Here is a 57671-nt window from a genome sequence, read left to right as displayed (position 1 = left end):
ATTAAATTGATCACAAATATCGGTAAACCTTTAGTAGGAAAACTTCTTCTTTATAACGGATTATCAGCACAATTTGATATAATTTCCTATAAACGATCAGCTTCTAACGCAAATGCAGCAGACATCAAAGTTTGCGTATAAGGATTTTTTGGACAAGAAAAAATACGATCAGCAGAACTATATTCAACTATTTTGCCATGACGCATAACAATCACTTCATGGGCAAGCGCTTTAACAACTTTCAAGTCATGACTAATAAATAAATAACCTAAATGATATTTTAGTTGCAAATAACGTAAAAGATCAACAATTTGTGCCTGCGCACTCATATCAAGAGAGGATGTTGGTTCATCAAGCATAATAAGGCGTGGTTTAAGAATAATTGCGCGCGCAAGGGCAATCCGCTGTCTCTGTCCACCAGAAAACTCATGAGGATAACGAAAACGGGTCTTAGGATCGAGATCAACTTCACACAAAGCTTCAATCACGCGATCATTACGATCAGAATAAGAAAGCTTAGGTTCATGAATTGATAATCCCTCAGCAATAATTTCACTGACAGACATCCGTGGAGAAAGTGAACTAAAAGGATCTTGAAAAACAATCTGAATATGACGACGCAAAGAACGCATCTGCTTAAAATTAAAATTGCTTATATCTACACCATCAAAAATGATTTGACCTTTAGAAGAAAGCATTCGTGTCAACGCAAGTCCTAATGTTGTTTTTCCTGATCCCGACTCTCCTACAACACCAAGCGTTTTCCCAGAACGAATTATAACATCGACATCCTGAACAGCTTTTACATAATCAACGGTCCGTCGAAACAATCCTTTTTTAATTGGAAACCAAACTTGTACTTTCTGAGCTTGTATCAAAATAGGTGCGTTATTATCAGCTTGAAGAGGATGATTTTTAGGCTCCGCTGCTAATAATTGCTTGGTATAAGGATGTTGAGGATTTTTAAAAATTTCATTTGTTGAACCATTTTCAACAATTTTTCCTTCCTTCATAACGTAGACACGATCTGCAATACGGCGCACAATAGACAAATTATGCGTAATAAAAAGCATTGACATTTTGCGATGCTTTTTAAGCTGTATTAATAATTCAAGAATTTGTGCTTGAACAGTTACATCCAATGCAGTTGTTGGCTCATCAGCAATCAATAATTTTGGATTATTCGCAAGTGCCATTGCAATCATCACACGTTGTCGTTGACCCCCTGATAATTGATGAGGGAATGAATCCAAACGTTTTTGTGGTTCACTAATACCTACTTGTTTCAGTAAATCAATAATGTGCATGCGCAATACTTGATCAGAAATCACTGCATGCATTCTAAGAACTTCACCTATTTGACGCTCTACGGTATGTAAAGGATTAAGAGAAATCATCGGCTCTTGAAAAATCATAGCAATATCTTTGCCACGAATTTTACGCAAATCTTCTTCTTTCAGCTTCATTAAATCTTTATTATTAAAGAGAATTTCACCCGATTGATCAAGCCTTTTCAAAAAAGATAATAATTGTAAAATAGAGAGTGCTGTTATTGACTTTCCTGAACCTGATTCCCCAACAAACGCTACTGTTTCCCCTTCCCGAACATCGAAAGAAATTTGTTTAAGAATATATTTTTTTGTCTCTGTCTGACAAAATGCAACCGAAAGGTCACGGACTGAAAGCAATTCTGTCATTATTGTATCTTTCGTGGATCAAAAGCATCTCGAGCTGCTTCACCAATAAATGCCAGCAAAGACAATGTCACAGCAATAACAAAAAAACCTGTGATACCAATCCAAGGAGCATTTAAATTAGAGGTAGCCTGCCGCATTACCTCTCCTAAAGAAGCATAACCAGGGGGAAGGCCAAAACCTAAATAATCAAGCGATGTTAACAATGAAATCCCTGATGTCAATAAAAACGGCAAATAAGTTAAAGCAGCAATCATAGCATTAGGCAACAAATGACGTATCATAATAATCCTATTAGGAACGCCTAACGCGCGTGCAGCATTAATATAGGTAAAATTTCGTGCTCGTAAAAATTCTGCCCGTACCACACCAACTAATACGACCCATTGAAAAAGAAGCATAACACCCAATAGCATCCAAAAACCCTGCGCTAAAACTGCAGCCATAATAATCACTAAATAAAGTGATGGTACAGAAGACCATATTTCAATCAAGCGTTGACAAATTAAATCAATCCAACCACCAAAATACCCTTGAATTGCACCAGCTGTAATACCAATAATTGCAGAAATAGCTGTTAAAAGAATACTAAAAATTATCGATACACGAAAACCATATAAAACTCGCGCAAAAATATCACGCGTTAAATCATCAGTTCCAAGCCAATTCCATTGATGAATAGTACACTCTGGATCAACACTTCCCTGTGCATAATGAATACAACGCTCCTCTTTGCTTTGAAGCCAAAAAGGAGGCGCTAATGCTACAGTTTTATTCCCTACCACCGTATTATAGGAATAACGAACCATTGGCCACAATGCCCAACCATGTTGGGCTATTTCATTTTGAATAAAAGGATCACGAAAATCAGTTTTAGCCAAATTTCCACCAAATTTTTCATCAGGATAATCAAAAAAAATAGGAAAAAGAAGCTCTCCTTTATAAGAAGCAATAATCGGACGATCATTAGCAATAAATTCTGCTGAAAAAGAACAAACACATAAAAATAAAAAGAGCCATAACGACCACCAACCGCGACGATTCTGCTTGAAATTGTGCCAACGACGAGCATTTAATGGAGAAAGAAAAGTCCATCGTTTCAATTTATCATCATACAATCTATTGTCTCTTTCCTTTTCCATCACAAGTCCTTTTTATCAAAGTCAATACGTGGATCAACCATCATATAAACAACATCAGAAATGAGGCTTATAATAAGACCAATTAACGAAAAAATATAAAGAGAAGCAAATACAACAGAATAATCACGGCTAACAATAGACGTATAACTTAAAAGGCCTATACCATTTAATGAATAGAGCATTTCAATTAATAAAGATCCACTAAAAAATGATCCCATAAAAGTCGCAGGAAAACAAGCTATGATAACCAAAATCGCATTGCGAAATACATGGACATAAAGAACTGAATGCTCACTTAAACCCTTAGCACGAGCGGTAATAACATATTGCTGGCGAATTTCTTCCAAAAAACAATTTTTTGTCAATAATGTCGTTGTCGCAAAAGAAGAAATAACCATCGCTGTCAATGGTAAAACTAAATGATATAAATAATCCAAAATCTTTTCTCCAAAAGATAATGTCTCAAAATTATCAGAAGTTAAATGACCCAATGGAAACCAATCGAAAAAGGACCCCCCAGCAAAAAAAACCATTAAAAAAATACCAAAAAGAAAACTTGGAATCGCATAGCCAATAACAATAACAGTACTTGTCCACGCATCAAAAGCAGACCCTTCTCTGAGCGCTTTACGAATTCCCAATGGTATAGAAATAGCATAAGAAATTAATAAATGCCAAAAACCAAGAGAAAGAGATACAGGTAATGCATCTTTAATAAGGTCAATAACTGAACGCCCCTGTATATAAGACTCCCCAAAATCAAAACGCACATAACGACTAAGCATTGTTAAATAACGTTCCAAAGGAGGCTTATCAAAACCAAATTGTTTTTCAAGTTTTGTGATAAACTCTGGATCCAATCCTTGTGCACCGCGATATTGAGAAGATCCGGACGATAATGACCCAACATGAGCACCATTAGCAATAACATCAGAAGATAAATTAAAATCTCCACCACCTGCTATACGCCCTGTACCATCTCCCCCTATTCCTTGTAATTGAGCAATGATATTTTCAATAGGCCCACCTGGAGTAAATTGAACGATGATAAATGTTACTGTTAAAATACCAATAAGTGTTGGTATAATCAAAAAAAAACGTCGTATAATATAAGCTGCCATTTATTTGTATTTCCTTTTCAATAACAACGTATCATATTATTTTAATGACGCATCAATAATGATTTTTGACAAATTCAAAACAACAAAATTATAAATAAAATCTAGACCTATGTTTTTTAAAACATTAACTAATCTTATTCATCATCCTCTGGTAGAGGAACAGAATAATCAGATAAACTACGCAAATAAAGCAAAAGATCAGCACGATCTTGATCATTTTTAATCCCACGAAAAGACATAATTGTTCCTGGAAATGCTTGACGTGGTGATTGAATATAACGATCTAAAGTAAAAAAATCCCATTTTTTATCAGAATTCGCACGTAACACTTTTGAATAAGAAAAATTTTTTATACTTGCAAAAGGACGGTCCACGATCTCCCAAAGTGATGGACCAACACGATTAGATCCACCAGGTTTAGAAGCATGGCAGATCGCACACTGACGAAAAATCTTCCGTCCATTCTCAAGATCGCCTTGTTTAAGAAGATCACTCAACAATAAAGATTTGTCAGATATATTTTGTGTTTCTTTAAGCTTATCATTATCAGTAATTTTAGAAGAATGTTGCACTGAATCATTAGAAATCATATCGCTGATCGTGAAAATACCCACTAAAATAATCAACAAAAATAAACACGCGCACATTAAATAAATGAAGGTCAATCGTTTCATAAGAATTTTAAAATCATCTTTCTATTATTATTATTTTTAGTTTAAGCTTTTCCCTTATCATGTACAATATTATAAAAGCATCAAATTTATAATATTTGGAACTCTATAATGACTCTTGAACCACTCATTCTTATTCCTGCTCGCATGGAATCAACACGTTTACCGGGTAAAGCTCTCGCTGAAATTTCTGGAAAACCTATGATCGTTCATGTTGCTGAACAGGCAAAAAAAACTGGGCTAACGCGTATTATCATTGCAACAGATCACGACAAAATCGCTCAAACCGTTACAGCTTATGGCCATGAATGTATCATAACCTGTACCCACCATCAATCAGGATCTGATCGCATTTATGAAGCCTTAACCAAAATTGATCCTGAACGACGCTATAATGCCATTTTGAATGTACAAGGTGATTTGCCAACAATCACGCCTAATGCCATCTTAAGTACCTTACGACCTCTAGAAAATAATTTAACTGATATTGCAACATTGGGAACGAAACTGATTGAAGAGAATGAAAAAATCAACCCAAATGTTGTGAAAATTATTGGCACACCAATTGCTCACAATCGCCTTCGTGCTCTTTATTTCACTCGTGCAACAGCACCTTATGGAGATGGACCTTTTTACCATCATATTGGATTATATGCTTACCGACGTGAAGCTCTTGAACAATTTGTCACACTGAAACCCTCCACACTTGAACAACGTGAAAATCTTGAACAATTACGCGCATTAGAAAATAATATGCGTATTGATGTGGAGATAATCGATACAACTTTTTTAAGTGTTGACACACAAAATGATCTTGAAAGAGTCCGTAAAATTCTAGTGTAAAACTAACTGCAATAATCAACACAATCCTTTTTTCAAAAAAATATAGAATTAATTGCTATATTATTTTTGGTATATCTTAAACTTAAGCAATGTTGTATTATCAATCAGACGTGATCATTCTAAATAACTTAAAAGGGGAATATATAAATGAAAAAACTTCTATCTCAAGGGCTAACTTTTGTAAGTATTTTGATCTGTAATGATGCTTTTGCTGGATTTAGCGAACATGAATGGACATTTGCACCTCATGAAAAGGTTGTAATTCAAAAAAACGAGGAATTTAGACAAGGGGTGGAATATGGTTGCAAAAACCTCAATCCTGCAGCCACATTTCGTTTAACATATACGGATCCTCGTGGTTTAGAAGATCTGAAAATTATTTCTGAAAATCCAAGTCAAGTAACTCATAACAAAAACAAAAAAGTATTTATCATTAATAATGTTGAATCCCTTGACATAGGTTTCCCTTGGATAGGAAGACCTTATACTTTTGAAAATATAACTGACAAAAAAATTGTAGGAACAAACTGTGATACAGGATTGTATAAATAAGGATAAGTGTACCTTAAAATTTTAAAATTAAGAAAGATTTATTTCTATGTGAGTACGCTTTTATAGCGCTTCCTGAAAATTCATCAAATTCAGATACAAATTTTAATCATCTGTATCATATTTTTGGTTCTTGCTTGATTTTTTATTTTAAATCGATAATCTAAATAGAGGGAGGTTGGTGATGGACGAACTGCTCGCCAACCGGGTCAGGTCTGGAAAGAAGCAGCCCTAACGAGTTTTTGTACGGGTCATCGTGCCAACCTCCTTACTTTTTAAATAATGGTCCTCTACATTGATTTTGGAGGAGAATAAGGTCTTTAGTATGAAATACAAACTTACTTTAGGTCTTTTAATAACAGTTGGAACAGTTTTCAACTACAATGTTTTTAGCCTTTTAGGATAACATTTCTGTCTCACAAGAAGAGAAATTTTGAGCTCTCTTAAATTCAAAAAATTTTAGTCTTAAAATAAACTCATTAAAAAACTCTCTTAATATTTAAAGAGATTTCTGTTAATCTACCTCTTTTTATTATTGAGTCTTTATCAAAAAGAGCTTCAAAATTGGAACAATTAATAGAAAATACGCCAGCAACAATGGCCTATCGCGTTCTTGCTCGCAAATATCGACCTCAAAACTTCTCTGACCTAATTGGCCAAGAAGCAATAGTGTGTACTCTCAATAATGCCTTTAAAACAGGACGTATTGCACAAGCATGGATGTTAACGGGGATTCGTGGAGTAGGAAAAACCACAACAGCACGTATTTTAGCTCGAGCTCTTAACTACAAAACCAAAGATATTGATCAACCAACCACCCTATTCGATACACTTGGTGAGCATTGCGCACAAATTATTGAAGGTCGCCATATAGATGTTATAGAAATGGATGCTGCTTCGCATACTGGTATTGACGATATTCGTGAAATTATTGAACAAATCCGTTACCGCCCCGTTTCTGCACGTTATAAAATATATATTATTGACGAAGTTCATATGCTCTCAACACAAGCATTTAATGGTCTATTAAAAACACTTGAAGAACCTCCTCCACATGTGAAATTTATTTTTGCAACGACAGAAATCCGTAAAGTTCCTATTACAATTCTTTCACGCTGTCAGCGTTTTAATCTGCAGCGTATTGAAACAACTGTTTTGGTCACTCATTTACGCAAAGTTGCTCAACTGGAAAAAGTTGAAGCGCAAGATCAAGCGTTATTCATGATTGCCCGTGCGGCAGAAGGATCTGTCCGTGATGCGTTATCTATTTTTGATCAAGCAATTGCTTATGGTAATGGTAAAGTTGATGCCACTGCAGTAAGCCTCATGTTAGGATTAACGGATCAATCTCGCATTATTGATCTCTTTGAATCCCTTATGAAAGGAAATATTGTTAATGCATTGCACGAATTACGCAATCAGTACAATAGAGGTGCAGATCCTTTTGTTATACTAACAGAACTAGCTGATTTTAATCATCTAATTACACGATTACGTTTGACACCAGAAATAATAGAGAATTTATCACTTACAGAAGAGGAACGCTCAAGAAGCTTAAATTTTTCACAAAAACTTTCTATTCGTGTTCTTTCACGCAGTTGGCAAATGCTTCTCAAAGGCCTACAGGAAGTCAATCAAGCTCCCCATCCTATTCAAGCTGCCGAAATGTTATTGATTCGTCTTGCCCACATTGCTGATTTACCAACTCTTGACGAAGCTTTAACAAAACTCACACAGGAAAAAAAAACACCTATAATTGTTGAAAATCATTCTTCTCAAGAAACAATAAATGAAAGCAATCTTATAAAAACAGAAGTTGCACATAGTTACACTTCCTCTCCAATTTCAGATACACTGCAAAACCAATCTAGTTGCTCTCCCGAATATATAAAGATTAAAACTTCTGAAAAGATCGATTTTTGTAATAAGATTGAAACTCGCGAAAATGTTCAAACGAATCAACTTAATAAAAATATAATCAATTCATCTCAAATTGACCCCCAATTAGACACAAAAGCTACAAAAGAAAAAATCATCATAGATTCTTTGCAAGATATTGTTGATCTAGCTGACCAGCATAATGAAATACATTTCAAATTATTGATCAAAGAATTCGTTCATCCTGTTTCTTTTGAACCGCAGCACATAACATTAAGACTCGCTGAAGAAGCCCCACGCTCCCTTGAACGTGATATAAAAAAAATGCTGTACCAATGGACTGGAAAACACTGGACTATAACTCTTGTCAATGAAGGAGGAAAACCAACTCTACAAGAAGAAAGTGTTGCTATACAAAAATCTCTTTTTGCCGATGCACAAACGGACCCTGATATTGCAAAAATCCTCAATACTTTCCCAGGAGCAAAAATCATTGATATTCGCTTCAATAAAAAAGAAAATGATCTTGATTTAATCCCTAATATCTTTGACACTGATAACAATACAAATGATGAATAAGGAAACTCATCCCTATGCGTGATATGATGAATATAATGAAAAAAGCCAAAGAAATGCAAACAAAAATGCAGCAAATGCAAAGTGAATTGGCCAATCTGCAAGCAACTGGTATAGCAGGTGGAGGTCTTGTCAAAATCACTCTTAATGGTCAAAATACTATATCAGCCATAAACATTGATACTTCATTGATGAATCCTAAAGACGTAGAAATTCTTGAAGATCTTATGATAGCTGCCTATACTGACGCTAAAAGTAAAATTGATGTAATTATTGAAGAAAAAACTAAAAGCGTGACTGCAGGAATGCCAATCCCACCAGGTTTTCAATTTCCGTTTTGATAAACAAATTATATTTTAATCTCTTGGTATAATAGTATGTCTAAACATATTGCAGGCCCCGAAATTGAACACCTTATTCAGCTTTTAGCACGGATACCAGGTCTCGGACCACGTTCAGCACGTCGTGCCGCTCTCTATCTCATCAAGAAAAAAGAAACTCTGTTAGAACCTCTAGGATCTGCAATACAAGAAACTGCAAATAAAGTTCGAATTTGTTCTGTTTGTGGTAATGTAGACACAACAAATCCCTGTTCAATTTGTACAGATCCTCACCGTGATGAATCAATAATCATTGTTGTTGAAGATATTTCTGATCTCTGGGCTCTTGAACGTGCAAAATTTTTATCAGCACGTTATCATGTCTTAGGTGGACGACTGTCTCCTTTAGATGGCATAGGACCTGATGAACTAAACATCGCCTCTTTAATCAACCGCGTTACTAATAATTCAATTACAGAGATCATCTTAGCCGTTAATGCTACAGTTGAAGGACAAACGACAGCTCACTATATTACCGATCAACTTTCCCAGTTTTCCATTAAAATCACCCGCCTTGCCCATGGAGTACCAGTAGGTGGTGAACTAGATTATCTCGATGACGGAACGTTAGCTGCTGCTTTACAAGCAAGAACTAATTTTTGAAATTATTTCTCGGTCGTTTTTTGATAATCCCTAAATTTTATGATAGAAGGATCTTAAAGGCCAATATTTTGTATAATGCGCGGCAGGGGAACTTCTAAAATGCCAAAAAAAATTTATCTTTTATAGTCAATTTAGGACCAGGAATTTTAATCTGTGCGCTTATATCGGCATCCCCTTATGGTTTAGAAATTATAGAAAAAAAACTTCTTGCAGAAGCATGGATTGAAACTCTTGTTTTAGCGATTTTATTAGGCTCTATTGTCCGTAGTTGTTCTTCTCTTCCAGAATATTTTGATAAAGGTATAAATTTTTGCGCAAAAATACTTCTGGAAATCGCTATTGTTCTTCTAGGTGCAAGCGTTAGTGTCCACACAGTACTTTCCGCCGGTTGGACTTTACTTGTTGGTATTATAGTTATTGTATTTCTTACTATTTTTATCAGTTTTATTATTGGACGATTTTATGGACTTTCTAAAAATTTAGCCATGCTTATCGCTTGTGGTAATGCTATCTGTGGTAATTCAGCTATTGTAACCACTGCGCCTGTTATTAATGCAAAAAGTGAAGAAGTGGCTGCATCAATTGCATTTGCTGCTCTCCTAGGAGCTATTATTATTTTCATTCTGCCTTCTTTACAACCTCTCTTTAATTTATCATTTAATCAATATGGTATATTAGCAGGTATGACCGTTTATGCTGTTCCACAGGTTTTAGCAGCAACAACATCTGTATCTTTTGTGAGTGTTCAAATAGCAACTCTTGTTAAATTAGTGCGAGTTTTAATGTTAGGTCCGATCATTTTTACTCTAGCAATCATTTACCCTCGACCAGGACATCATCTACGTTTACATAATTTCATTCCATGGTTTATCATTGGCTTTATTATCATGATGCTTATACGCTCAGCAGAACTTATTCCTACAACTGCTCTTACTCCTATCAACTTTATTACTCAACTTTTCACTATTATTTCAATGGCAGGATTAGGATTAAGTGTTGATATTCGTTCATTAAAAAAAGCAGGATGGCGCGTGATATGTGCTTCAATCACCTCTATATTTTTCCTTAGTGTCTTCAGTAGTCTTATGATAAAACTTTTTAATTTTGATCGCATAACATTTTAAAAAATTTACATCGAATACTTCACTTTCTTAAATATAGCTTACAGAACAACGTAAAATATTGAACCTATTTCACATGTATTGTCTTTCTGTGATAAAAGATACGCTATGCTCAAATACAGCTCAAAACAATTATATATCCTACTGATCTCATTATTTTTAATATTTCACTAGAGATAAAGAAAATTTTTAAAAATCAAAACTTATCTTTTATTTATTACTATATTCCGCTAAAAAGCATTTATGCTTATTCTTGCTATAGATACTGCTTCAACTTATTGTGCTGTCGCACTTGTTCAACATAAATCTGTTATCGCACGCATCAGTCAATGTATTGGCAAAGGTCATGCTGAGAAACTCATTGGTCAAATCGAACAGCTAACTCATCAAGCAAATATTAAGCTTGATCAGATTAATCGCATTGCCGTCAATATTGGACCGGGATCATTTACAGGTATACGTGTAGGCATTGCTACAGCAAAAGCTTTGGCCTTAGCATTAGAAATTCCAGTTATTGGAGTCAGCTCACTTGAAGCATTAGCTGCACAAGTAGCTAATAAACATATCACATCAATCATTACTGTTGTTATTGAAGCCGGTAGAGGAATGTTCTATCATCAAAATTTCAACAAAAATCTTATAGCTTTAAGCATGCCCAGCCTAAAAACTCCTGAAAATATTATCGCAGATCTATCCGAACACACTATGCTTACTGGCCCAGCTGCTGAAATTATTACTCTCTATATTAAAAACAATACAATGAGCAAAAAAATTATACTGGATTCCATTCCATGTGATGCTGCAGACGTTTTAACTTATGCATACCTAGCTGCAAATAAACAGCCCCCAATACCACCGCATCCCCTCTACTTACGTGATGCTGATGCAAAACAACAAACTGATTTTGCTTTACCACGAAAACAATAATGGCTAAATCTTTGTTGACAAAAAAAAATTTTATAATCGCACCATTAAGCTCTAAAGATAGTATTTTTCTTCATCAAATTCATAAAAATTGTTTTTCTATAGCGTGGACACAACAAACATTTGAGACTTTTTTAAAAGATCATTCTATCTTTGGCTATAAAGCCCATCTCATTGGACAATCTCATCAAATTTTAGGATTTTGTCTCTGCCGTCTTATTCTTGGTGAAGCAGAAATTATAACGATTGCAGTTGATTCTAATAACCGTCAACAAAAAATTGGTCATTTTCTTATTGATAACATATTTCGCCACCTTCGTCGTAAACGTGCAACGAAACTTTTTCTAGAAGTAGAAGAAACCAATCTTCCTGCCTTAGCCCTTTATAAACGATTTAAATTTCAAAAGATTGCTAAACGCCCAGCCTACTATCAATCACACAATGGACTCATAGATGCAATCATCATGCAAAAAACTTTCAAGCAAATAGATTGAGATTAAAAAAAAAAACGTTTAGAAACGCAATATGGATCATCGTACAAATTCTAAAAATATACTTCCCAGTGGCCCCAAAAAAGTTTTTATTAAAACTTATGGATGCCAAATGAATGTTTATGATAGCCAGCGAATGAATGATAGTTTAAGTGCTCAAGGTTATATTGCCACACAAACACCAAATGATGCAGACCTTATTCTGATTAATACCTGCCATATTCGAGAAAAAGCAGCAGAAAAACTTTACTCTGATCTTGGTCGCTTACAAATAATACGTCAAGGACGTACACATGATAAACCTTTGATGATCGGTGTTACAGGTTGTGTTGCGCAAGCCGAAGGCAATGAAATCTTGCGACGTGCACCAACCGTAGATTTTATCATTGGACCACAAATGTATCATCGGCTACCGGAACTATTAAAACAAGTCAAACAAGGAAAAAAAGTTATTGAAACAGATTATGCCGTTGAAGATAAATTTTCTCATTTACCACCTCATAACAAACAAGCTGTTCGACAAAGAGGCATTAGTGCATTTTTAACAGTGCAAGAAGGTTGCGATAAATTTTGTACCTTTTGCGTTGTTCCCTATACACGGGGAGCAGAAATATCCCGATCCGTTAAGCAAATCACAGCTGAAGCGTACCAACTTATTGAAGCAGGTGTAAAAGAAATTACACTTCTTGGGCAAAATGTAAACGCATGGCATGGACAGAGTATCGATGGAAAAACTTGGCGCCTTGGAGATCTTCTCCATCACCTAGCTAAAATTGATGGTTTAAAACGATTACGTTATACAACAAGTCATCCACGCGATATGGATGACAGTCTTATTGCTGCACATCGAGATCTTGATATACTTATGCCTTATCTGCATCTTCCTGTTCAATCAGGTTCAGATCGTATCCTGAAAGCAATGAATAGACAACATAAAAGTATTCATTATCTTAATCTCATCGATAAGATCCGTGCTGCAAGGCCTGATATTGCTTTTTCAGGCGACTTCATTGTAGGATTCCCGGGTGAAACTGACGAAGATTTTGAAGAAACTATCAAGCTTATTCAACAAGTAGGCTATAGTTCGGCTTATTCTTTTAAATATTCACCTCGACCTGGTACAGTCGGTGCAACAATGAAAAATCACGTTGATGAAACGGTCAAAAATGCTCGCCTCCAGCATTTACAAGCCATTCTTCTCGACCAACAGCATACATTCTTACACTCTAAAATTGGTCAAACAACCGATGTTCTTATTGAAAAAATTGGTCGTCACTCTGGGCAAATGATAGGGCGCTCCCCTTGGCTTTTACCTGTTGTCGTAAATACACAAGCCTCTATTGGAACTATTATGAAAATTCGTATTACAAATGCAAGCTCTAATAGTTTCATCGGTGAAAAAACCGACATATATTAATATTAAAGAAATTTCATAGTTCTATTTAAAAATATAATCTTAAAAAGCTATTTCACTTTTAAAGATAAGTGCTTATATTAAAGCTATGATATAAACAGATAAGGAGTAAGGGTTGAAAGCATCAACCAAAAAATCGAAGCAAAGTCCAAAGATAAAAGGTATTCCCTCTCAAAATACAAATATCTTTAAAAAAGCTAATACAGTCAATACTAACCATGTTGTTTTAACATTTGAAAACAACAATACTGCAAAAATAGTTTTTGGTAAATTTGATGAAAATCTTGCTTATCTTGAAAAAAAACTCAAGCTTGATATCCGTCCACACGGTAACAAAATTTTAATTTATGGAGCAGCTATTGCCGTACAACAAGCACACTATGTATTAGATCAGCTTTATCAAAAAGCAAAAACACATCCAGAGCTTACTCTATCAGATATGGAAAGTGCAATCGCTATGGCAAATTTGCCCGATGAACAACAAGAAAAACTTCAAATAACTCAACCTTCTGCACAACATACACTAGCACAACTTAATACCCATAAAAAAACAATTTATGCTCGTACTTTAACACAAGACGTTTATATGCGTGCCATGGAACATGCTGAACTTATTTTTGGAATAGGTCCAGCAGGCACTGGAAAAACATATCTTGCCGTTGCTCATGCTGTCATGCTTCTTAAATATGGTATCATTGAACGAATTATTCTCTCACGTCCAGCCATTGAGGCTGGAGAACATCTTGGCTTCCTTCCCGGTAATCTTAAAGAAAAAGTTGATCCCTATTTACGTCCCCTTTACGATGCTCTGTATGATATGATAACTGCTGAAAAAGTAGAACGCATTTTAACCTCTGGAGTTATAGAAATCGCTCCTCTAGCGTTCATGCGTGGTCGAACACTTGCTCATTCAGCAATAATCCTCGATGAAGCACAAAATACTACACCTATGCAGATGAAAATGTTCCTTACACGCCTTGGAGAAGGATCACGGATGATTATAACGGGTGATTTAAGCCAAATTGACTTGCCTGCAGGACAAAAATCAGGTTTAGTGGAAGCAATTCGCATCCTTTCAGATATAGAAAATATTAAAATTATCCATTTTAATGAAAAAGATGTTGTACGGCACCCTCTTGTTTCCACCATTATTCAAGCTTATGATCGTGATTCTATTGAACAAAAAAAGCAATACAACTCACAGGCTTTCCGTAAAAAAAATGAGTGCAATTTCTCATGATTTCTATTGATATAACTATTGAAAGTGCTAAATGGAATAATGAGAAAATGCTTTATAATATCACTGAAAAAGCTCTAGTTACCACATTGCAGCATTTATCATTAAATGAAATAACAAGTGAGCTCAGCCTGCTTTTTACAGATGATACGCATATGGCGCAAATTAACGCACGATGGCGTAATCACAATAAACCCACAAATGTTTTATCCTTTCCTGCTTTTCCTCTTAAAGCTGGACAAAATCCTAAGCTTATGCTTGGTGATATCGTTATTGCGCAAGAAACTGTTATGCGAGAAGCAGAAGAAGAAAAAAAATCATTTCAGGATCACTTAACGCATATAATCATTCACGGTATCCTTCACCTTCTTGGTTATGATCATGAAACAAATGATGAAGCTAATCAAATGGAAAAACTAGAAAAAGAAATACTTCAAAAGCTAACTATAAAAGATCCCTATACTAAGTTGTTATAAAATGATAAAAGTTAAACTTAAGGTTAGGTTTACAAATAATAAAATTTAAAATAATTGGTGCAGCTATTATAATTGAGAAAGTTTAGAAAATTTTTAAAGCTATGGCGGATAAAATTAATACAAAAAATAATACTCAAATATCTTCTAATCCTGAAGAATATTCTCTACAAAAAACAAGCTATACAAAGAAAAATTCATTGCTAAGCTCTCTATTTTCATTTTTACGTAGACGCAACCATACATCACTACGTGATGGTCTTACTAATGTACTTGCTACTGATAACGAAAAGGAAACAACTCTTTTTTCTCCTGAAGAACGCACTATGCTTCATAATATTTTATGCCTACGAGAAGCACGTGTTGATAATATTATGATTCCGCGTTCCGAAATAGAAGCATTGGAAATCAATACTCCTCTCGGCGAAGCTCTTAAATTTTTTGCAAAAATTGGACATTCACGCATACCTGTATACGCTGAAACATTAGATGATCCACGAGGTATGATTCACATCCACGATATCCTCAATTATATAACCTCTTTTATTACCAGCTCTACTCGAAATGAACAAAAATATGACTCTCTACAACTGAATCATAAAGATTTACAACACCCTATCGGTGAACTAGACCTTATTAGAACAGTTCTCTTTGTACCTCGTTCTATGCTCGCAAGCAAATTATTAACACGTATGCAAACCACACGAACACAAATGGCTTTAGTGATCGATGAATATGGTGGTACAGATGGTTTGGTGTCTATGGAAGATATTGTCGAATTGGTTGTTGGAGATATTGAAGATGAACATGATAATATTGATAACGCTATCATACGCCAACCTGATAATAAATGGTTGGTTGATGCAAAGACTGAATTAAAAGATTTGGAAAAAGCTCTTGGTCCTGATTTTGTCGTGGGAGAATACGGAGATGAAGTGGATACCATTGGTGGTTTAATCTTTTCCATTCTTGATCGCATCCCTTCAAAAGGTGAAATTATTGAAACTGTACCAGGTTATCGTTTCCGTATTTTAGAAGCTGATAAACGTCGAATTAAACGATTATGCATTTTTCGTATCTCAGAAAATGAAAATCTTAAGGAACAACAATCTTATAAGGATAGCTAATTATTGTTAAAGAATCTCAACCTTCTCCTGCTTTCCATCACTGGTTGGAAACAGCAAATATGTGTTTTTTTATGCGGTGCTTTAACGTCTTTTGCACTTCCCCCCTTTTATTTAACGCCCATTTGTTTTTTAACATTTCCTATTTTCATTATTTTTCTCGATAAAATCAATACTATCCACAACAACAAAAAACGTCTTTTAACAAATGCACTAGCCTTTGGAAATTTTGGCTTTGGTTATTTTTTTTGTAGCCTTTGGTGGTTAAGTAATGCATTATTAATAGATCCAATCTCTTTTGCTTGGGCATTACCATTCTCTATTTTTTGTCTTCCTGTTTATCTTTCTTTTTATTGGTTTTTTGCTGGTATAATTGTTTCCTTATTATGGACAAAAAACATAGCACGCTTCTTTGTATTAGCCTTCTCACTCGGATTAGCAGAGTGGTTACGTGCTATCCTATTGACGGGTTTTCCATGGAATGCTCTCGGTTATACAGCTATGCCAACCCCAATGTTTATGCAATCAGATATGATTGTAGGACTCTATGGAATGAATATCCTTGCTATTTTATGCTATAGTTTACCAACTGTTTTATTAACAAATGAAAAAAAAAATTCAGCGCTTTTACTTTGTTTTCTTCTTATATTAGCCCATAGTGGATTTGGATTTTATCGTTTGAAAACAGCACCGAATATAGCAGAGTACCGCAATAATAACCATTGGGTTCGTATTGTTCAACCCTCTATCCAACAAGCCACCAAAATGAACAATACGAAAAGAAACGATATATTTGCAGCTCATCTAAACTTAAGTATTAAAACAGCTATTAGCCAAAATCCAGAGCCTGATTTTATCATATGGCCAGAAGCTTCTCTTCCTTATATTCTTAGTAATACGCCTTCTATTCTTACAAAGCATATTGGTTCTTTTCTAAAACCCCAACAATGGGCTATTATCGGTGCCATCCGAACCGGTGATGCTTCCCCTCCTTATACCCAAATACAATATTTTAATACAATTGCAGTAATTGATGCCAAAGGTGATATTCTTCACATATCTGATAAACTTCATCTCGTCCCTTTTGGTGAATATCTTCCCTATCAAAATTTACTAAAAAAGGTAGGATTGCATGTTCTCGCTGACACCATTGATGGATATACTGCTGCCAATGTGCGAAGAACCGTTATGATGCCAAATGGTTTTTCTTATCTTCCACTTATTTGTTATGAAGCGATATTTCCTAATATAACGGCTTTTAAAGGTCCCCCCCTCAAGCAATTATTAATATAACAAATGATGCATGGTTTGGTAAAACGCCTGGCCCATATCAACATTTTCAACAAGCGCAATTTCGTGCCATTGAATTGGGAATACCTCTTATTAGAGCAGCAAATAATGGAATATCAGCTGTTATTGATCCTTATGGAAGAATTGTTTCTTCCCTTGAATATAATATTATTGGCGCACTTGATGCACCGATCCCACAACCAATTACCACTATTTGGAACAATAAATACAGAACATTCTCTACTTTCATCTTATTCATTCTTATGCTATTGTATCGTATTAGTTTTGGTTCTACAAAACAGCTTGAATGATTGAGTACTTATGTACAATATCATGTTATGTGTACCAGTAACGTCAAGAAAAGTATTATATATCATCCTCATTTATAATAAACTAACCTCACATGCACCTAATGTTTGTTTAAAAACAAAGCGCTGAAAATAAAGAGTTGCATTATGACCAAAACTAGAAAAAAACCCGATCCAATGGATATTTATGTTGGAACCCGTATTCGTTTGCGTCGTAATATATTAGGTCTTACTCAAGAAAAACTCGGTGAAAAATTAGGTATTACTTTTCAACAAATTCAAAAATATGAAAAAGGAACAAATCGTGTTGGAGCAAGCCGCCTCCAAGCAATTGCAGAAATTATGGATGTTCCAGTTTCCTATTTTTTTGATAAAGGAATTGGTATACAATCTTTAGAAGGTTTTACGGAAAGTGATAATAATTTTATAGATTTTTGTTCTAGTAGTGAAGGCATTCAATTAATGCGTGCTTTTACCAATATATCTGATGCTAAAGTGCGCCGAAAAATTATTGATTTAGCGAAGGCTCTTTCTGAAGAAGATCATAACGATGAGATATAAAATTATATTCTTTTTTACATTATTATTGACGATTTGGCATAGGATTGGCAAATAAAGCAAATTTGAGTCTACCAAACATGAAATATTGACTTCTTTTTTATTTGAGAGAGTTCCTATGCCGCATCAAAATTATTTTTTTACAAGTGAGTCGGTATCGGAAGGACATCCTGATAAAATTTGTGACCGTATTTCTGATGAAATCGTTGATATGGTTTACAGAGAATCTCACAAAGCCAAAACTAATCCATGGTTAATACGAGTTGCTTGTGAAACTTTAGTAAGTGTCAATCGTGTTGTCATAGCTGGTGAGGTACGTGTTCCCGATACACTCTTAAAAAAAGATAAAAACGGTCAATTTATACGCGATAAGGCTGGCTCTCTTATTGTTAACCCTACCCCTTTTCGTAAAGTTGTACGTCACGCCATTCGTGCTATTGGCTACGAACAAGAAGATTTTCATTGGAAAACCGTTAAAATTGATGTTCTTTTACGCCCTCAATCAGCTGATATCGCACAAGGAGTTGATCATGCCATTGATCGTCATGGTGAAGAAGGAGCAGGTGATCAAGGCATTATGTTTGGATATGCTTGCCGTGAAACACCAGATCTCATGCCTGCACCAATTTATTATGCACATAAGATTTTAGAACATCTTGCAATAGCCCGTCATAGAAAAGAGGGAGAAACTGGTAAATTAGGACCAGATGCTAAAAGCCAAATAACAATAGAATACAAAAATGGCAAACCTGCGGAAGTGACATCTATTGTCCTTTCAGTACAACACCTTGATGAAAGCTGGGATTCGAATAAAGTCCGTACAATTGTTGAACCCTATATTTTGCAAGCTTTACATGATATCCCAATCTCCAATCAATGCAGATGGTATATTAATCCAACAGGAAAATTTGTTATTGGTGGTCCTAAAAGTGATGCGGGATTAACAGGACGGAAAATTATTGTGGATACGTATGGTGGTGCCGCACCTCATGGTGGTGGGGCTTTTTCAGGTAAAGATACAACAAAAGTTGATCGTTCTGCAGCTTATGCTGCACGCTACCTAGCTAAAAATATTGTTGCAGCTGATTTAGCAGATCAATGCACTATTCAGCTCTCCTATGCAATTGGTATTGCAGAACCTTTGTCCATTTATCTTAACCTCCATGGAACAGGAAAAGTAGATGAAAGTGCTATTGAAGCCGCAATTCCAAAAATAATGGATTTATCACCAACAGGCATCCGAAAGCATCTTGATCTCAACAAACCTATTTACGCAAAAACAGCAGCTTATGGCCATTTTGGACGCAAACCAGAGCATGATGGTTCATTTTCTTGGGAAAAAACTGATTTAGTTGGACAACTTAAAAAAATGATTAAAATATCATGACTACACATAAAACGCGTATGAGTGAAGCTTTTTTTGGTCGCCGACGAGGAAAACGGCTACGAAACAATCAAATTACACTTATAAATACGCTTCTTCCTACTCTTAACATTGATTTAAGCAAACCTGCACCTTTAAAGTTAGTATCTTTATTCACCAATCCAGTGGAAGAAGTTCGACTTGAAATTGGCTTTGGTAGCGGAGAACATCTACTCCATGAAATGAAGCGTTTTCCACGCACTGGTTTTATCGGTATAGAACCTTTTATTAATGGAATGGCAAAAATATTATCATACACTGAAAAGCACAAAGAATATCAAAATCAACTTCGTCTTTATAACGATGATGCTACACATTTTCTTGATTGGTTACCAACAGAATCTCTTGATGGAATAGATTTATTTTATCCTGACCCATGGCCTAAAAAAAAGCATTGGAAACGACGGTTCATTAATGAAAAAAATCTAAACCGTTTTTCTCGAGTTCTTAAAGCCGGTAAAAAATTCCGCTTTGCTAGTGATATAGATGACTATATCAATTGGACGCTTTATCATTGTATTCAACACAATAGTTTTGAATGGCTCGCACAAAAACCTACAGACTGGAAAATTCCCTATCCACTATGGCCAAGCACCCGATATGAAGCCAAAGCCCTATGTGAAGGCAGAACACCCACTTACCTTACTTTTATTAAACAATAAAAGATAAAATGCTTTACTATAAATAACTTGTAAAATTCTCTGTTTAAGAGTATAAAGAGATAGATTTTCGGCCTTATGATGAGGAGTGGTCCAGTTGGAGCCACTCTTTTTTATTGTAAGTTCGATAACAATTTGGATGAACCATATGAATGAAATTGAAAGAATGGGTGATATTGATGAACCGCGTTTATTTGAAGAAGATGGCGTTGCAGCACGTGTTTCTGCTCTTATTATACCATTACTAAAACCTTTAGGTTTTCGGTTAGTTCGCACAAAACTTTTGGGCTTAAATGGTTTAACACTTCAGATTATGGTTGAACGCACTAATGGCACCATGACAATAGAAGATTGCGAAATAGTTAGTCGAGCTGTTGCCCCTCTCCTTGACATAGAAAATGTTATTGAACGCAAGTATCACTTAGAAATTTCATCTCCTGGTATTGATCGCCTACTCGTAAGAAAATCTGATTTTGTTCATTGGCAAGGGCATCTCGCAAAAATTGAAACCAACACTGTTATTGATGGACGTCAAAAATTGCGTGGTAAGCTTAAAGATATTACACAAAATGGATTTACTTTAAATATCGAGAAAACAGCTCACAGAGAAGAAATAAATATATTTATTTCTTTTTCTAATATTACTAATGCGCACTTGATCCTCACCGATGAACTTATTCGTGATACATTGAAAAAAAATAAAGATTTAGACAAACAATTAATTTCGAACGATAATCTTAAACCTCTCAAGAACGAAAACAAATATAACACTTAAATATTAACAGACCCCCTGCCCTCATGTGGCATAAAAAAGGAGAAAATCAATGGCTATAAGCGCTAACAGGCTTGAACTTCTGCAAATTGCAGATGCTGTTGCACGTGAGAAGTCAATTGACCGTGAAATTGTCATTTCTGCAATGGCTGATGCTATTCAAAAAGCAGCACGTTCTCGTTATGGCCAAGAAACCAACATCCGTGCTGAGATCAATTCTAAAACAGGTGAAATTAAATTACAACGTCTTCTTAAAGTTGTTGATGTCGTTGAAGATTATACAACTGAAATAGCTTTATCTGATGCCCTAAAACGCAAAGAAGACGCAAAAGTCGGTGATTTTCTTTCCGATCTTTTACCTCCCATGGATTTTGGACGCATTGCAACACAATCTGCTAAACAGGTTATTGTGCAAAAAGTACGTGATGCAGAACGTAATCACCAATTTGAAGAATTCAAAAATAAAATTGGTGAAATTATTTCTGGTACAGTTAAACGTGTGGAATATGGCAATGTTATTGTCGATATAGGTCGTGGAGAAGCTATCGTGCGACGTGATGAATTAATTCCGCGGGAATCTTTTCATTATGGAGATCGCATTCGTGCGTTTGTTCATGACGTACACCGTGAACCAAGAGGACCACAAGTTTTCCTTTCACGGACACACCCTCAATTTATGGCAAAACTTTTTACTATGGAAGTCCCAGAAATTTATGATGGTATCATAGAAATTAAATCTGTTGCTCGTGATCCAGGCTCACGTGCAAAAATCGCTGTTGTTTCACGCGATGGCTCAATTGATCCCGTTGGTGCATGTGTTGGAATGCGAGGAAGCCGTGTTCAGGCTGTTGTTGCAGAATTACAAGGCGAAAAAATTGACATTATTCCTTGGTCACCTGATGCTGCAACATTTATCGTCAATGCACTGCAGCCCGCTGAAGTTTCGAAAGTTGTTCTTGATGAAGATGCAGAACGTATTGAAGTCGTCGTACCTGGTGATCAGCTTAGTCTTGCAATTGGTCGACGTGGACAAAATGTGCGTTTAGCTTCGCAATTAACAGGATGGAATATTGATATTCTAACAGAACAAGAAGAATCTGAAAATCGTCATAAAGAATTCACTGAACGTAGCAAGCTTTTCATGGAAACTTTAGATGTTGATGAAATGGTTGGGCAAGTTATGGCTTCAGAAGGTTTCACCTCAATTGAGGAAATCGCTTATGTTAATCTTGAAGAAATAGAGTCTATCGACGGCTTCGATCATGATACTGCTTCAGAAATCCAAAATCGTGCACGTGAATATTTAGAACGTAAAGAAAAAGAACTCAACGAAAAGCGTAAAGAGCTTGGTGTTTCAGATGAATTGCAAACACTGCCTGGTATAACAAATGCTATGCTAGTTGTTATAGGTGAGGATGGTGTAAAAACAATAGAGGATTTTGCAGGCTATGCAGTTGATGATCTCGTTGGATGGAGAGAATGTAAAGAAGGTCAAACACAAAATTTTCCTGGCATCTTGACACCCTTTGATATTACCCGTGCAGATGCAGAAGCCATGGTGTTAGCAGCACGCGTGCAAGCAGGTTGGATAAATCAAGCTGATCTTATTAAACAACATCCTGTAGAAGATGAAGCAACAAATAATTTGGATGCGGATAAATTTTAAATGAATGAGCGGACTTGTATTGTGACAAAGAAAAGTGCTTCAGCGGCAGCGCTGATCCGTTTTGTCATTGGTCCAAATAATCAAATTATCCCTGATCTTAAAGCTAATTTACCCGGACGTGGTCTTTGGGTTTCTGCGCATCACACTATCATAGAAGAGGCAGTCAAACGTAAAGCTTTTAGCAAAAATCTTAAAACAGATGTTGAGGTTTCTGAAAACCTCGCTCATATTGTGGATAAATTACTACTAAAAGCTGCACTTTCAAGCCTTTCTATGGCTCGAAAAGCAGGGACTATTGTTACAGGATCAACCAAAGTTGTTTCTGCTATTCGCACCGGTCAGGTTATTCTTGTTCTCCATGCAAAAGAAGCAAAAGAAGATGGAAAACGCAAAATTTCACAAGCCATCCACGCAATACAAAAAAAAGTAAATCAGAATATAAAAGTTATATCTTTATTTACAAGTGATGAAATGAGTATGGCTTTTGGAACTAATCCTGTGATACATGCTGCCTTATTGAATACGAAAGCTGCAGAGGGATTTATCAAAACGATATACAAATTAATCACCTATCGTGAGGATAAATATAGTAAGCTTAGTGCAATAACGGCAAAGGCCGTGAAGGAAATACAATGAGTGAAAAAAATAATGACAAAATAACAGCTAAAAAAACACTGACCTTAAAACGATCAGGATTAGAAACTAGTACGATCAAACAAAATTTCAGCCATGGTCGTACAAAGGCTGTGGTTGTCGAAACTAAACGACGCAAAATTACACGCCCGGACGAAAAAACTGAAGCACCACAGCCTATTACTAAACCGCATGTAGCTCAACACTCCAAACCAAAATTTGAAGAAATACCGCCCAGTAAACCTATAGCGCCGAGCAACCTTTCATCAGCAGAAATAGAAGCGAGGCGCCGTGCTTTAGAAGAAGCACATATCCAAGAAAAAATAATACGTAAACAAGCTGAAAAAGAAAAACGTGACAAAGAACGTGAAGAACGTTTGCATTTACAAACTCATCAAGAAAAGCAAACATTACGAGAAAGTAAGAACACCACAGATCAAATTCCAACTCATACTTCTACACTCTCCTCAACAGAATCTATCGAAGCAATAGATATAAAAGCATTAGAAGCAGCTATTCCGCTTAAAAATATACCCATAGCAGAAAAACGTATTATAGATGATCATGATAATGAAGACAAACATAACCGACGCACTAATTCTTCTAAACCAGAAATGCGTTCACCTAAAGTTGTAAAAGGAGCTGATGAGCGTCGTCGAGGAAAACTTACTCTTCATAGTGCGTTGGATGAAGAAGGAAGTGGACGTGGACGTTCAATAGCAGCAATGCGTCGTCGACAGGAAAAATTCAAACGTGCACAAAATCAAGAACCAAGAGAAAAAATTTCTCGTGAAGTTACTCTTCCTGAAACCATTACCATCCAAGAGCTCGCTCAGCGCATGACCGAACGTTCGGTTGATGTTATTAAATTTTTAATGAAACAAGGACAAATGATGAAGCCTGGTGATGTCATCGATGCGGATATTGCAGAGCTCATTGCTGTTGAATTTGGTCATACAGTTAAACGTGTTTCAGAATCTGATGTAGAAGATGGTATTTTCAATATCAGTGATGATCCATTAAAGATGCGTCCACGTCCACCTGTTGTAACCATTATGGGTCATGTTGACCATGGAAAAACTTCTCTTCTTGATGCTATTCGTAAAGCCAATGTTGTTTCCAGTGAAGCAGGTGGAATTACACAACATATCGGTGCTTATCAAGTTGAGCAAAATGGTCAAAAGATTACCTTTATCGACACGCCTGGACATTCTGCTTTTACAGCCATGCGTGCTCGTGGTGCTCAAGTAACTGATATTGCTATTTTAGTAGTCGCCGCCGATGATAGTGTGATGCCACAAACAATTGAGTCCATTAATCATGCAAAAGCCGCTAATGTTCCCATTATTGTTGCTATTAACAAAATTGATAAACCAACTGCCGACGCACAAAAAGTACGTACAGAACTTTTGCAACATGAAGTTTTTGTTGAAGCCATGGGTGGTGAAACTTTAGAAGTTGAAGTTTCTGCCAAAACTGGACAAAATCTTGATAAACTTTTGGAAGCTATTCTTCTTCAAGCTGAGCTTCTTGATCTTAAAGCGGACTCAGAGCGAACAGCAGAAGGCGTTGTTATTGAAGCTAAACTTGATCGAGGACGGGGGCCTGTTGCAACTGTTCTTATCCAAAAAGGTACATTACAACTTTCTGACATTATTGTTGCAGGCAATGAATGGGGACGTGTTCGTGCTTTAATTGATGATTGTGGTTGTTATATCAAAAAAGCAGGGCCTTCTACACCAATTGAAATTTTAGGCATGCAAGGTACACCACAAGCTGGTGACCGATTTGCTGTAGTGACAAATGAAGCAAAAGCAAGAGAAATAGCTGAATACCGCCAACACTTAGCTCGTGACAAAGCTGTAGCTCGACAAACTAGCTCTCGTGGTTCTCTTGAACAAATGATGACAAAATTACAAACTATTGGTGTAAAAGAATTCCCACTTATCATCAAAGGAGATGTCCAAGGATCTATTGAAGCGATCACTTCAGCGTTAGAAACACTAGGCAATGAGGAAGTGCGTGCACGCGTCGTACACTCCGGTGCTGGAGGTATTACTGAAAGTGATATTTCTCTCGCTGAAGCCTCTCAATCCGCTGTTATTGGCTTTAACGTTCGAGCGAATAAACAAGCAAGAGATGCAGCTAAAATTCAAGGAATTGAAATCCGTTATTATAACATCATTTATGATCTTGTTGACGATATAAAAGCAGCTATGTCAGGATTGCTATCACCAGAACAGCGCGAAACCTTCCTTGGTAATGCCGAAATTCTAGAAATCTTTAACATTACAAAAACTGGAAAAGTTGCTGGTTGTCGGGTTACAGAAGGAAAAATAGAACGAGGAGCTGGCGTCCGGCTAATTCGAGACAATATCGTTATTCATGAAGGAAAACTTAAAACACTCAAACGCTTCAAAGATGAAGTCAGTGAAGTACAAGTTGGTCAAGAATGTGGAATGGCATTTGAAAACTATGATGACATTCGCGCGGGTGATATTATTGAAACTTTCCGAGTCGAGCATATTAATCGTACATTATAAGGTCACCTAAGAGCTTTCTTTATCTAATAGTTAAAAAAGAAAAGTATTAAACTTAATACAATCTTTCTATCTTTTCTTATCTTTTAAGAGAACAAAAGGAAAACAGGATATAAAAGGTTATAATTTTGGTAAAAAATATACATCCATCACAACGGCAATTAAGAGTAGGAGAACAGGTTCGCCACGCAATAGCTCATATATTGCAACGAGGTGTTTTGCTTGATGATACCTTTAAAAATATTGTTATTTCTGTCTCTGAAGTGCGTATGTCATCAGATTTGAAAATTGCTACTTGCTTTGTTTCCTTTCTCAATACCGTCGATCAAACTTCTCACGATGCTATCGTTAGCGCTTTAAATAAAAATAGTCGTTTTATCCGTGGAGCGATCAGTCATCAGTTACGGCAAATGAAATACATGCCTGCACTCCGTTTTCGATTCGATAACAGTTTTGATAATTTTGCAAAAATTGATACTTTACTCCGATCACCTGAGGTTGCGCGTGATCTTCATAATGATAAACTTAAAGATCAAAAAACGTGACACGACAACGTACAAAAAAAGGTCGTTCTATTTCCGGCTGGATCATCCTAGATAAACCCAAAGGAATGAGTTCGACAGCAGCTGTTTCAAAAATCAAATGGCTTTTTAACGCACAAAAGGCTGGACATGCAGGGACACTTGATCCACTTGCTTCTGGCTTATTGCCTATTGCGCTGGGAGAAGCAACAAAAACTGTTTCTTATGTTATGGAAGGTACCAAAACTTATCATTTTTGTGTAGCCTGGGGAGAAGAGCGTTCCACAGATGATCTAGAAGGTGAAATTACTAAAACATCTTCGATACGCCCAACACAAGAAAATATTCTTGCTCTTTTACCAAAATATACAGGTATTATTTGGCAAAAACCTCCAAAATTTTCAGCAATTAAAATTGCTGGTAACCGTGCCTATGATTTAGCACGCAAAGGTACAAATATTGAAATTTCATCTCGTCAAGTAGAAATTAAAACCCTCAAGCTTATCGATACTACTGCTCAAGGACATTCTATTTTTGAAATGACATGTGGAAAAGGAACCTATGTACGTTCCTTAGCACGTGATATGGGACACGATCTCGGTTGTTATGGATATATTTCTGACCTACGCCGTATAAAAGTCGCGCCTTTTAAAGAAAATGATCTCATTACATGGGATGAATTAAAAGTTGCAATGCCTTGTAAAGAAACAGCAGATGAAAATTGTACTCTACCGAAGAGAGATTTCTCTGTACTTGATCAGTTATTGATTAAAACAGATGCTGCATTACATTGCCTATCACACTACACTCTCAATAAAACTCAAGCAATGCATATAAAAGTGGGTAAGTCAGTACTCTTATTTGAAAATAACATCTCTATTGATGAAGAAAATGTTTATGTCACTTACAAAGATCAGCTTCTTGCTATAGGTACAATTGATAAAAATCAATTCAAACCAAAACGAATTTTCACAATTTAATGAGCTGCTATTTCTAACACTAAGCTAAGCCCAGTATAGAAGGCTGTTTTTTTATACTAATAGCTATTTTCTATTTTATATTTCAATTTTATAACACTCAAATTATTGATTATTGGATAGCTTTAAATGTATCTCATTAATCTTTGGTACTGTTTGCCACTTAATCATGCGATGAACCTTTACGCTATTGGATATGCGATTTAATCTATCAAGATGTTTGTTAACCTCTATATCTGCTTTTGTGCAACGGCGATTATGGCGCAAATAATCTACCCAAGTTGGTATATGGTAAGATTCTATCCAATATTCCGGCCTCTCAAGATCACGCAAAAGAATCCACTGGTGTGCTCCATCACGTAGTCGAATATGACGGCAACGTCTCATAACTTCAAGAAATTCTGCAAGATCATTTTCATTAATTTGATAATAAGTCATAATCATAATTGGACCACTTTGTCCTGCTAGATCTAATGAAAGCTCTGGCTCTCTAAATTGATCAAGCGGCTCAAAATTAATTTGAGGAATTTCTTGAATTTTAAATTTAATACCCGCAAGAGCTCCACAAATTAAGAATATCGCGCAAACATTCAAAGCGACTGTTAAAGAATAAACCTCAGCTAATACACCCCAGATTGCACTTCCAACAGCCATACCACCATAAGATGCAGTTTGATAAAGGGCTAAAGCACGCGCAACAACCCAACGTGGTGTAGAAAGCTGTACAGATGTATTAAAGAGTGATAATGCCAAAACCCAACATAAACCAGCAGGAAATAAAACAGAGTGGCTTATAAACAACGAACGACTCATTGCTAAAACAAAGCAAGAAAAGGACAATCCAACAAATGCACTTGCAACAATTATTTCTGACTTAAAATTGCTTCGTACAAACGAATTAATCACGCCAGCTGTAATAGCTCCCAGACCAAAACAACTAAGTAATGTACCATAAAACAGTGCATTCCCTTCAAAAAATTCATGTACAACGATTGGCAGTAACGCAAAAACAAAAACAGCACCAACACAAAAAAGGAATGATCTTATCATAATACTCAAAAGATTGGGAGACATTGCTACATAACGGAGACCATCTGCTATAGCTCCTAAAAAACTCTCCCTTGGTAATGTATTGTTCTTGTAATTTGGCTTCCACAAAAACAAAACGCTAATCAAAGGAATATAACTGAGCGCATTGACAAAAAAAGTTGTAATACCACCCAAAGTAGAAATAATAGCTCCTCCAATAGAAGGTCCTACACTGCGCATCAAATTCAAACCAACACTATTCAAACTAACGGCAGTAGAAATATTTTCTCGGTTCACAATATCTCCTATTGTTGCTTGCCAAGAAGGATTATACAAAGCGGTTCCACATCCAATCAAAAATGTAAAGCATAAGAGAAGCCAGGGGGTAATTAATCCCATATAAGATAAAATAACCAAATTAATTGAGACAATCATCATAATAATTTGAGCAAAAAGCATAATATGACGCCGATTAAAATTGTCAGCTAATGCACCTGCCATCAGAGAAAAAACAACAAGAGGTAATGTCGTAGCACTTTGCACAAGCCCTACCATAAAATGAGAAGGACTAATCAATGTCATCATCCAGCTTGCTCCCACCGCCTGTACAAAGCCACCTAAATTCGCTACAAGAGTAGCGACCCATAAATTTCTGAATGTTGAATTATGAAAAATCTCTAATGTTGAAACCTTCTGCATCTTTTGTCTCCAAATCAGCAGTTCATTCGTCCCTTTACTATTAGTACATCATGTAAAGTTATTATCTTATCTATTTAGAATAATAATTCTTTAAGAAACTTTCATAAAAAATCTTAAAATAAATATTTGCCAAAATAAACTTATATAAAGAAAATCTTCAAGGGCTAGTATTTTAACTTTATTTCCTATATAAGTACCAAATATCAGTATCAAAGCAAGTAAGATTTTCTCTCTTCTTGTTCTTTTATAGCCTTTGCTGGACGACATCTTGGCTACAGGTGTTTTTTGCTTATTTTTTGAAAGGACAATACGATGTCGATTACTGCTGAGCGTAAAAAAGCTCTTATTACAGAATATAAAACTAAAATCGGTGATACAGGTTCACCAGAAGTTCAGGTTGCTGTTCTTTCTGAACGCATTTCTAATTTAACCAACCACTTTAAATCTCACAAAAAAGATAATCATTCTCGTCGGGGTCTTTTAAAGATGGTATCCCAACGCCGCCGACTTCTTGATTACCTAAAAGGTGTTGATCAAGATCGCTATCAGAAACTTGTCGAAAGATTAGGCTTACGCCGTTGAAGAAAAGTAAGTGAGTATTTTTTTACGAAAAATCACTCTTTTACTTTAATATACTGCTCGTAATCAAAGACTAATGAAGAATCGTGAGCAAGATTGCCGGGTGTTTCCATTTGATCTGTCATTTATTTCTCTCTATGCAAAATATAGAAATGTCTTGTTGTATTACCCATAACTTTGAAACATAACACAAAATCACAATGTAAATATTAGGTCATTAAGGATAAAAAATGTTTAAAACCCATAAGGTAGAAATTGAATGGGCCGGCCGGCCACTTATCCTCGAAACAGGAAAAATTGCACGTCAGGCAGATGGCGCGATTCTTGCTACATATGGTGAAACTGTTGTTTTGGCAACTGTCGTTTCAGCAAAAACTCCGAAACCAGATCAAAATTTTTTTCCGCTCACCGTTAATTATCAAGAAAAAAACTATGCAGTTGGTAAAATACCTGGAGGTTATTTAAAACGCGAAAGCCGTCCAAGTGAAAGTGAGACCTTAATTTCACGGTTAATTGATCGTCCAATTCGCCCGCTCTTTGTTGATGGTTATAAAAATGATACACAAGTAATCGTTTCTGTCATCCAGCATGATTTAGAAAACAACCCTGATATTCTTGCTATAATTGCATCTTCTGCCGCACTAACTCTCTCAGGTATTCCTTTTATGGGCCCAATTGCCGCTGCTCGTATTGGTTACTGCAATGGACAATATATTCTTAATCCTAATATTGACGAGATGCCTGAATCAAAACTTGATCTCGTTGTTGCTGGAACAGAAAATGCTGTACTAATGGTTGAATCAGAAGCACATGAATTACCTGAAGATGTAATGTTAGACGCTGTCATGTTTGGCCAAAAAAGTTTTCAACCTGTAATTAATGCAATCATCAAACTTGCCGAAGTAGCTGCTAAAGAGCCCCGCGACTTTATTCCGGAGGATCTATCTATCCTTGAAAAAGATATGCTTGAAATGGTCGAACAAGATCTCAGAGACATTTATACAATTACTGATAAACAAAAACGTCATGCTGCACTTGATCTTCTTAAAGAAGAAGTCATCAATAAATTCACACAAGAAACAGAAAAAAACTGCGAATTTAATACAGATCAGATTGCAACTGTTTTCAAACAGTTGCAAGCAAAAATTGTTCGCCAAAACATCCTTGATACGGGAAAACGCATTGATGGACGAAATCTTTCAGATGTTCGCTCAATTCAATCAGAAGTAGGTATTTTACCTCGCACACACGGATCAGCATTATTTACTCGTGGTGAAACACAAGCACTTGTCATAGCAACATTAGGAACTGGAGAAGATGAGCAATACATAGATTCCTTGACAGGTATGTATAAAGAAACATTTCTTCTCCATTACAATTTTCCACCTTTTTCAGTAGGTGAAATAGGCCGTATTGGTTCTCCTGGCCGCCGTGAAATTGGTCATGGTAAATTAGCGTGGCGTGCTATTCATCCCATGTTGCCGACAAAAGAATCATTTCCTTATACTATTCGTACTGTATCAGAAATTACTGAATCAAATGGATCTTCTTCAATGGCAACTGTTTGTGGAACTTCACTAGCACTCATGGATGCAGGTGTTCCTTTAGCCAACCCTGTTGCTGGTATTGCAATGGGTTTGATTAAAGAAGGTAAACAATTTGCCGTTCTATCAGATATTTTAGGGGATGAAGATCACCTTGGTGATATGGATTTCAAAGTAGCAGGTACAGAAAACGGAATTACTTCTCTGCAAATGGACATAAAAATTGACGGCATTACTGAGGAGATTATGAAAATCGCACTTGCACAAGCTAAGGATGGTCGAATCCATATTCTCAATGAAATGGCAAAGGCCTTAGCTCGTGCACGTAGTGAACTTAGCGAATTTTCTCCACGTATTGAAATGATGAATATTCCTGTAGATAAAATTCGTGATGTTATTGGTGCTGGTGGTAAAGTAATAAGAGAAATTGTGGAAAAAACTGGAGCTAAAATTAATATTGAGGATGATGGAACAATTAAAATTGCTTCTTCTGATTTAAAAACCATTGAAGCAGCAAAAAATTGGATCCTTTCAATTGTTGATGAACCTGAAGTCGGTGCTATTTACCAAGGAACAGTTGTTAAAATTGCAGAATTTGGAGCGTTTGTTAATTTTTTTGGTTCTCGCGATGGACTTGTTCACATCTCTCAACTCGCGGTAGAACGGGTAGCAAAAACAACTGATATTGTCAAAGAAGGTGATAAGGTTTGGGTTAAATTAATGGGCTTCGATGAACGTGGTAAAATTCGGTTATCGATGAAAGTCGTTGATCAACAAACTGGAAAAGAGCTTATCCATGATGACTCAATAGAAACAGAAAAAGGCGGTAATATTCATGAAAGGAATCGATCTGAAAAGAAAAACCGTCGTAAGAAAAAAGAAGATTAATTTTATTTTCTTACTGTAAAATAAAATGCCATTCTAAAATATTGGAGAGGCATTTCTTTGAAAGAATAAAATGTGTCTCTATTTTTACCTTTTGAAAGCTATGATCTCCCTAGACCTTGTTCGAACCAATATTTTTTAGGTTTTGGTTTAACTAAAATTCCTGATAAACAATGGATAAAAAATCTTGAAATTATAACCCCTTGGCGACAAGACTTTTTAAAATTTACCAATGCTAAATTTCAATGTAGCCCCCAAATAAATCAAACCATAATCTATGATGGAGGACTGCTACAACTTAGTAAATATCGTGATCTTAATCAAAATCGTTTTCTTGATCTATTAGAACGAGTCAAACCTGGTGGATGGATCATCATTAGTGGAGAAAAAACTGCTGGTTCTGCCTCAATGATGAAATGGGTTAACACTCTTGTTCCTATTAGTAAAAAATTATCCAAAAATCATAGCCATATCTTCTGGTTGCAAATACCGCAAAAAATAGATAAACAAAATATTGCTCATTTTCGCTCACCACCACTCAGTTTTGGAAATAAATTTCAAACTACTTCTGGTATGTTTTCTCATGGTCGTATTGACCCAGGATCTGCTGCACTTATACCTTATTTACATAAAGTCATTTTTGGAAAAACAGCTGATTTTGGAGCGGGCTGGGGATTTCTTTCTTATACTGCACTTGAAGTAAGCAAAAACTTAACTGCACTCGACCTTTATGAAGCCGACTATAACGCTTTAGAGGCAGCAAAAAAACATCTACAGCATATAAAAACCTCTCTTCCGATTGGCTTTTATTGGCATGATCTTATTTATGAGCCTATAAAAAATCTTTATGATACAATTATTTCAAATCCACCATTTCATACACAACAAACAACAGACATTTCATTAGGGCAGCATTTTATTATAAATGCTGCAAAATACCTTAAACCTAAAGGTCGCTTGCTTCTCGTTGCAAATCGCCATCTACCTTATGAAACAATATTAAAAAAGCTCTTCTGCACAGTTTTTATCCATGAAGAAGTTCATGGCTACAAAATCATAGAAGCACATCGATAGATCACTATATGCAAAGGTCTCTAAAGAACAAAACGTGAAAGATCTATATCAGAAGCAAGCTCTCCTATAGATTTTCTGACATAATCAGCATCAACTTTAAATGAAGTACCGGCTTTATCAGGTGCCGTAAAAGAAATTTCATCTAAAACACGCTCCATAACCGTCTGCAAACGACGTGCGCCAATATTCTCGATCCTCGCATTTAAATCAACAGCAATATCAGCTAACGCATCAATTGCATCATCAGTAATTTCTAAATGAACTTCTTCTGTTGCCATTAAAGCAATATATTGTTTAATCAGACTAGCTTCAGGTTCAGTAAGAATACGCCGTAAATCTTCCCTTGTTAAAGCATTTAATTCTACACGGATAGGCAAACGACCTTGCAGCTCTGGTAATAAATCAGAGGGCTTAGATACATGAAAAGCACCAGAAGCAATGAAAAGAATATGATCTGTTTTTATTTGCCCATATTTAGTCGCAATTGTTGTCCCTTCAACTAAAGGCAAAAGATCCCTTTGAACCCCTTCGCGTGAAACAGCAGCACTTGCCCCACCATCACGAGTTGCAATTTTATCAATTTCATCAATGAAAACAATTCCATCATTTTCAGCAACACGAAGTGCCTCTTGAATAATTTGATCTTGATCTAGGAGTTTCTCCGATTCATCATCAATTAATGGTTTAAAAGCGTCCTTTACAGTCGTTTTGCGTACCTTTGTACGAACACCCATCTTTCCAAAAATATCTGATAAATTCATAATACCCATTTGTGCACCAGGCATACCAGGAATATCAAAAGTTGGAGCACTATTACTATTATCAGTTACTTCAATTTCAATTTCTTTGTCATCCAATTCTCCTTCTCGCAATTTTTTACGAAAACTATCACGGGTAGCAGGACTCGCGGTTTTTCCTACAAGAGCATTTAAAACTCGTTCTTCAGCATTAAGATGAGCTTTTGCTTTTACTTCATCACGTTTTTTTTCACGCACAAGAGAAATTGCAATTTCAACGAGATCACGAATAATTTGCTCAACATCGCGACCCACGTAGCCCACTTCAGTAAATTTAGTGGCCTCTACTTTAACAAAAGGAGCTCCAGAAAGTTTTGCTAATCGACGAGCTATTCCTGTTTTACCAACACCTGTTGGCCCTATCATCAGGATATTTTTAGGCATCACTTCTTCACGCATCTGCCCTTCAAGCTGTTGTCGACGCCACCGATTACGCAGTGCAATAGCAACAGAACGCTTAGCATCATTTTGTCCAATAATAAAACGATCAAGTTCAGAAACAGTTTCACGAGGGGAAAATACAACACACATTCAAATAGCTTTCTCTAAAGGAGGTAATTCAGCATCCAATGTTTCTATTGTAAAATTATCATTGGTGTAAACACAAATTTTAGCAGCAATACTCATAGCTTTAGAAGCAATAGTTTCTGCATCTAAGTCCATGTCCATCAGTACCCGTGCAGCCGACAAAGCAAAATTACCTCCAGAACCAATTGCCATCACTCCATCTTCTGGTTCTAAGACATCACCAAGACCTGTCAACGCCAAAGTAGTTTTTTGATCAGCCACAAGCATCATTGCTTCAAGACGACGTAAATAACGATCGGTACGCCAATCTTTTGCAAGCTCTACACATGCACGCATAAGCTGATCAGGATATTGCTCAAGTTTTGTCTCTAATCTTTCTAATAGTGTGAAAGCATCTGCTGTAGCACCTGCAAAACCAGCTATCACTGCTCCACTTTTCCCAAGACGACGAACTTTGCGCGCATTACTTTTCATAATTGTTTGTCCAAGTGAAACTTGACCATCGCCAGCCATAACTACTTTATTACCTTTTCTTACAGTTACGATTGTCGTACCATACATAATATCAGGCTTATGCTCTGTCATAAGAAAACTCCTTAACATGGCTCCCTTTTATCATACATAAAATAAAATCACTAATTCCTTTATTTAATAATATATATTGCAAAACACAATGCTTGAGCGCACTTCAATTTTTCTCAATATAAAATAATATAAAAAATGACATCATTGTTGTATACTCGAATTATTGTTATATTGCTTTATATAAGCAATCTGCCTTCTTACAGGGGAAAATTATGAAAAGAATAGCAGTAGGCACATTAGGTGGAACAATTGCAATGACAGCCAATAATTTGGGCCAAATGCAGCCGACTTTAACATCAGATATACTCATAAAAAATATTCCTGATTTAGAAAAAATTGCTGATATTCAGAGTTACACATTAACACAACTACCAAGTGGATCTCTATCTTTTAAAATTCTGCTTGAAACAATAGAATGGGCAACACAGCAAATTAAGATGGGTGCAGATGGTATTGTTTTAACGCAAGGAACCGACACATTAGAAGAAACAGCTTTTTTTCTTTCCCTTTATTGGAATAGAGCTGAACCACTTGTTGTAACTGGTGCTATGCGTATACCCTGTGAAGCAAGCGCTGATGGACCTGCTAATTTTTTGGCTGCAACCCGCGTCGCGGCTAATCCACAAAGCCGTAATAGAGGAGTCCTAGTTGTAATGAATGATACTATTCATTCACCCTACTGGGTACAAAAAAGCCATACTGTTAAAGTCGAAACGCTGCAATCAGGTCTAACAGGCATTCTAGGAACAATTTTAGAAGGAAAACTCTTTTATTTTAACGATCGAAATTTTTTTCCTACAACTTTCACAGCTCCTAAAAAAAATGATCATCAAGTTGCGCTGCTATATTCCTCTTTATCATCTGATACACACTTGATGAAATTTTGCCTTGAAAGTGGACATTATGCAGGCCTTGTCATAGCAGGTTTTGGTTCAGGCCACTGCAGTTTTCAAGAAGCGGATATAGTACGAAAATACGCAAAAAAAATACCAATCATCATTGCAAGCCGTTCTTATCATGGTCCAACAACTCGTACAACCTACGGTTATAAAGGTTCAGAAATTGATATGATTTCTTCTGGTGCTTTAATGTCTGGCTATTTGTCAGCAGTAAAAGCACGTTTACTTTTATGGGCTTTTTTGGCAGAAGATCTATCACAAAAACAAATCATTGCACGCTGGAATGATTGGACTATAAGTTAATTCACTATTTTAAAACAAAACATGATTTTTTAAACAAAAGACAGCCTGTTGTTCTGCTCTCAATCATGACAATTTCTAAAAAATAATCTAAAAACTCTTGGCCAATAAAGATGCTTGATACTACTCAATTCAAAAACAATCAAGAAGATAACTTGATCAATTACGTTTCTGATCAATATTCTCCCTACACTTTTTTTACTGTACAAGAATGGTCTCAATTTCGCGCAAATACCCCGCTTACCTTAACTTTTGATGAAATTAAACGCTTACGATCAATCGATGATCCTATCGATTTAGAAGAAGTGCAATGTATTTATCTTTCTTTAGCGCGTCTCTTATCATACCATGTTGAAGCCGTACAGGAACTTTTCCGAAAACGTCAAATATTTTTGCATCAAGCAGATACCAAAAAAACACCCTTTATTATTGGAATTTCTGGTTCTGTTGCGGTTGGAAAATCAACAACCGCACGTATTCTTCAAGAACTCATGAAACGATGGAAATCTAGTCTTAAAGTTGATCTTGTTACAACCGATGGATTTCTCTACCCTAATGCCATTTTACAAGCAAAAAATCGTATGAATCGTAAAGGATTTCCTGATTCCTATGATATTAAAAAATTACTGCGCTTTCTTTCTGACGTAAAATCAGGCATTAGTAATGTTAGTGCACCGCTTTATTCGCATATGATCTACGATGTTCTAGAAAATCAAAAAATTATTATCGACCGGCCCGATATTTTAATTGTTGAAGGTGTTAATGTCCTTCAAGTTAGTGATTATCCTAAAGATGGAAAAATTGTACCTTTTGTTTCAGACTTTTTTGATTTCTCAATCTATGTAGATGCTGCAACAGAAGTGATCCATCAATGGTATTTAGAGCGTTTTAAACAGTTACGTAAAACAGCTTTTCAAAAACCCGAATCTTATTTTCATCGTTATGCACTGTTAAATGAAGAAGAGGCCTTAAAAATTGCTGAAAACCTTTGGTACACAATTAATCTAAAAAATTTACAAGAAAATATATTACCAACACGACCGCGAGCTGATCTTATTCTACGAAAGGGAAAAAATCATTTAGTTGAATATGTTGCACTTCGAAAACTATAAGGATTATAAACACATGCTTCAACATCAAATTAATTTCACTGCTACACGTTCTGATAAGAGCTGCCCTATCCTCTTAATTGATACAAAAAACTTTGCTAATTTAACTCTTGATTCATCAAAAACCTCATGGATGAAAGTTAATGGCTTTACTGGAAAAGCAGGACAAATATTATTTGTTCCCCACGAAACAGGACAATTAAAACAAGTTTTATTTGGACTTGGTGACCAAGAAAATCCTTTCATCACAGGACTCCTTCCCAAAAATCTCCCCACTGGCCATTGGCATTTAGAAGGAACTACCTCAAATGAAATGAATACCTATCTTGGATTAGCATTTGGGAGTTACCAATTTAACCGCTATCGTCAAAAATCCCCTTCTAAATCACTATCGATCCATGTACATAACGCAATTGATCTAGATGAACTTAAACGAATTTATGAAACTGTCTTTTGGGTCCGTGATCTTATCAATACTCCAGCTAATGATATGGATCCTAACACTCTCGAAATAACAACACGCCAACTAGGGCAGACTTATAATGCTCATGTCACAAGTATTTGTGGAGATGATCTTTTAGTACAAAATTTTCCAATGATTCATGCTGTAGGACGAGCAAGCAACATTGCACCACGACTCATTGAACTACAATGGGGACAAGAAAACCATCCTAAAATCACATTGGTTGGCAAAGGAGTAACTTTTGATTCCGGAGGATTAGATATTAAATCTGCCAATAATATGCTATTAATGAAAAAGGATATGGGTGGTAGTGCGCATGTTTTGGGATTAGCAAAACTAATCATGGATGCAAAACTTCCTTTTTGTCTGCGTGTTTTAATTCCTGCAGTTGAAAATGCCATTTCTGCTAATGCTTTCCGGCCAGGTGATATCCTTCAAAGCCGTAAGGGATTAACTGTTGAAGTTGGCAATACAGATGCCGAAGGCCGACTTATTCTTGCTGATGCCCTAACTTATGGTGATGAAAAAAGCCCCCAGTTCATGATTTGCATGGCTACTTTAACTGGAGCAGCACGCATAGCATTAGGGCCAGATCTCCCTGCATTTTATTGTAGCAACCCAATATGGGCACAGAAAATTTCTCAATCAGCAAATTCCATTACTGACCCTCTATGGCAAATGCCACTTTGGAAACCCTATAGACAAATGTTATCATCACAAATTGCGGACATTAATAATACATCCGGAAATAACTTTGCTGGCTCTATAACTGCCGCTTTATTTTTAAATTCTTTTGTCGAAAAAGCAGAAAAATTTGCTCATTTTGACCTTTATGGATGGTCTCCAAAAGAAACACCAGGTTATCCTGTCGGTGGAACCGCGCAAGCTATTCGTGCTCTTTATAAACTCTTCAAAGATCAAATTTGATATAAATAATTGGTAAGGATGTACAATAATTTGGACAAATTATAATTTTATTCTTTTTATTCTTTCTATTGGATAAGAGATCCATTAATATTTGCTGCTAGTCCATTAGAGGTAAAAAATGCCTTATAAAAATTCACCGTTGCATATATCTCAAGATATCCTCACAAATCAGCAATTTGAAACTCCATGTTCTGTCCAAGGAGAAAAAAGACGCGTTAATACAGCTGTTGCAGGTCTATTTAAAGAAAACAGTAAGAAAAGCGAAAGGCAAACAGAATGCCTCTTCGGAGAAGAAATCTTACTCCTTGAGCAAGATGAAACCATGTCAAAGGTAGAATCGCTTAAAGATGGTTATGTAGGTTATATTGATACACAAATTCTTTGCACATCAACCATAAAACAAACGCATATTGTTTCAGTTCCTCGTACTTTCCAATATTCGCAAGCTGATTTAAAAAAGGCTGTAGAACGTGCTTTGTCTATGGGAAGTAAAGTAACCGTTGTTGATGTAACTGAAACACGTGGTACAATGTATTCTATTCTTGAAAATGGAACAGCTATTATTTCTTCTCATCTTCATCCTATTCAACATACGTTCAAAGATTATGTAACTGTTGCTCAAACTTTTATTCGCACACCTTATCTTTGGGGAGGTGTTAGTGGCTTTGGTCTTGATTGCTCTGGACTAGTTCAACTTTCTATGATGATGGCAGGGAAAGCAGTTTTACGTGATACTAGTATGCAACAGCAAACTATAGGAAAACCACTAACAGATACTGATACTCTTGAACGAGGTGATTTGATTTTTTGGCAAGGTCATGTTGCAATTATGATTGACTATGAAAATATTATTCATTCAAATGGTTATTCTATGGATGTTATGGTTGAACCTTTAGAAAAAGCAGTTGAACGAATTGCTAAAAATCACAAATATCCTGTAGCAAAACGTCGACCACTTTAATAACATCTTACAAAATTTAATAGCGTAATATTTTAAATGCTATTTTAGAACATTTTATTTATCGAATTACTTTGAATTTTTAATATTTGTAAATACACTCTATAATTCTTTTAATAACAAATTTTTCTATATTTAATCTTTTGATATTATAGATTATTTTTTTAATAAGAATCATATAAACAAAATGAAATATTTCTAATTTATCTCTATATAATTTATTAAAAGCTTCATATTTATAGACTCTTTTAAGGGTAAATGAAGTTATTTTAAACATAAATAATTTCATCTTTTTGCATAAGCTGTCATTAAATTAAATGTGTAAACTACTATTCAATATGTTGTTAACACCTTGATATGACCATAAGATATAAAGAAATATTCCTGGAAATTAGAATCTCTGTGAGTTTGGCTAAACAACTTAACGAAACTCACAAATAATTGTTCAAAATAAAAACAAGACTAATCTTTAAAGGCTAAAATTGATAACGCAAGCCACCCGAAACACTAATTCCAGAAAAGCCGGCTTTGGTTAATTTATGTTGGTATAACAAATCGCCATGGAATGTTATAGTATTAGACAATTGAGCATGAACACCCATCCCTGTTTCAACTGTAGAACCAAATGCACCTAACTGAAAAGCGTCTTTAAAATGCACTATCCGCTTCTTTTCATAACTATGCGCAACATGAAGTTTGGTATAAAAGGAAACAACATGTGCTTTTTCGGAAGCAGAAACAACTTTCGTTAAACAACCACCAATCCGCCCTATCAATTGATCATGGCTTCCTAAATCAATATCAAACCGATCAATATCACGCGCTTGATCAAACATGAGAGACTGATAAATAACTTGAAGCTGCGGCTCAATAATAAGACCATTATAGCCTGTTATAATTGCATGACCGCCTATCAAAGAAGCATTCAAAAGCCCCCCTTTTAATTCTGCTGTTTTTCCACGAGAAAGAGTGACAACATCGCCCTTAAAAAAATCATAAGAGATAAAGCCATTTGCATAAACGCCTGTATCATGATGCAAATTAGCATAAAGCTTTCCCGACCATTTATTAAAAACACTCTTTTGACTTTGTTTAACCGCACGAGGCTGAAGAGAGAGCTGACCATAACTGCCCATAACTCCAAAAGACGAAGCACTATGTTTACTCTCTAATGTATTTAATACAATACCTACTGTCACATTATTATAGTCAAGATCAGCTCCATAACCATGTTCAAAAACGGATAAATTTGAAGTATAATGATGGTTACTACCATAACCACGGATAAAAAAGCTTGTCTTTCTATTTTTATCAGGCTCATGAGAAGCATTTTGTATGATTTCCAACAGTTCATGTTGATTACTTACATCTACCAAGCCTGTATGAAATAAAGCATGAGGTAAAAGCAAATAACTTGGGAGTTGTGGCACAACCGCCGGTATTCTTTTTCCAGGTAAATCTGGTGTTCTGGGATCCTGTGGTTTGGATGGCGTTGGTGGTTCCGGTACCGGTGGTAATGATTCCGGTGGTACTGGCGCTGGTTTTGGTGGTGATGGTTGTACTCGTGGAGAAATATATTTACTCTGCAGGCGATAATCCCAAAAATTACTTCCATTACCACTAACTAACTTTTGATCAAGACTAGCCTGACCACGAGAAGAACCTGGACCATAAGCAGAAAGAACATACTGATAAGGTGAACCATCAATTGTAATATAATCACCTTCCAATTTGAAAGAATGTTCTTGTGCCGTACCGGAAACCTGAATAAGCGAAATACCCTGAGTATTCCCATTCCTCCCCATATCATCTTTCGAACTTCCATTTTGGCCAGTAACGTAAACAGTGGTCGTACCAGACACATTGCCATGAATCAAAAGCCTATCAGTCTTTTGGTCGTTAATGTTATTTTCTTTACTAATAAAAACGTTCAAGTAAAGCTTTGCATCATTCACAGCATTATAAACAACACCCGATCCTTTTCCAACATTAAGTGTTTGATAAACAAAATTTTTTGGTGTATCAAACTGAACAATACTATGATTCAATTCTAAAGATGTTATAAACCATGCGATGTTATTCAAATGCCTTTGATCTGTAAAATTGTTATTTTTTCTTGTTGTCAAAGTCCAGGTTGAGTTATTTTTCAAACTAAAATTTACAAGAGCTCCATTAGCGATAGAAACCCCCCTTTGAGGGTAGACTGATCAGCCTGAATTTCTATAATTCCTCCCTTGGCTTTTAATAAAAGATCGCCAGAGATATTAGAATTTTTTGATAATTTAACAATAGATATTTTCTCATGAGCATAAAAATTTTCCATTAAAGAATTTTGTTTTGTGATATAAATCGCTGGATATTTTTCAGCTGTAATAGTTGAGTTTTCAATATCGACCTTTTCCCCCACCATATTTCTGTTTACAGGCTGATACATTGTTATACCATAAGTATTAGAAACAGAAACTCGCCCATCCTTTAAAAAAATAGATCCCCCTGTATCTAGATACAATCCACCTCTATCATCTGTTGTTCCCTTATCATCGTTGTTTTTTCCAGTAATTATGACACCATCTAAATCAGCATGTCCCTTTTCTCCTACAAGCACCCCCACTCCATTTGTAAAATCAATTGACCCATTTATCATTTCAAGCTTACTGTTATTATTGGCGATATACATCCCTAAAGAATCATAAGGGTACTCATTACTTCCACCACTCTTCACTGTAATTTTTACATTAGTTAAGGAAATATCACCCTGAGATGACTTATCTATTACAGCACCTGTACCAACAACATCTATTGACCCATTTGTCATTGTAATTTTGGCATTACACATCTTATTAAGAGAACATCCAGCATATAAACCCATATTAGCACGCTGTTCCTTCCCTTCTCTCAATGTAATATTCACATTCTCTAACTCTATTCCTTGACTACTCCACGAGCTTACTCCTATACTTCTCTCATAATAATTCAAATTAATTGTTCCACCCACCATTTTAATTGCCCCATTTTCACTAGCGGAAAGGCCTTCTGCTACTTCCTTGATAGTTGAATTCTGCAAAATAACTTTTCCATACTCTTTTGCAAATACACCTGTTTTAGAGTTAGTAATGGTAATGTTCTCCGCATTAATAACTGTCCCTGATTTTTCTGCGGATACTGCCTTAGAAAATGAAGAACCCTTCTGCTCATTTAATTGATAACTCTTACTCGTAAAAGTATGTGTTTTACCATCAGAACATTTAAGAAAAGAACTACTCTCTGAACAATCTGTCATTTCAGATGTCGCATTAACATCTATATTTTGTAAAAAGAAAAAGGCGCTTGTTGTACAAGCACAAACGTAAGTGTAATTTTTAAAAACTTTAAGCATAATTTTGCCTCAATTTTTTCCTTCCAATCAAAATTAACATCTCGAAAGATATATCTTAACAACTAAAAAGTGTATTATCATATCTTTGCAATTGTTTTAATTTAATACATTATGTGTTTTATTTAATACGTTATGTATTTTATGTAAAGCAAGAAATAAATTGTCAGATGTTCCTAATGAGATATCTTATTTTGCAAGAAACAAAACTTTTTCATGCTCGATATCATCGATTACCTTAGATCATCTTTCTATGTAAGAATCATTACTCTTTACTTGGAAACGAATTTTTATCATATCAAGATATCTAGTTTATGATATTAATTTAAGCGCTACGCCTTAAAGTGGCACTACATTTCATAAACAGGAAAAAAATCATATATTTTACTACTTTGTAGAAAAAATTTCATAGCAAATACATGACTGATTGATTGTATTGAACTGACATAAAAATTTTCAAACCTATATACTATTTGAGCTATTTTTTATAATAATATTCGGAGTATTTAGACCTTTTTAACCAAATGTATGCCATGCTCGAATAAAGTTTCGAATCTATCCTCCGTATCTCAAATGGCAAATTACATAAATGAAGAAAAAGAGGTGTAAATATGAAACATTTTATTTGGTTTCGTTTTTTTGTACTCTTATCATGTATATTAATGACAGGAGGGCTTCTATTTGGGTCTCTTTCCTTTTCACATTCGCAAACACTCAATCAAGATTTAGGTCCTAGTGGTTTACCACTTCCACGATTTGCTTCGATAAAATCTGCTCGTGTTAATATGCGTGTTGGGCCAGGAAATAATTATTCTATTATCTTTACTTATCAAAAGCAGGGACTCCCTATTGAAATTATCCAAGAATATGATCAATGGCGCAAAGTTCGTGATGCAGAAGGAGATGAAGGATGGATTTACCAATCACTCTTATCAGGAAAACGAACTGCAATAACTATTCCGTGGCAAAAGGACAAAACACACAGACTCATGTTACGTAAAAATCCAGGAGATAATGAGAAAATTGTAGCAGAAATAGAACCTAATATCATCGGTACTATTCGCCAATGTAATGGAATCTGGTGTGAATTAGACATCCGTAACGCTCGTGGCTGGCTTTATCAAACCCAATTATGGGGAATTTATCCTGACGAAAAAATTAAAAATTAAAAAAGCTTAAACTATCAGCATTTTATTTTTATTCTTCATACAATCCTTGAAGTCCGTAAAATTAAATAGAACTCTTTGTAGAACTCTTTGGCCTTAAACGAATGATTAAATCGACATGTGAAATTTCCATATCGTTTGGTGGTTGAGGGAGATTTTCAATGATAGGAGAACCTTCCAAATTACAAGGAATATCAAGAATACGATTTTCACCCTCAACATAGAAATGATAGTGATTAGATGTATTCGTATCAAACCAAGTTTTCGAACCTTCTACAGCAATAATCCGTAATAAACCTGCTTCTGTAAACTGATGAAGAGTATTATAAACTGTCGCCAAAGACACAGGCACACCGGACCTAACTGCCTCTTCATATAACTCCTCAGCAGTCACATGGCAATCACCTTGAAAAAAAATCATATTAGCCAGTTCTAATCGTTGGCGCGTTGGCCGCAAACCATTTTTACGCAAACGCTCTTTTAACTCAGATAACGAATGGCAATTCACAACTTCCTTACGATTTTCGATAAATCGTTCTTTTTTATTCAATCTCAAGTCATCAGTACTCATCTAGGATATTATAAATCTTCCTACATGCATATGCAAGTTTGGTTTGCAATTTAAACACAATGAAAAAACAAGATAATAAATATTTTAAATGATAATCCTTTGTAATAAGAAACATAAAAAACTTTTTTCACCATAAATAATATAAATCATTTCCCTCTCCTGAAAATTTGCTCTAAAAGTAGATTAGGATAGAGGCATAAAAAAGAAATATGGAAATAACAATGGCTGAACAAAAGTCTCATTACACTTATGAAGAGCTTTTAAGCTGCGCTCGCGGCGAAATGTTTGGTAAAGGTAATGCACAATTACCTGCACCTCCAATGTTAATGATTCACCGAATCACTCAAATCAGTGAAACTGGTGGAGAATATAACAAAGGAGTAGTTTGTGCTGAATTTGACATTACTCCAAACTTATGGTTTTTTGATTGTCATTTCATCAACGATCCTGTTATGCCAGGGTGTCTTGGTTTAGATGGTATGTGGCAATTGACGGGTTTTTTTCTTGGATGGTTAGGTGAACTAGGAAAAGGACGTGCTATTTCAACAGGAGAAGTAAAATTATCAGGCATGGTAACTCCGCAAACTAAATTGCTTCAATATGAAATAAATTTTAAACGTATTCGACGTGGACATTTGGTTTTAGGAATAGCAGATGGATGGTTAAAAGCAGATGGAGAAACAATCTATAAAGCCAATGATTTACGTGTCGCTTTGTTTAAAGAAAGTTAGACATTCTTTCAACAAGTTAAAGGTATTTTATTACTCTATAGGAAACAAGGAGGTATGAATGCATCGAGTTGTTGTAACCGGAATGGGTATTATCTCCGCAATTGGAAATGAGCTTCAAACTGTTTTAACGAGTTTATATGAAGCAAAATCAGGAGTTTGCTACGCACCCAAGCACGCTGAATTAGGTTTCCGGAGTAGAGTCTATGCTAAACCGAATATTAACATAGAAGAATTTGTTGATCGGCGAGCCATGCGTTTCCATGGCTATGGAACAGCGTGGAATCAGATTGCTATGGATAGAGCAATTGCTGACGCAGGTTTAGAACCTAATGAAGTATCAAATGAATATACTGGTATTATTATGGGCTCTGGAGGACCATCAACTCGATCAATTGTTGAAGCTGCTGATCTTACACGCCAAAAAGGTCCAAAGCGCGTTGGACCTTTTGTTGTCCCCAAAGCAATGAGTTCTACAGCTTCAGCAACTCTCGCAACCTTTTTTAAAATTAAAGGGATCAATTATTCAATTTCCTCAGCTTGTGCTACATCCAATCATTGTATTGGAAATGCTTATGAGATGATACAATACGGTAAGCAAAATCGCATCTTTGCAGGTGGTTGCGAAGATTTGGATTGGACATTATCTGTTTTATTTGATGCTATGGGTGCTATGTCCAGCAAATATAATAATACACCAGAAACAGCTTCACGTGCCTATGATATTAATCGTGATGGATTTGTCATTGCTGGTGGAGCTGGTGTTTTAGTTCTTGAAGAACTGGAATTAGCTAAAGCACGTGGTGCTAAAATTTATGGCGAGATTGTTGGTTATGGTGCTACATCCGATGGTCATGATATGGTCTCTCCATCTGGTGAAGGAGCAGAAAGATGTATGCGTATGGCTCTTGCAACCATAAAAAATAAAATTGATTATATTAATCCTCACGCAACAGCAACAATTGTTGGTGATTCCTCTGAAATAGATGCAATTCGTCGTATTTTTGGAGGAGGAGACCAATGTCCCCCCATCTCCGCCACAAAATCTTTAACTGGGCATTCTTTAGGTGCAGCAGGTGTTCAAGAAGCAATTTATACACTGTTGATGATGAATCACAATTTTATTTGTGAAAGTGCTCATATTGAAGAACTTGATCCAGCTTTTTCCGATATGCCAATTGTTCGTAAACGTCTCGATAACCAAAAACTTAATACCGTATTATCAAATACTTTTGGCTTTGGTGGTACCAATGCAACGCTTGTTTTCCAACGCTATACATAAGCAGGAACTCTTAGTGTATTGAAACTAGCATAGTCTATGGAGAATAATATGAAAGGTTTGATGAAGGGCAAACGAGGTCTTATTATGGGAATTGCAAATGACCATTCGATTGCTTGGGGTATTGCTTGTCAATTAGCAAATGCAGGAGCTGAGCTGGCTCTTACATATCAAGGAGAAGCTTTTGGAAAACGCGTCCAGCCACTAGCAGAAAAGCTTGGTTGTAAATTACTACTAGAATGTGACGTTGAAAAAGTTGAAAGTATCAATCGTGCATTTGAATATCTTGAAAAAGAGTGGGAAACTATTGATTTTGTTGTCCATGCTATTGGTTTCTCAGATAAAACGCAATTAAAGGGGCGTTATGTTGATGTTACAACACGTGAAAATTTTAATCGTACAATGGTTATTTCAGCATATTCCTTTACTGAAATTGCTCAACGCGCAGGTAAACTCATGCCTAATGGTGGTGCATTATTAACACTCACTTATGGAGCTTCACAGAGAGTTGTTCCTAATTACAATGTCATGGGTATAGCTAAAGCAGCTTTAGAAGCTATGGTGCGTTATTTAGCGACAGATTTTGGGCCTCAAAATATTCGTGTTAATGCAATTTCAGCTGGACCTATTCGGACATTAGCTGGTAATGGCATTGCATCTGCACGAGCAATCTTCTCATACCAACGCCGTAATGCACCTCTACGTCGTACTGTAAATATTAATGAAATTGGAAATGCGGCTCTTTACTTACTCTCCGATTTATCATCAGGTGTTACAGGTGAAATTCATTATGTCGATTCAGGCTATAACGTCTTGTCTATGCCAACACTTGAAGAACTAAAACAAAGCGAAGAAGCTCAAGAAAATAAAAACTCACACAACGAAAAATAGTAGCAACGTCTATTGTAAAAAACTATAAAGTTGAAAAGTACCTTAAACTTTAAAAATGTATTTAACACCCCTTAATAACCAAAAAGCCACGTTATAAGCTTTAAAATTAAAAGGCTCTATCTTCACAATAACAGTTTTAACAATTGATTACTGATTTTCTTCTCTTCAAAAAAGTTGCTTTATTGATCTGATATCTCAGAAGGCTGTTCTATTGTTTCTGGAGTTTGTTCAATCGTCTCGAAAGTGTTAGAGGGCTGCTCTATTGTTTCTGGTACACTCTCAATTGTTTCTGGTACATTAATGGATTTTTCTTCTAATATATTTGTATTGATATCTGGTCCAACAATACGCCCCGAACCGCCCATCATATTATAATTCAAATGAGATATAGCCCACCAAGTACCACCGATGATAATGAAAACACACATAGCTGTAAACAATAAAGCTGTTAGATTCCATCTGGCATCTGGACCAGAATTCAAATGCAAAAAGAAAACAATTTGTACAATAATTTGTATAAGTGCCATCCCAATAAGATAAATAACCTTTGTACTAATAGCCCAACTATCTAATAATCCATACATTACAGGAATAAAAGAACCTAAAGTAAAAAGAACAGCTAAAATAAAGCCAACTAGATAAGAACCAATACTTGGCTCATGATTTTTATCATACACGCTCATTACAGTGCTCCTAACAAATAAACCATGGTGAAGACACCAACCCAAACAATATCAAGTAAATGCCAGAAAATTGAGAGACATGTTAAACGTGTTTTATTATCCTGATCCAAACCACTACGACGCAGATGAAAAAACATTACAACCATCCACAATAAACCGACACTCACATGAAGACCATGGGTACCAACCAACGCAAAAAATGCTGACCAATAAGCAGATAGAACATTTCGCCCAAAAGATTTTATGCCTGTTGTAGGATCAACACCAGCATAAGCATTAGGATCGTAATAGAACACCTCATTCAGCAGTTCATAAAATTCATAAATTTCCATTCCAACAAAGCATAATCCAAACGCGAAGGTAATTGCCATCCAAACGCGTAGCTTAGCAAGAGATCCCTTATGAGCATACACCATAGCAAACCCATAAGTAATTGACGATAATAATAAAATTGCTGTTTCAACCAAAACAAAGTTTAAATTAATAAACTCATTACCAGCTTTACCTCCTCCATAAGAAGCAGAAAATACAGCAAAACTCGAAAACAATGTTGAGAACAAAATTAAATCTGAAAGAATGTAAACCCAAAATCCAAATATTATTATTGAACTACTATGATGATCATGATGATGTTCGTCCGTGCATACATGATTCATTGTTGTCGCACTCATACTTTTACCCCTTGTTTTTCTAAAACAGCTGTGAAGATATCTTCTGTTTTTTGCACCTCTTCGGCTGAAATATAATAACCATGATGATCACCCATTAATGAATGATAAATAATCGTTGTAACAAATCCAACTAATCCTAAAATAACCAACCACCAAATATGCCAAACAAGAGCAAAGCCAACAATTAATGAGAAAAAGCCTGCAATAATTCCAGCTGATGTATTTGAAGGCATATGGATCTTTGCAAACCCACTTGTCGGACGCTGATAACCTCTCTTTTTCATATCCCAATAGGCATCCTCACTCTGCACTTCTGGAATAACTGCAAAATTATAAGAAGGAGGAGGAGAAGAAATAGACCACTCAAGTGTTCGTGCGTCTCCCCAAGGATCATTTGATGTTACCGGCAAACGCCCTTTATGCTTAATACCATACCAAATTGCTAAAAGCATTTGTAATACAAAACAAAGTATACCAAGAAGAATAATAAAAGCACCTACTGCAGCAACCATAAACATCGGCTGCCAACCTGGCTCAATATAATGCTGAAGACGACGCGTAGCACCCATTAATCCAAGGAGATAAACTGGAAAGAAAGCAAGGTAAAAACCAATAAACCAGCACCAAAAAGATGCAATACCTAATATACGATTTGGTTTAATGCCAAAAACTTTTGGAAACCAAAAGGCTAACCCAGCTAAATAAGCAAAAACAACACCTCCAATAATCGTATGATGGAAGTGAGCAACTAAAAATAAAGAATTATGAAACTGCCAATCAGCAGGAACAATCGACATCAAAACACCGGTTAATCCGCCACCAACAAACGTAAAAATCATTCCCATGCACCAAAGCATTGGAGGTTCGAAACGAATCCGCCCCTTATACATAGTCAATAACCAATTAAAGACTTTAACACCCGTCGGAACTGCTATGATCATCGTAGCAATACCAAAGAAAGTGTTCACAGCTTCACCTCCTCCCATTGTAAAGAAGTGATGCCCCCAAACAAGAAGCGAAAGAACCAAGATCACTACAATTGCCCATATCATTGAGGCATAACCAAAAAGGCGCTTTGAAGAAAATGTTGAGACGATTTCCGAAACAATTCCAAAGGCAGGCACAACTAAAACATAAACCTCTGGATGACCAAAAACCCAAACATAATTAATCCACACCATTGGGTTCCCACCAGCAACATTAGTAAAAAAATTCATGCCTAAATAACGGTCAGCTGCCAAGAGTACAAACGCAACAGCTAAAACAGGATAAATAACTAAAATAAGAATGTTACTAACAAAAGCAGACCAACAAAAAACAGGCATTTTCATCATCGTCATTCCAGGAGCACGCATTTTGATAATGGTTGCCACAAAATTGACTGATCCCATCGTTGTTGCAATACCAGAAAGCTGAAGAGACCATAAATAATAATCCACTCCTGTATCTGGACTATTTTGCAATTCTGAGAAAGGTGGATACATTAACCAACCACCACGACCAAAATTACCAATACCAAGTGATATATTAATTAATACTGCTGCCGCAACTGTGATCCAAAATCCTAGATTATTCGCAAATGGAAATGCAACATCACGGGCACCAATCTGAAGTGGTATAAGATAATTGAAAAGACCAAATAAAATTGGTGTAGCCATGAAGAAAATCATAATCACACCATGTGCTGAAAAAATCTGATCAAAATGCTCAGGAGGTAAATAACCTGCTGCTTCACTTCCAAACGCTAAAGCCTGATGTGTTCGCATCATAATTGCATCAGCAAAACCACGAACAAGCATAATAATGCCGAGAATGATGTACATAATACCAATTCGTTTATGATCAACAGTCGTAATCCAATTTTGCCAAAGAACTTTCCACCAACCAAGTACTGTTAAAGCAATAATAACAGCTAAACCGCCCAAAATAATTGCAATACACGTATAAAGAACAATTGGCTCATGTGCAAGTGCATGAAAAGCAGCTGCTGTAGGATCTGTAAGTCTTCCAAACATTTTCTATCCTATACAAATTTAATTCTAATTGAAAAGAATCCTTATTTAAAAATGGTTTCTTTCTCGATTAACTATTTCCTAAATAGCACTTGGATCAAAAACTGAACAAAGTGTACCCCAAAGCGTCTGAGCAGCAGCCCGCTTCATTAAATCTTCATTACAGATGACATTTTCACCAACACACCGATTGACAATACGATAATAAAGCTGTTTTTCAACAGGAGCGAAATAACGCACTTCAGCGTCTTTCTCTTTCGCAGCAATATCACCCATAAGAGGAGAAACAGAAAGTTGACGATAAGATAAACGATCAAGCTTTTGACCATTTGCCCGAACTTTAGCAACCCAATTATCGAAATCATTCAATGGTACAGAATGCCATTTAAAACGCATATTTGCAAAACCATCACCACTATAATTTGCTGAGCTGCCATTGAATACACCTTGTTTATCAGCCATTAAATGTAATTTAGCATTCATCTGTGGCATAGCATAAATAACTGTACCAAGTTTTGGCACCCAGAACGCATTAACTGAGCTCTCTGATGTTATTTGCAATAATACTTGACGACCTTGTGGTGCATAAATTTCATTAACCGATGCAATACCATATTCAGGATAAATAAATAACCACTTCCAATCTAGTGCGACAACATCCACTTGCAAAGGCTTTTCTTCACCAACAACATCCGTAGGAAGAGCATTTGAGGGTTCAAGCTTATAAGTGTAATGCGCTGTTAATAGCCCTAAAACCATTACAATAATAACTGGAATGCCCCACATAAAAGCTTCAATTTTATTTGAGTGTCCCCAATCCGGTAAATAATCTTCTGTTGTTTTCGAAGCACGATATTTTATAGCTAAAAAAACCACTGCAATCATTACTGGAATTACAACGCATAACATAACAACAACACATAAAATAATTAAAATAAGCTGTTGGCGCGCAACATATCCCGCAGGCTGAAGAACATCAACTTTACAACTAGATAAAAGCAATGCCATCCATAAAACCGCGAGTATCTTTATTTGTTGAATAAAGTCTCTCATTCCTATCTTCCCCGTACATGCCCCCTAGCAGTTCTCATTAATATACAACAATAATGTCTCTTAAATGTATCTTATTTATTCAAACAAAAATTATCAAGCAAATTTATTGCCATTAACCAGTTTTAGCCTTTAAACTATATTAAAATGCTTATCAATATATTTAAATATAAGCTAATATCCTTCACAACAGCATCCAACAATAACCCCATTTATTGCTGTAAAAATAATGAACTTTTCCCATTAATTCTAGTGAGTTCTAAAAATATTTTTAATACATCAAAAACTGCAAAAGACGTATAACTATAAGCAATTGAATTGATAATCAATCTGACACTCACTTCAATGACTGTTTATATCCAATCTACGAGTTGATTTGCACAATTACTTTGATAATTTGATAAGAAGTGTAATGTTATTATAAATCCTACTGCTCGATCTTTACATGATCTTTCACTATCTTCTAAAGTCGCAGTGCTATAAATTTCTAGCTCATGTGTACTAAAAAGTTTAAATTAGGATCATTCAAAACCATTATAATCGTAGATATGATGAGCCTTTTATTTCAATTATTTGCTCATAAAAAGTTATTAATACATTGCTTATTGCAATAAAACACCATTTTCAATTTCAAAAAACTCTGCCCGTCCTTTTAAAGAGTCAAATAAAATATGATCTGTCCCTGTCATAAATGCTTGCCCACCTAAATCATCAAGAATATCAAATAAAGCAGCGCGTCGGTGAGAATCAAAATGAGCAGCTATTTCATCGAGAAGGAAAATAGGCGTCATATTAGATATCATACTTGTTAAACGTGCATGACACAAAACTAAGCCTGTTAATAAAGCTTTTTGTTCACCAGTTGAACATAATGTCGCATTCATATTTTTATCTGCGTAAAAAACTTGTAAATCTGTACGGTGTGGACCTTCTAATGTCCGGCCAGCAACACAGTCTATAGCACGATTGTTACGCAATCGATTCAAAAATTGCTCTTCAACTTCAATAGCAGACATTTCTCTAAGCGCTTTTTCTAAAAAACCATCAACTTGTAAAAAAGCTCTTGGAAAAGGTACACAAGAAGAAACTTGCGCAAACGTATCATTTAAAAGCTGAATAACATCAACCCGCGCTGCTGCAATGGCTGTTGCAAGTTCAGCCATTTGAACCTCTAAAGTATCTAACCAAACACGATCATTATTTCCATCTAAAAATAAACGATTCCGTGCACGCATAACTCTGTCATAATCAGCTATACGACGGCCATGCAAAGAATCAATAGATAAAACCATACGATCTAAAAAACGACGTCGATCAAGTGCAGGCCCTATAAAAAGCCCATCCATAGAAGGTGTCAATATACTAATATGGCAATAGTCCATTAAGCAATCACTTGCTTCATTCACACCATTAATATGTACTTTTCTACCACCATCATTAACTTCTAAAGCTGTACCAATATTTGCTTCACCATAAAGTGCACACTGAAGACGCGCAAATACAACAAACCCTGTACCACTTCCCTCAGAATAACTGATATCAGAATAAGCCGCACGCCGCAAACCACGACCAGGAGAAAGAAAAGACAGTGCTTCTAAAAGATTGGTTTTGCCAGCACCATTACGACCTGTAAAAACGACATGATGACCTAATAAATGAAGAACTAAAGAACAATAATTACGATAATTTTCTAATTTCAGTTGTCTAACAGCCACTTTATGTATATGGCCAATACTGCTTCGCAAAACGCATTATCCTTAAACACGAACAGGCATCAGCACATAAAGCGCATTTGTATCACCATTTCCACGAATCAATGTTGGCGCCGCAGAATCAGCAAACATACAAATCATTTCATCACTTGAAAGTTGTGCTGCAATATCCAATAGATATCTTGAATTGAAACCTATCTCAAGGGGATCAAATACATAATCCGCAACCAATTGATCTTTTGCACTCCCTGAATCAGGATTGTTCACTACAAGTTTTACAATCCCTTTTTCAATCGTCAATTTTACTGCACGCCCACGATCGCTTGAAATTGTTGAGACACGATCAACTGCAGCAGAAAAATCTTGCCGATTGATAATCAACTTTTTATCATTTCCTAATGGAATAACACGTTGATATTCTGGAAATACTCCATCAATTAGCTTTGATGTTAAAATCACAGACCCAACAGAAAAACGAATCTTTGTATCTGAAAGCTCTATACACACATCGTTATCGGCTTCTTCCCCAAGAAGTTTTTGCAACTCTCCCACAGTTTTACGAGGAATGATAACACCTGGCATGCCATCAGCTCCCGAAGGTGCTTCTATATCAACCTGTGCTAAACGATGACCATCAGTAGAAACCAAACGCAACTTCAAAATATCATCATAAATGACATGAAAATAAATACCATTCAGGTAGTAACGTGTCTCTTCAGTAGACATAGCAAACTGCGTACAATCAAGTAAATATTTCAATCTTGATGCTAACAAAGAGAAGCGACAACTAAACTGACCTGGAAGTGATTCCGGAAAATCTACCTTAGGAAGACACTGCAACTGAAAATTAGTACAACCAGATGTAATAGACATAGTACTTGCCTGATTTTCATTAACGTCTAAAATAACATCACTATCATCAGGAAGTTTGCGAACAATATCATAAAGCAAATGTGCTGGAACAGTTATTGCCCCGGCTTGTTCAAGATTGACTGAAGAAGTTTCTATGATTTCTAGATCGAGATCTGTTGCTTTTAATTGCATCCTTCCATCACTTGTATCTATCAATACATTTGATAAAATAGGAATAGTATTACGACGCTCCACAATACGGTGAACACGACTAAGAGATTTGAGCAGCTGACTGCGACCAATTGTAACGCGCATAAAAATCCCTGTTTATAACTTATTATCCAAAATAACTATAGGAATCCGATAAACCAAAAGCAATCAATTGACTTACAATTGCCATATGCTCAAATTTTAATAAACTTCTTTTAAAATAGCAAGATTTTAATACAAATTTAATACAAACCAAAATTATTATTTTTATCAATCTCCTCTGATCTTATTAATAATCAGAAAAAGATTATAATACTATGCGGCATGTTCTCCTATTAATCGCTTAAGTAACTCAAGCTCTTTAGCTAAAGTTTGATCATCACAAACTAAATCTTCAATTTTACGTACAGCATGTAAAACAGTCGTATGATCACGCCCCCCAAAACGGCGTCCAATTTCAGGTAATGAACGAGGTGTTAAAACTTTTGCCAAATACATCGCAACTTGCCGTGGCTTCACAATTGTACGTGTTCGACGATTAGACAATAAATCCTGCCTAGAAACATTATAATGACGTGCAACAGTACGTTGAATTTCCTCTATTCGAATACGTTTCGATTCACCTGAACGTGTCAAATGACCTAATAATTCATCAATTCGCTCTAAAGATAAATCAACTTCAAAAGATTGACGAAATAACAACTGGTTAAAAGCTCCCTCAATATCACGACCTGATCCTAAAACCGTTTTAGCAATATATTCCAAAATCTCATCAGAAATTGTAATCATATTATCATCTTGTTGTGCAACTTTTAATCGTTGGCGCAACATTGCCAAACGCATCTCATAATCTGGCGTTTCAATTTCAAGAGCCACACCTCCTTGAAGACGAGAGCGCACACGAAGATCAAGCGATTCTAATTCTGCTGGTGGACGATCAGCAGCCACAATAACTTGTTTGGCACTATCGAGTAACATATTCAGCAAATGGCAAAATTCGCGTTGAATTGATTTCCCTTGTAAAAATTGCATATCATCGATAATTAAAAGATCAATGTCACGCAATTGCTCTTTGAATGAAAGAGCATCATTATCACGAATGGCCACAGCAAAACGCCACATAAAATATTCAGCAGTCAAATAAATAACCCGCGCAGGTGTCAAACGTTTAAGCGCAGCTGCTGCAATAGCCTGAAGCAAATGTGTCTTTCCTAAACCAACAGACGCATAAATAAAAAGGGGATTAAAGCGTAAAGAACTTTTATGTCCTTCTGCAATCGAGCGCGCTGCAGCCAAAGCAACACGATTCGAAGTACCTTCAATAAAATTCTCAAAAGTATAGCGAGAATCAAGTGGAGAACCAAAAACACCCTCTTGATTACTTTTAACTGATTGCTCGGCATAACTCTCAACTAAAGAAGAAACAGGTTGCTCTTCAGGCTCAATCACAATCGAGCTTTTATTAGATCCACATAAAAAACCTTTTGAAACACGTTCCATACTTCGGACAATAACTTCAACGCGAAGAATCGCTGAATTCTCCTGCTGCCATAAAGTAGTTAAAAGAGTGCTATAATGATTATTGATCCACGAACGTAAAAACGCTGTAGGAACAGAAAGTTTTACAAGATTACGATTATACTCAGCAAGTTTCAAACGGCCAAACCAACTCGTATAAGCCTCAACACCAATTTGGGCTTTTAACTGCGCCATTACACGTGCAAAAGCAGCAGCGCCCTCTTCCTCTGAAAAAACTAGAGGTCCTAAAGAGGACTTAACACTAACTGGCCCTTTTATCTTCATCATTTCATTTATCATTTTCTCTGTCGATAGGATATCCACTGCAACCTTTTTAAAGGAACTAGCTTTAGAATTCAATTTATTCACCATTTTTTATCCCAAAAAAAACTATAATCCCGCCCTACCAAACAGCTAAAATCTGTCTGGCGAAAGCAGAGACACACCCTTCCCCAAATAAGATTATTCATCCTCCCCTTAGGATAGTCTTAGTACAACCCTACTAACAAAGATGATCAATAAGATTTATCTTGTTTAATTGTATGATACGATACGCTTTCCGAAACTGAAAACAATCAATAATGAAAGTTAAAAAACACCGCTAAAAACTGCTTAACATGCATCCACAAACAGAGCATAAGATAAAGCATTCTCTATAAAATATGATATAGAACACTTACCTGACGTAAACCTTGCGTATTTTCAATTTTCATAAGGAACATACAAAACAGCACAGGTAAAATGCAAGAGGCTAAAATGAAATCAAAAGATCATAAAAAACGACTATAAATTTGTATTTGCAAAAAGAAAATAAGAAAGACTATTGATTCAAATAACTTTTTTTTTGTAAAGTTTACCGATAATTAAAGATTTCATGTATTAAAAATAAAAAATAAAAAAAGCTTGACAAAAAACGACTCTATAGAAATCCACAACACTTGTGGATAACTATCTAAATATAAAAAACAACAATACTTATTTGAAAGTAATC

Annotated in this window: 50 protein-coding genes, 1 other RNA gene and 1 pseudogene (1 of these 52 running past the window's edge); 35 read left to right on the top strand and 17 right to left on the bottom strand. The window is 35.8% G+C overall.

Features of this window, described 5'->3' with window-relative positions:
• Positions 1–141: the final stretch of a molybdopterin-synthase adenylyltransferase MoeB gene (locus BA1379B_RS00265; RefSeq protein ID WP_078673519.1), read on the top strand. Its footprint begins 648 nt before the window's first position; only the last 141 of its 789 coding nucleotides appear in the window; its start codon lies off the left edge, out of view; it ends in the stop codon at positions 139–141.
• Here BA1379B_RS00265 and BA1379B_RS00260 read toward each other — a convergent pair.
• The 4 genes from BA1379B_RS00260 to BA1379B_RS00245 form a co-directional block, all read right to left on the bottom strand.
• Positions 87–1697: an ABC transporter ATP-binding protein gene (locus BA1379B_RS00260; RefSeq protein WP_035005627.1), complete on the bottom strand. Its 1611-nt coding sequence runs from the start codon at positions 1695–1697 to the stop codon at positions 87–89. The two genes, BA1379B_RS00265 and BA1379B_RS00260, sit on opposite strands and share 55 nt — an antisense overlap.
• On the bottom strand, positions 1697–2836 hold the full coding sequence (locus tag BA1379B_RS00255) for an ABC transporter permease (protein ID WP_051668830.1): 1140 nt from the start codon (positions 2834–2836) through the stop codon (positions 1697–1699). The genes BA1379B_RS00260 and BA1379B_RS00255 overlap by 1 nt, the downstream gene beginning before the upstream one ends.
• Positions 2836–3957, bottom strand: a complete 1122-nt coding sequence (locus BA1379B_RS00250; protein ID WP_078673518.1) for a microcin C ABC transporter permease YejB — start codon at positions 3955–3957, stop codon at positions 2836–2838. Before BA1379B_RS00250 ends, BA1379B_RS00255 begins: the two co-directional genes overlap by 1 nt.
• A 134-nt stretch (positions 3958–4091) precedes the next feature.
• A complete protein-coding gene (locus BA1379B_RS00245; RefSeq protein ID WP_035005624.1) occupies positions 4092–4631 on the bottom strand; it encodes a c-type cytochrome in 540 nt (179 codons plus the stop codon).
• A 108-nt stretch (positions 4632–4739) separates the two neighbouring features.
• On the opposite strand from BA1379B_RS00245, the gene BA1379B_RS00240 reads away from it, so the two are divergent.
• The 23 genes and pseudogenes from BA1379B_RS00240 to truB all read left to right on the top strand — a co-directional run bounded on the left by BA1379B_RS00240 (position 4740) and on the right by truB (position 27591).
• Positions 4740–5471 carry a 3-deoxy-manno-octulosonate cytidylyltransferase gene (locus BA1379B_RS00240; RefSeq protein ID WP_035005622.1) on the top strand — a complete coding sequence of 244 codons (732 nt, stop codon included), beginning with the start codon at positions 4740–4742 and terminating at the stop codon, positions 5469–5471.
• Between the two features lie 147 nt (positions 5472–5618).
• A complete protein-coding gene (locus tag BA1379B_RS00235; RefSeq protein WP_078692272.1) occupies positions 5619–6023 on the top strand; it encodes a hypothetical protein in 405 nt (134 codons plus the stop codon).
• 170 nt (positions 6024–6193) lie between these two features.
• Positions 6194–6291: signal recognition particle sRNA small type (gene ffs, locus BA1379B_RS00230), an RNA gene on the top strand.
• A 326-nt stretch (positions 6292–6617) separates the two neighbouring features.
• Positions 6618–8477, top strand: coding sequence for a DNA polymerase III subunit gamma/tau (locus tag BA1379B_RS00225; RefSeq protein WP_236829081.1), 1860 nt, complete (start codon positions 6618–6620; stop codon positions 8475–8477).
• 14 nt (positions 8478–8491) lie between these two features.
• Positions 8492–8815 (top strand): YbaB/EbfC family nucleoid-associated protein, encoded by a 324-nt coding sequence (locus tag BA1379B_RS06765; protein ID WP_035005618.1) that lies wholly within the window; start codon positions 8492–8494, stop codon positions 8813–8815.
• 36 nt (positions 8816–8851) lie between these two features.
• A complete protein-coding gene (recR, locus tag BA1379B_RS06760; protein WP_035005616.1) occupies positions 8852–9457 on the top strand; it encodes a recombination mediator RecR in 606 nt (201 codons plus the stop codon).
• 122 nt (positions 9458–9579) lie between these two features.
• On the top strand, positions 9580–10581 hold the full coding sequence (locus BA1379B_RS00215) for a YeiH family protein (protein WP_078692270.1): 1002 nt from the start codon (positions 9580–9582) through the stop codon (positions 10579–10581).
• Between the two features lie 240 nt (positions 10582–10821).
• A complete protein-coding gene (tsaB, locus tag BA1379B_RS00210; protein ID WP_035005613.1) occupies positions 10822–11505 on the top strand; it encodes a tRNA (adenosine(37)-N6)-threonylcarbamoyltransferase complex dimerization subunit type 1 TsaB in 684 nt (227 codons plus the stop codon).
• Positions 11505–11996 carry a ribosomal protein S18-alanine N-acetyltransferase gene (gene rimI, locus BA1379B_RS00205; RefSeq protein ID WP_035005611.1) on the top strand — a complete coding sequence of 164 codons (492 nt, stop codon included), beginning with the start codon at positions 11505–11507 and terminating at the stop codon, positions 11994–11996. Before tsaB ends, rimI begins: the two co-directional genes overlap by 1 nt.
• 31 nt (positions 11997–12027) lie before the next feature.
• Positions 12028–13410: a tRNA (N6-isopentenyl adenosine(37)-C2)-methylthiotransferase MiaB gene (gene miaB, locus BA1379B_RS00200; protein ID WP_035005610.1), complete on the top strand. Its 1383-nt coding sequence runs from the start codon at positions 12028–12030 to the stop codon at positions 13408–13410.
• A 112-nt stretch (positions 13411–13522) separates the two neighbouring features.
• Entirely contained in the window at positions 13523–14647 is a 1125-nt protein-coding gene (locus tag BA1379B_RS00195; protein WP_035005608.1) for a PhoH family protein, read from the top strand.
• The gene (gene ybeY / locus BA1379B_RS00190) at positions 14644–15120 is read left to right on the top strand and encodes an rRNA maturation RNase YbeY (protein WP_035005607.1); all 477 of its coding nucleotides are present in this window, start codon (positions 14644–14646) and stop codon (positions 15118–15120) included. The genes BA1379B_RS00195 and ybeY overlap by 4 nt, the downstream gene beginning before the upstream one ends.
• 101 nt (positions 15121–15221) lie before the next feature.
• The gene (locus BA1379B_RS00185) at positions 15222–16244 is read left to right on the top strand and encodes a hemolysin family protein (RefSeq protein WP_035005605.1); all 1023 of its coding nucleotides are present in this window, start codon (positions 15222–15224) and stop codon (positions 16242–16244) included.
• Between the two features lie 3 nt (positions 16245–16247).
• A pseudogene (gene lnt, locus BA1379B_RS00180) lies at positions 16248–17842 on the top strand (apolipoprotein N-acyltransferase).
• Between the two features lie 144 nt (positions 17843–17986).
• Positions 17987–18400, top strand: coding sequence for a helix-turn-helix domain-containing protein (locus BA1379B_RS00175; RefSeq protein WP_035005602.1), 414 nt, complete (start codon positions 17987–17989; stop codon positions 18398–18400).
• A 115-nt stretch (positions 18401–18515) separates the two neighbouring features.
• Positions 18516–19784, top strand: coding sequence for a methionine adenosyltransferase (gene metK / locus BA1379B_RS00170; RefSeq protein WP_035005600.1), 1269 nt, complete (start codon positions 18516–18518; stop codon positions 19782–19784).
• Positions 19781–20482, top strand: coding sequence for a tRNA (guanine(46)-N(7))-methyltransferase TrmB (locus BA1379B_RS00165; RefSeq protein ID WP_078673510.1), 702 nt, complete (start codon positions 19781–19783; stop codon positions 20480–20482). The genes metK and BA1379B_RS00165 overlap by 4 nt, the downstream gene beginning before the upstream one ends.
• Before the next feature lie 145 nt (positions 20483–20627).
• Positions 20628–21254, top strand: coding sequence for a ribosome maturation factor RimP (gene rimP, locus BA1379B_RS00160; protein ID WP_035006637.1), 627 nt, complete (start codon positions 20628–20630; stop codon positions 21252–21254).
• A gap of 49 nt (positions 21255–21303) precedes the next feature.
• On the top strand, positions 21304–22917 hold the full coding sequence (nusA, locus tag BA1379B_RS00155; protein WP_035005596.1) for a transcription termination factor NusA: 1614 nt from the start codon (positions 21304–21306) through the stop codon (positions 22915–22917).
• Positions 22918–23553 carry an RNA-binding protein gene (locus BA1379B_RS00150; RefSeq protein ID WP_035005592.1) on the top strand — a complete coding sequence of 212 codons (636 nt, stop codon included), beginning with the start codon at positions 22918–22920 and terminating at the stop codon, positions 23551–23553. It begins immediately after the preceding gene.
• Positions 23550–26093 carry a translation initiation factor IF-2 gene (gene infB / locus BA1379B_RS00145; RefSeq protein ID WP_078673509.1) on the top strand — a complete coding sequence of 848 codons (2544 nt, stop codon included), beginning with the start codon at positions 23550–23552 and terminating at the stop codon, positions 26091–26093. The genes BA1379B_RS00150 and infB overlap by 4 nt, the downstream gene beginning before the upstream one ends.
• 125 nt (positions 26094–26218) lie before the next feature.
• Positions 26219–26635, top strand: a complete 417-nt coding sequence (gene rbfA, locus BA1379B_RS00140) for a 30S ribosome-binding factor RbfA (RefSeq protein WP_035005589.1) — start codon at positions 26219–26221, stop codon at positions 26633–26635.
• Positions 26632–27591: a tRNA pseudouridine(55) synthase TruB gene (truB, locus tag BA1379B_RS00135; protein ID WP_078692269.1), complete on the top strand. Its 960-nt coding sequence runs from the start codon at positions 26632–26634 to the stop codon at positions 27589–27591. Before rbfA ends, truB begins: the two co-directional genes overlap by 4 nt.
• 102 nt (positions 27592–27693) lie before the next feature.
• Here truB and BA1379B_RS00130 read toward each other — a convergent pair whose 3' ends face one another.
• Positions 27694–29316, bottom strand: a complete 1623-nt coding sequence (locus tag BA1379B_RS00130) for an MFS transporter (protein ID WP_035005584.1) — start codon at positions 29314–29316, stop codon at positions 27694–27696.
• A gap of 312 nt (positions 29317–29628) precedes the next feature.
• Here BA1379B_RS00130 and rpsO point away from each other — a divergent pair, with 312 nt between their 5' ends.
• From rpsO to BA1379B_RS00115, 3 genes are all read left to right on the top strand, one after another.
• Positions 29629–29898 carry a 30S ribosomal protein S15 gene (gene rpsO / locus BA1379B_RS00125; RefSeq protein WP_035005582.1) on the top strand — a complete coding sequence of 90 codons (270 nt, stop codon included), beginning with the start codon at positions 29629–29631 and terminating at the stop codon, positions 29896–29898.
• A gap of 227 nt (positions 29899–30125) precedes the next feature.
• Positions 30126–32327 carry a polyribonucleotide nucleotidyltransferase gene (gene pnp, locus BA1379B_RS00120; protein WP_078692268.1) on the top strand — a complete coding sequence of 734 codons (2202 nt, stop codon included), beginning with the start codon at positions 30126–30128 and terminating at the stop codon, positions 32325–32327.
• 72 nt (positions 32328–32399) lie between these two features.
• The gene (locus tag BA1379B_RS00115; protein ID WP_078692267.1) at positions 32400–33398 is read left to right on the top strand and encodes a class I SAM-dependent methyltransferase; all 999 of its coding nucleotides are present in this window, start codon (positions 32400–32402) and stop codon (positions 33396–33398) included.
• Positions 33399–33418: 20 nt separating this feature from the next.
• Here BA1379B_RS00115 and hslU read toward each other — a convergent pair whose 3' ends face one another.
• Positions 33419–34726, bottom strand: a complete 1308-nt coding sequence (hslU, locus tag BA1379B_RS00110) for an ATP-dependent protease ATPase subunit HslU (protein WP_035005576.1) — start codon at positions 34724–34726, stop codon at positions 33419–33421.
• Positions 34727–35308, bottom strand: coding sequence for an ATP-dependent protease subunit HslV (gene hslV, locus BA1379B_RS00105; RefSeq protein WP_035005574.1), 582 nt, complete (start codon positions 35306–35308; stop codon positions 34727–34729). It lies immediately after the preceding gene.
• A gap of 212 nt (positions 35309–35520) precedes the next feature.
• Between hslV and BA1379B_RS00100 the strand changes: the two genes are divergently transcribed.
• The 4 genes from BA1379B_RS00100 to BA1379B_RS00085 all read left to right on the top strand — a co-directional run bounded on the left by BA1379B_RS00100 (position 35521) and on the right by BA1379B_RS00085 (position 39967).
• Positions 35521–36510 (top strand): asparaginase, encoded by a 990-nt coding sequence (locus BA1379B_RS00100; protein WP_035005572.1) that lies wholly within the window; start codon positions 35521–35523, stop codon positions 36508–36510.
• Positions 36511–36620: 110 nt separating this feature from the next.
• Complete coding sequence (gene coaA / locus BA1379B_RS00095; RefSeq protein ID WP_078673505.1) at positions 36621–37619, top strand: type I pantothenate kinase; 999 nt, start codon at positions 36621–36623, stop codon at positions 37617–37619.
• Positions 37620–37632: 13 nt separating this feature from the next.
• Positions 37633–39006, top strand: a complete 1374-nt coding sequence (locus tag BA1379B_RS00090; RefSeq protein WP_035005564.1) for a leucyl aminopeptidase family protein — start codon at positions 37633–37635, stop codon at positions 39004–39006.
• Between the two features lie 118 nt (positions 39007–39124).
• Positions 39125–39967, top strand: a complete 843-nt coding sequence (locus tag BA1379B_RS00085) for a C40 family peptidase (RefSeq protein WP_078673504.1) — start codon at positions 39125–39127, stop codon at positions 39965–39967.
• Positions 39968–40440: 473 nt separating this feature from the next.
• Here BA1379B_RS00085 and BA1379B_RS00075 read toward each other — a convergent pair whose 3' ends face one another.
• Together BA1379B_RS00075 and BA1379B_RS00070 are read right to left on the bottom strand one after the other, a co-directional pair.
• Positions 40441–42048 (bottom strand): autotransporter outer membrane beta-barrel domain-containing protein, encoded by a 1608-nt coding sequence (locus BA1379B_RS00075; protein ID WP_194284886.1) that lies wholly within the window; start codon positions 42046–42048, stop codon positions 40441–40443.
• Between the two features lie 74 nt (positions 42049–42122).
• The gene (locus BA1379B_RS00070; RefSeq protein ID WP_078673501.1) at positions 42123–43340 is read right to left on the bottom strand and encodes a hypothetical protein; all 1218 of its coding nucleotides are present in this window, start codon (positions 43338–43340) and stop codon (positions 42123–42125) included.
• A gap of 608 nt (positions 43341–43948) precedes the next feature.
• On the opposite strand from BA1379B_RS00070, the gene BA1379B_RS00065 reads away from it, so the two are divergent.
• Positions 43949–44506, top strand: coding sequence for an SH3 domain-containing protein (locus BA1379B_RS00065; RefSeq protein WP_035005556.1), 558 nt, complete (start codon positions 43949–43951; stop codon positions 44504–44506).
• Positions 44507–44567: 61 nt separating this feature from the next.
• Here the strand turns inward: BA1379B_RS00065 and irrA are convergent, their stop codons facing one another.
• Complete coding sequence (gene irrA / locus BA1379B_RS00060; RefSeq protein WP_172802084.1) at positions 44568–45074, bottom strand: iron response transcriptional regulator IrrA; 507 nt, start codon at positions 45072–45074, stop codon at positions 44568–44570.
• 221 nt (positions 45075–45295) lie between these two features.
• Here irrA and fabA point away from each other — a divergent pair, with 221 nt between their 5' ends.
• The 3 genes from fabA to fabI are packed head-to-tail and all read left to right on the top strand — an operon-like array spanning position 45296 to position 47972.
• On the top strand, positions 45296–45805 hold the full coding sequence (fabA, locus tag BA1379B_RS00055) for a 3-hydroxyacyl-[acyl-carrier-protein] dehydratase FabA (protein ID WP_035005555.1): 510 nt from the start codon (positions 45296–45298) through the stop codon (positions 45803–45805).
• 58 nt (positions 45806–45863) lie between these two features.
• Positions 45864–47084 (top strand): beta-ketoacyl-ACP synthase I, encoded by a 1221-nt coding sequence (fabB, locus tag BA1379B_RS00050; RefSeq protein ID WP_035005554.1) that lies wholly within the window; start codon positions 45864–45866, stop codon positions 47082–47084.
• 48 nt (positions 47085–47132) lie between these two features.
• A complete protein-coding gene (fabI, locus tag BA1379B_RS00045; RefSeq protein ID WP_078673500.1) occupies positions 47133–47972 on the top strand; it encodes an enoyl-ACP reductase FabI in 840 nt (279 codons plus the stop codon).
• A 179-nt stretch (positions 47973–48151) separates the two neighbouring features.
• On the opposite strand, the gene cyoD is transcribed toward fabI, so the two are convergent.
• From cyoD to dnaA, 7 genes are all read right to left on the bottom strand, one after another.
• The gene (cyoD, locus tag BA1379B_RS00040) at positions 48152–48655 is read right to left on the bottom strand and encodes a cytochrome o ubiquinol oxidase subunit IV (protein ID WP_035005551.1); all 504 of its coding nucleotides are present in this window, start codon (positions 48653–48655) and stop codon (positions 48152–48154) included.
• The gene (locus BA1379B_RS00035) at positions 48655–49326 is read right to left on the bottom strand and encodes a cytochrome (ubi)quinol oxidase subunit III (RefSeq protein WP_078692266.1); all 672 of its coding nucleotides are present in this window, start codon (positions 49324–49326) and stop codon (positions 48655–48657) included. The genes cyoD and BA1379B_RS00035 overlap by 1 nt, the downstream gene beginning before the upstream one ends.
• The gene (cyoB, locus tag BA1379B_RS00030; protein ID WP_035005547.1) at positions 49323–51341 is read right to left on the bottom strand and encodes a cytochrome o ubiquinol oxidase subunit I; all 2019 of its coding nucleotides are present in this window, start codon (positions 51339–51341) and stop codon (positions 49323–49325) included. The genes BA1379B_RS00035 and cyoB overlap by 4 nt, the downstream gene beginning before the upstream one ends.
• Before the next feature lie 78 nt (positions 51342–51419).
• Positions 51420–52391 carry a ubiquinol oxidase subunit II gene (gene cyoA / locus BA1379B_RS00025; RefSeq protein ID WP_035005544.1) on the bottom strand — a complete coding sequence of 324 codons (972 nt, stop codon included), beginning with the start codon at positions 52389–52391 and terminating at the stop codon, positions 51420–51422.
• A 599-nt stretch (positions 52392–52990) separates the two neighbouring features.
• Complete coding sequence (gene recF / locus BA1379B_RS00015; RefSeq protein WP_078692265.1) at positions 52991–54133, bottom strand: DNA replication/repair protein RecF; 1143 nt, start codon at positions 54131–54133, stop codon at positions 52991–52993.
• Positions 54134–54145: 12 nt separating this feature from the next.
• A complete protein-coding gene (dnaN, locus tag BA1379B_RS00010) occupies positions 54146–55267 on the bottom strand; it encodes a DNA polymerase III subunit beta (protein WP_078673497.1) in 1122 nt (373 codons plus the stop codon).
• A 210-nt stretch (positions 55268–55477) separates the two neighbouring features.
• Positions 55478–57052 carry a chromosomal replication initiator protein DnaA gene (dnaA, locus tag BA1379B_RS00005; RefSeq protein WP_035005534.1) on the bottom strand — a complete coding sequence of 525 codons (1575 nt, stop codon included), beginning with the start codon at positions 57050–57052 and terminating at the stop codon, positions 55478–55480.
• Positions 57053–57671: the final 619 nt, after the last annotated feature.

Source organism: Bartonella sp. A1379B (assembly GCF_002022485.1).
GTDB lineage: Bacteria > Pseudomonadota > Alphaproteobacteria > Rhizobiales > Rhizobiaceae > Bartonella > Bartonella rochalimae.
Note: the sequence above shows the minus strand (reverse complement) of the source record. Positions and strands in the feature narration are given on the sequence as shown.

Excerpts from the sequence above, each read along its gene's own strand:
- BA1379B_RS00260 (WP_035005627.1), bottom strand. The coding sequence starts at position 1,697 with ATGACAGAATTGCTTTCAGTCCGTGACCTTTCGGTTGCATTTTGTCAG.
- BA1379B_RS00255 (WP_051668830.1), bottom strand. The coding sequence starts at position 2,836 with ATGGAAAAGGAAAGAGACAATAGATTGTATGATGATAAATTGAAACGA.
- BA1379B_RS00250 (WP_078673518.1), bottom strand. The coding sequence starts at position 3,957 with ATGGCAGCTTATATTATACGACGTTTTTTTTTGATTATACCAACACTT.
- BA1379B_RS00245 (WP_035005624.1), bottom strand. The coding sequence starts at position 4,631 with ATGAAACGATTGACCTTCATTTATTTAATGTGCGCGTGTTTATTTTTG.
- BA1379B_RS00240 (WP_035005622.1), top strand. The coding sequence starts at position 4,740 with ATGACTCTTGAACCACTCATTCTTATTCCTGCTCGCATGGAATCAACA.
- BA1379B_RS00235 (WP_078692272.1), top strand. The coding sequence starts at position 5,619 with ATGAAAAAACTTCTATCTCAAGGGCTAACTTTTGTAAGTATTTTGATC.
- BA1379B_RS00225 (WP_236829081.1), top strand. The coding sequence starts at position 6,618 with ATGGCCTATCGCGTTCTTGCTCGCAAATATCGACCTCAAAACTTCTCT.
- BA1379B_RS06765 (WP_035005618.1), top strand. The coding sequence starts at position 8,492 with ATGCGTGATATGATGAATATAATGAAAAAAGCCAAAGAAATGCAAACA.
- recR (WP_035005616.1), top strand. The coding sequence starts at position 8,852 with ATGTCTAAACATATTGCAGGCCCCGAAATTGAACACCTTATTCAGCTT.
- tsaB (WP_035005613.1), top strand. The coding sequence starts at position 10,822 with ATGCTTATTCTTGCTATAGATACTGCTTCAACTTATTGTGCTGTCGCA.
- rimI (WP_035005611.1), top strand. The coding sequence starts at position 11,505 with ATGGCTAAATCTTTGTTGACAAAAAAAAATTTTATAATCGCACCATTA.
- miaB (WP_035005610.1), top strand. The coding sequence starts at position 12,028 with ATGGATCATCGTACAAATTCTAAAAATATACTTCCCAGTGGCCCCAAA.
- ybeY (WP_035005607.1), top strand. The coding sequence starts at position 14,644 with ATGATTTCTATTGATATAACTATTGAAAGTGCTAAATGGAATAATGAG.
- BA1379B_RS00185 (WP_035005605.1), top strand. The coding sequence starts at position 15,222 with ATGGCGGATAAAATTAATACAAAAAATAATACTCAAATATCTTCTAAT.
- BA1379B_RS00175 (WP_035005602.1), top strand. The coding sequence starts at position 17,987 with ATGACCAAAACTAGAAAAAAACCCGATCCAATGGATATTTATGTTGGA.
- metK (WP_035005600.1), top strand. The coding sequence starts at position 18,516 with ATGCCGCATCAAAATTATTTTTTTACAAGTGAGTCGGTATCGGAAGGA.
- BA1379B_RS00165 (WP_078673510.1), top strand. The coding sequence starts at position 19,781 with ATGACTACACATAAAACGCGTATGAGTGAAGCTTTTTTTGGTCGCCGA.
- rimP (WP_035006637.1), top strand. The coding sequence starts at position 20,628 with ATGAATGAAATTGAAAGAATGGGTGATATTGATGAACCGCGTTTATTT.
- nusA (WP_035005596.1), top strand. The coding sequence starts at position 21,304 with ATGGCTATAAGCGCTAACAGGCTTGAACTTCTGCAAATTGCAGATGCT.
- BA1379B_RS00150 (WP_035005592.1), top strand. The coding sequence starts at position 22,918 with ATGAATGAGCGGACTTGTATTGTGACAAAGAAAAGTGCTTCAGCGGCA.
- infB (WP_078673509.1), top strand. The coding sequence starts at position 23,550 with ATGAGTGAAAAAAATAATGACAAAATAACAGCTAAAAAAACACTGACC.
- BA1379B_RS00130 (WP_035005584.1), bottom strand. The coding sequence starts at position 29,316 with ATGCAGAAGGTTTCAACATTAGAGATTTTTCATAATTCAACATTCAGA.
- rpsO (WP_035005582.1), top strand. The coding sequence starts at position 29,629 with ATGTCGATTACTGCTGAGCGTAAAAAAGCTCTTATTACAGAATATAAA.
- pnp (WP_078692268.1), top strand. The coding sequence starts at position 30,126 with ATGTTTAAAACCCATAAGGTAGAAATTGAATGGGCCGGCCGGCCACTT.
- hslU (WP_035005576.1), bottom strand. The coding sequence starts at position 34,726 with ATGTGTGTTGTATTTTCCCCTCGTGAAACTGTTTCTGAACTTGATCGT.
- hslV (WP_035005574.1), bottom strand. The coding sequence starts at position 35,308 with ATGACAGAGCATAAGCCTGATATTATGTATGGTACGACAATCGTAACT.
- BA1379B_RS00100 (WP_035005572.1), top strand. The coding sequence starts at position 35,521 with ATGAAAAGAATAGCAGTAGGCACATTAGGTGGAACAATTGCAATGACA.
- coaA (WP_078673505.1), top strand. The coding sequence starts at position 36,621 with ATGCTTGATACTACTCAATTCAAAAACAATCAAGAAGATAACTTGATC.
- BA1379B_RS00090 (WP_035005564.1), top strand. The coding sequence starts at position 37,633 with ATGCTTCAACATCAAATTAATTTCACTGCTACACGTTCTGATAAGAGC.
- BA1379B_RS00085 (WP_078673504.1), top strand. The coding sequence starts at position 39,125 with ATGCCTTATAAAAATTCACCGTTGCATATATCTCAAGATATCCTCACA.
- BA1379B_RS00070 (WP_078673501.1), bottom strand. The coding sequence starts at position 43,340 with ATGCTTAAAGTTTTTAAAAATTACACTTACGTTTGTGCTTGTACAACA.
- BA1379B_RS00065 (WP_035005556.1), top strand. The coding sequence starts at position 43,949 with ATGAAACATTTTATTTGGTTTCGTTTTTTTGTACTCTTATCATGTATA.
- irrA (WP_172802084.1), bottom strand. The coding sequence starts at position 45,074 with ATGAGTACTGATGACTTGAGATTGAATAAAAAAGAACGATTTATCGAA.
- fabA (WP_035005555.1), top strand. The coding sequence starts at position 45,296 with ATGGCTGAACAAAAGTCTCATTACACTTATGAAGAGCTTTTAAGCTGC.
- fabB (WP_035005554.1), top strand. The coding sequence starts at position 45,864 with ATGCATCGAGTTGTTGTAACCGGAATGGGTATTATCTCCGCAATTGGA.
- fabI (WP_078673500.1), top strand. The coding sequence starts at position 47,133 with ATGAAAGGTTTGATGAAGGGCAAACGAGGTCTTATTATGGGAATTGCA.
- cyoD (WP_035005551.1), bottom strand. The coding sequence starts at position 48,655 with ATGAGCGTGTATGATAAAAATCATGAGCCAAGTATTGGTTCTTATCTA.
- BA1379B_RS00035 (WP_078692266.1), bottom strand. The coding sequence starts at position 49,326 with ATGAGTGCGACAACAATGAATCATGTATGCACGGACGAACATCATCAT.
- cyoB (WP_035005547.1), bottom strand. The coding sequence starts at position 51,341 with ATGTTTGGAAGACTTACAGATCCTACAGCAGCTGCTTTTCATGCACTT.
- cyoA (WP_035005544.1), bottom strand. The coding sequence starts at position 52,391 with ATGAGAGACTTTATTCAACAAATAAAGATACTCGCGGTTTTATGGATG.
- dnaN (WP_078673497.1), bottom strand. The coding sequence starts at position 55,267 with ATGCGCGTTACAATTGGTCGCAGTCAGCTGCTCAAATCTCTTAGTCGT.
- dnaA (WP_035005534.1), bottom strand. The coding sequence starts at position 57,052 with ATGGTGAATAAATTGAATTCTAAAGCTAGTTCCTTTAAAAAGGTTGCA.